The sequence below is a fragment of the Stenotrophomonas sp. AS012628 genome (assembly GCF_010608305.1).
In the GTDB taxonomy this organism is placed as follows: Bacteria; Pseudomonadota; Gammaproteobacteria; order Xanthomonadales; family Xanthomonadaceae; genus Stenotrophomonas; species Stenotrophomonas geniculata.
The window spans coordinates 267,111-310,073 of the sequence record NZ_VMBJ01000001.1 but is presented as its reverse complement, the minus strand read 5'-3'; the positions used below and the strand labels follow the sequence as shown (position 1 = coordinate 310,073).

Here is a 42,963-nt window from a genome sequence, read left to right as displayed (position 1 = left end):
ACCCTCCCCACCCTCCAGGTCCAGGCCTCCCAGCCCTCGCGCATCGACACCCGGGTCACTGTCGACAACCCACAGGCGCAGAACCGCACCCTCGGCGGGCTGCTCGAACACGTCTCCGGCGTGCAGAGCAGCGCCTTCGGGCCAAACGCGGGCGCTCCGGTCATCCGCAGCCTCAGCGGCAACCGCGTGCAGATCCTGCAGGACGGCCAGTCCATCCTCGGCATGAACGCGATCAGCGGCGACATCAACATTCCGTTCGATCCGCTGTTCGTACGCAGTGTGACCGTCAACAAGTCCTCCGACACCGTGCGCTACGGCGGCAATGCGATCGGAGGCAGCGTGGAGATCGATCCGGGCCTGATCTCGCGCAGCATGGAAGACAAGGACCAGTCGATGGAACTGGTCCTGCGCAAGGGCTTCAATGCCGCCGACGCGCAGGGCTTCCGCATGAACTTCAACAACCAGCGGAACCTCTCGACCAACCTGCAGGTCTCTCGCCAGCGCATCTCGCACTACGACATCCCCGGCAACAGCAAGGCCAGTGTCTGCAACACCCGACTGTTTCCGCCGACCGGCGGCGTCAACTCGGCGCTGGCCGACAGCTGCCAGAAGGAGGCGCGCGTCCAGCAGATCTACAACAAGGCCTCGCAACCTTACATCGACCAGTTCATGACCGAGAACCCGGACTGGGCCGATGGTGATTTCTCGTTCTACACCAACAACCCGACTTCGGTCTGGCAGCGCCGTACCTATATCAATCCGGTCAATCCGGCCTATGTCGCCGGCACGCCGTCATACGTACAGAAGCAGATCAACAATGATGTGACGCCCGATTACCATCACCGGTTGGGCAACAGTTACGCGCGCAATTCGCAGGTGGCGTTCGGGTCGACCCTGTTCTTCGACCGTGGTTACGTGGGTGTCAGCATCGATGCCAAGGACAGCGAATACGGCGTGCCCGGGTTCTCGATGCAGAACCTGTCGTTCGGTTCCAACTACGCCAACGCATTGCCGGTGGGCGTGGTGATCAAGCAGGAACGCTACGCACTGGAAGCCCTGTTACGCGACCCGCTGCCGTGGTTCGAGCGCGCCGAACTGCGTGTCTCCAAGCTGGACAACGCCTCCGGCGAACGGCTGGGTGCTTCCAAGGCCAACGACTACGATTTCGAGAGCACCCAGGCCGAACTGCTGCTGAGCCATCAGCGTGTCGGTCCGCTCAGCGGCCTGCTCGGTTACAGCCACCAGTCGCGCGATGTCACCGGCAGCGGCTCGCTGCGCTACCTGCCTGACGTCGACACCCGCAGCAACGCGGTGTTCCTGAAGGAGACGCTGGACTTCGGCTGGGCCAGTTTCGACGCTGGCGTGCGCCACGAGCGCATTGACCATGACCTGCAACCAAGCCGCTTCAAGACCGCGCGCAATGCCGCCAACACGAAACTGCAGGATCGTTCCTACCGGCTCAACAGCTACGGCCTGGGTTCGTACGTCGAGCTCGGTCCGTTGTTCGCCGCCAAGGTGCGCTACTCGTCCTCGCAGCGCGCACCGGAGATCAATGAGTTGTATGCGAGCAACGCGCACTACTCGGTGATGACCCAGGAAGAAGGCAACCAGAACCTCGAGCCAGAGCGCGCGAAAAACCTGGAGCTGACCGGCCTGTTCCATATCGGAGGGTTCGAACTGTCGGCCACCGCGTATCGGATGAAGTACGAGAACTATCTGTACCTGGGTTACTCGGGCGTGCAGACCGCCAACCGCCTGCCGCTGAAATACTGGAAGCAGACCGACACCACGGTGAAGGGCTTCGAGATCGACGCATCGCAGGCCCTGGACCTTGGCCGCTATGGCACGTTGAACATCTCCGCCTTCGCCGACCTGGTGAAGAACAAGGCCGATCACCCCGATTCGCTGCGTGCCCACAACGACGGCGAGTACCTGCCGAACATGCCGACCAACCGCTACGGCGCCAATCTGCAGTGGCAACGCGAGGGTTGGAAGGCGCAGCTGTCCAGCACCTACTACGACACGCAGAAGTACCTCGGCCGCAACGTCAGCGAGGAAGTGCCACTGGATGCCTTCAACCTGGTCGACCTGCAGGTCAGCCGTGAGCTGCCGGTACGCAACAGCTACATCGCCGGCATGGAGGTGTTCGTCAACGGCAGCAATCTGCTCAATGAAGAAGCACGCCCGCACAACTCGCCGTTGAAGTACATCGCGCCGTTGCCGGGGCGTGGTTTCCAGGTGGGGGTGACGGTGAGGCTCTGACGGTCAACCGATGGCGCCGCCCGCGGTTCGATGAACTGCGGGCTCGGCGTAGTGGCGGCAACGTTGCGCTTCAAACCCGGTCTGATCCACCATCAGCAGAAAATGGAGATGGGAATGAACTGGATGCGCCCCCTGTCACTTGGCCTGTTGCTGTGCCTGTCATCCGGCGCCAACGCGGCCTCCGCCATCGTCTACGACGACGATGGCCGCTACGGCTACGCCATGAACCACAGCACGCTGTCGGCTGCGATGCAGCGCGCACTGCAGCACTGCGCCGTTCGGTCCCGCAACTGTGCGCAGACTGCCACGACCACCGCGGTGGGATATTCGGCGATCGCTACCGGCACCGTCGCCATGGGCTTTGCACTTGGGGAAAAGACGGCGGACGCCGCACAACGCAAAGCGGAAAGAATGTGCAGGCAACGTGCCAATGACTGCACACTGGCAATTCTCTGGCGCGAAACGCCAAGCGGCATTGCGCCGCCCGCTCATCCGGGTCATGCGGTGCCGGAGCCCAGGCTCTATTCCTCGCCCGAAGTCGGGCAGGACGCGGCTGGCACCACCCACTAGGCCTGCACAACGCCGGTGCGGCGCAGCCGTGTATTACCGCGTTGAACAAAGAAAAACGCCTGCAGATCGAGGATCTGCAGGCGCTTCTTTGTATCTGGCGGAGTGAGAGGGATTCGAACCCTCGATAGAGCTTTTGACCCTATACTCCCTTAGCAGGGGAGCCCCTTCGGCCACTCGGGCATCACTCCGGGGTTTTCTCCGCGTCTGGTGCGTTGCACCTCAGCGGGGCGTGAATCATAACGTTAATCGAGTGCGAAGGTAAAGCGTTATTCGGCAGAATTTTCGCTACCGGTGCCACCGGCTTCATCACCACGCTGGATGCGCTGATAGATCTCTTCGCGATGCACAGCGACGTCCTTCGGCGCGGTGATGCCGATACGCACCTGGTTACCCTTGACGCCAAGCACGGTGACGCTCACCGAGTCACCGATCATCAGGGTTTCGCCGACGCGGCGAGTCAGGATCAACATTTTTGTAAGTCTCCATGGAACCGTGTGGAAGGGTATCCCCCACCGGCTTGACGCTCCGTCAAGAAGCGCTACCACGACAAAGGGAAAAGATTCGCAATGGTACCGTCAGCCGTCCCGCTCCTACAAGGAGGGGGACGGCCAGGTTCATCACAGGCGGGGGCTGACCCATTCGACGACTGCAGCCAGCGCAGTGGCAAGGGCGGGCCCGTCCTCGCCACCACCCTGGGCGAGGTCCGGGCGTCCGCCGCCCTTGCCCCCGATCTGACTGGCGATATGGGACAACAGTTCCCCGGCCTTGACCTTGCCCATTGCACTGCCGTTCACACCCGCAACCAGGGCAGCCTTGCCGTCCTGGGCACCGGCCAGCACGATCACCGCATCGCCCAGCTGCTGCTTCAGGCGGTCCATGGCGTCACGCAGGGCCTTGGCATCGAAGCCCTCCAGGCGGGCAGCCAGCACCTTCACGCCGGCAACCTCGACAGCCTGGCCGGACAGGTCGGCCGTGGCACCGGCGGCGACCTTGGCCTTCACGGCCTCCAGCTCGCGCTCCAGCAGCTTCTGGCGCTGGCCAAGGGCACGGATCTTCTCGACCACGTCGGCAGCGCTGCCACCGAGCAGGTCGGCCGCCTCGGCCAGGCGGGCCTCTTCGGCGTCCACGTAGTCCAGGGCGCCCTGGCCGGTGACCGCTTCGATACGGCGCACGCCAGCCGAGACACCGCCCTCGGAGGTGATCTTGAACAGGCCGATGTCGCCGGTGCGGTTGACGTGGGTACCGCCGCACAGCTCGGTGGAGTAGTCACCCATCTTCAGCACGCGCACGTGCTCACCGTACTTTTCGCCGAACAGGGCCATGGCGCCGAAGTCCAGCGCTTCCTGCATGCCCATGTTGTGCACTTCGGCAGCGTTGTTCGCGCGCACCTGCTGGTTGACCTTGCGCTCGATCACAGCCAGCTCTTCCGCGCTGATCGGCTGGAAGTGCGAGAAGTCGAAACGCAGGCGGTCCGGAGCGACCAGCGAGCCCTTCTGCTGCACGTGGGTGCCCAGCACTTCGCGCAGGGCGGCATGCAGCAGATGGGTGGCCGAGTGGTTGAGGATGGTGGCGCCGCGGCGCTCGCCATCGACCTGGCCGGACAGCACGTCGCCGACCTTCAGGCCGCCGTCGGACAGGGTGCCGACGTGGCCATGGAACTGGCCGGCGAACTTCTGGGTATCGTCCACCGCCAGGCGCACTCCGTTGCCGGTCAGCACGCCGGTGTCGCCGACCTGGCCACCGGATTCGGCGTAGAACGGGGTCTGGTCGGTGATCACGATGACTGCGTCACCGGCATCGGCCGACTGCACCGGACGACCGTCCTTCAGCACGGCCAGCACGGTCAGGCCGTCGGCCTGCAGGCGGTCGTAGCCGAGGAACCGGGTCGGGCTCAGGGTCGCCACCAGCTCGGCCGGCAGGGTCACGCCGCCACCGAACTTGCCGGCCGCACGTGCGGTTTCGCGCTGCTGTTCCATCGCAGCATCGAAGCCGGCGATGTCGACGGTCAGGTCGCGCTCGCGGGCGATGTCCTGGGTCAGGTCGAGCGGGAAGCCATAGGTGTCGTACAGGCGGAAGGCGTCAACGCCCGGGATCACGCCATTGCTGGCCTTGCCCGCGACGTCTTCGAAGATCTTCATGCCGGCGTCGAGGGTTTCAGCGAAACGCTCCTCCTCGGCCTGCAACGCACGGGTGACGGTATCCACCGCTGCCGGCAGTTCCGGATAGGCCTCGCCCATCTGCTCGACCAGGGTCGGCACCAGCTTGCTGAAGAACGGCTGGCGCACACCCAGCATCCAGCCATGGCGCAGGGCGCGGCGGATGATACGGCGCAGCACATAGCCACGGCCTTCGTTGGAAGGCAGCACGCCATCGACGATCAGGAACGAACAGGCACGGATGTGATCGGCGATCACACGCAGCGACTTGTTTTCCAGGTCGGCGGTGCCGGTCAGCTCGGAGGCCTTACGGATCAGGGCCTGGAACAGGTCGATCTCGTAATTGGTGTGCACGTGCTGCAGGATCGCCGCCAGGCGCTCCAGGCCCATGCCGGTATCCACGCACGGCGCCGGCAGCGGCACCAGGGTACCGTCGGGCTGGCGGTCGAACTGCATGAACACCAGGTTCCAGATCTCGATGAAGCGGTCACCGTCTTCATCCGGAGAACCCGGGGGGCCACCGGCGATATGGTCGCCGTGGTCGTAGAAGATCTCGGTGCACGGGCCACAGGGGCCGGTGTCAGCCATCTGCCAGAAGTTGTCCGAAGCGAACGGCGCGCCCTTGTTGTCACCGATGCGCACGATGCGCGCTTCCGGAATGCCGACCATGTCGCGCCACAGTTCGTAGGCTTCGTCATCGGTCTGGTAGACGGTAACCAGCAGGCGCTCGGCCGGCAGCTTCCAGACCTGGGTCAGCAGTTCCCAGGCCCAGGCGATCGCGTCCTTCTTGAAGTAGTCGCCGAAGGACCAGTTACCCAGCATTTCGAAGAAGGTGTGGTGGCGTGCGGTGTAGCCGACCTGGTCGAGGTCGTTGTGCTTGCCGCCGGCGCGCAGGCAGCGCTGGACGTCGGCCGCGCGCACATAGCTGCGCTTCTCCGCACCAAGGAACACGTCCTTGAACTGCACCATGCCGGAGTTGGTGAACAGCAGGGTCGGATCATTGCCCGGCACCAGCGGCGCCGACGGCACGATGGTGTGGCCTTTGCCCTTGAAGAATTCAAGGAAGTCGCTGCGGATCTGGGAAGTCGTGAATTTGGCGGATGCGTTCATTGGGGGGCTGGCAGTCTGCGGGCCGGCGGGCCCGGACCACCGGCCGCATTGGCCAGGGTCGCGAGGGACCGCCGAAAACCTAAAGGGTATCAGGCCCGGCGCCGCCAGTCTCAGTCATCCGGGTCGTAGCGGGTCGCGCGGCGGATGCTGTCGCCGTCGAAGCCGCGTCGGGCCAGCAGATCGGCGGCCTTGCGCCGCTGCGTCAGGTCCTGCGGGCCGGCCTCGCCAAAGCGTCGGCGGACCAGGTCACGGGCGTTTTCCTGCCAGTCGCCTTCGTAGCTGTCCATCGCCGCGGCAATCGCGGCACTATCCAGGCCGTGGGTCCCCAGCTCGGCGCGGACATGGATCGGCCCATAGCCGGTGTTGGCACGCATCCGCACCAGATTCTCGGCAAAACGGGTGTCGTCCTGCCAGCCGGCCTCGGTGAGCTTGGCGACAGCCGCCTGCGCCGCATCGTCTTCGATGCCGCGTGCGGTCAGCTTGCGGGTGAGTTCCTTGCGCGAGTGCTCGCGGCGTACCAGCAGGCCCAGCGCCCGTTGCACGGGGGTCTGCTCACGCGGCCGGCGTTTGCGACCGTTGGGAATGTCGTCGGCGTCGGACATGCGTACTCCAAGGGTGGCGCCATCCGTGGCGCCCAGCCCCTCCCTGGGCGATTCGAACCTGCGGGACAGGGCGACGTCACTGACGGCGCCGCCCTGCCCCACAGCAAGCTTTACTCGTCGTCGCCTTCGTCGTCGCCTTCCTCACGGCTGGCTTCGGTCGGCTGGAACTTCTCGCGCAGCTCGGCTTCGAGCTTCGCAGCAACTGTCGGGTTGTCGCGCAGGTAACCGCGGGCGTTGTCCTTGCCTTGGCCGATGCGTTCTTCGCCGTAGCTGTACCAGGCACCGGCCTTCTCGACCAGCTTGGCATCCACACCCATGTCGATCAGCTCGCCCTCGCGGCTGATGCCCTCGCCGTACAGGATCTCGGTGATGACCTGCTTGAACGGAGGCGCCAGCTTGTTCTTGACGACCTTGATCTTGGTCTGGTTGCCGATGATCTCGTCACCCTTCTTGATCGCGCCGATACGGCGGATGTCCAGGCGCACCGAGGCATAGAACTTCAGCGCGTTGCCGCCGGTGGTGGTTTCCGGGCTCTGGCCCGGCATCATCACACCGATCTTCATGCGCAGCTGGTTGATGAAGACCACCAGGGTGTTGGAGCGCTTGATGTTGCCGGTCAGCTTGCGCAGCGCCTGGCTCATCAGGCGGGCCTGCAGGCCCGGCAGCTGATCGCCCATCTCGCCTTCGATTTCGGCCTTCGGGGTCAGTGCGGCGACCGAGTCGATCACCAGGATATCGACCGAACCCGAGCGGACCAGCATGTCGGCGATTTCCAGCGCCTGCTCACCGGTATCCGGCTGCGACAGCAGCAGGTCGTCCACGTTCACGCCCAGCTTGGCGGCGTAGATCGGGTCCAGCGCGTGCTCGGCGTCGATGAAGGCCGCGGTGCCGCCCATCTTCTGGCATTCGGCGATGGCCTGCAGGGTCAGCGTGGTCTTGCCCGAGGATTCCGGCCCGTAGATCTCGACGACACGGCCCTTCGGCAGACCGCCGATGCCCAGTGCGATGTCGAGCATCAGCGAACCGGTCGGGATGGCTTCGACGGGCTCGACCACGCGGTCGCCCATGCGCATCACCGAGCCCTTGCCGAACTGCTTTTCGATCTGGCCCAGAGCTGCAGCGAGGGCGCGCTTCTTGTTCTCGTCCATCGGTTGGGTCCTTGCAGAGGTCGTGTCGTTGGAGGTGCTGTCTTTGGGGGTCTTCTTTGCCATGGGCTCACTTTAAGTCGGACGTATCGCACAGGCTGAGATTCTGCCCGGCGCTCTGAAAAGAATTATCGGACATCCGTACCAACCTCAGTGGAACCAGAGAATCGCCACAAAAGACCGCGGGGTAATGCGCTATGGAACGGGTCAACGGTTGGGTCGCAACAGGCCGCAATAGAGGCCTTCGATCGAGAAGTCCTGGTCCGGTTGCACCTCGATCGGCTTGTAGTCGGGGTTGCGCGGCAGCAGGCGGATACGATCCTTGGCGATCTTCAGCAGCTTGACGGTGATCTCGTCATCGATGCGGGCCACCACGATCTGCCCGGAATGGGCGTCGCGGGTGCGGTGCACGCCGATCAGGTCACCGTCGAAGATGCCCTCGTCGATCATCGAATCGCCCTGCACCTTCAGCAGGTAGTCCGGCGCCGGCGAGAAGAACACCCGGTCCAGCACCACGAAATCGTCCGAGCCGATATCGGCGCCGATCGGCAGGCCCGCCGCAACCCGGCCGAGCACCGGCAGGCGCAGCACGCTGTCGGGCAGGCCTGGCTCGGCCAGCTTCTCGACCGGCGGCGCCTGCACCAGCCGGATGCCGCGGGCCTGGCCGGGGATGCGACGGATCGCACCGGCCTGCTCCAGGGCCTCCAGGTGGTACTGGGCCGCGCGCACGCCCTTGAAGCCGAACGCACGTGCGATTTCAGTCTGCGACGGCGGTGCGCCTTCGCTCTCGATACGCTCGGCGATCAACTGCAGGATCGCCTGCTGGGTGTCGGTCAGGTCCATGATTAGTAGTATTACTACTAACTCACAGGACTGCAAGTGCCGGAGACGACACGGCGACATCTGTAGTACCGAGCCGTGCTCGGCAATGTGGCGAATGGCCGGGCTGACCTGGGCGAGAGCAGCCGAGCATGGCTCGGCTCTACAGGAATCGCTGCGGCAAGCACACTAGTTGTGCTTGCCGCTTCTCCAGATCGAGAACAGGATCCACACACCGCAGAAGCCGGCGCCGATGAAGCCGCAGACCCCCAGCGCCAGCAGCCAGCGGCTGGAGACGCCGCCGACGCTGTGCATCACGATCGACGAGCCGATGATCAGCGCAGCAGTGACGATGCCCATCACCAGCCGGTTCGCCGCACGGTTCACCTGCTCGCCGAAGCCCTGCAGCGCGCTGGTTTCCACCTTCAGCTGCAGCCGCCCACGGCGCGCCGCCTGCACCAGCTTGCGCAGGTCGCGGGGCAGCTCACCGGCGAAGTCGACCAGGCCCAGCAGGCTGCGCCGGCCGCGCTTGAGCAGCGCCCTGGGCGCATAGCGCTGCAGCACCACGCGCTCCAGGAACGGGCGCGCGGCGCTGGCCATGTCGAAATCGGGGTCCAGCTGGCGGCCCATGCCTTCCAGAGTCAGGAAGGCCTTGATCATCAGTGCCAGATCGGCCGGCAGGGTCAGGCTGTAGCTGCGCAGCAGCTGGGTGATGTCGCCCAGCATCAGGCCGATGCGCAGATCCTTCAGCGGCACACCACGGTACTGATCGACGAACTGGCTGATGTCGTGCTGCAGCCGGTTCTCGTCAACCTCGACACCGCCGGCCCAGTCCAGCAGCACGTCAGCCACGCCCTGCGGATCCTGCTCGACCAGCCCGTGCAGCAGCTGCGCAACCTGGAAACGCCGTACTTCCGACAAGGCGCCGACCATGCCGAAATCGATCACGCCGATGCGGCCGTCACGCAGGTAGATGATGTTGCCGGGGTGCGGGTCGGCGTGGAAGCTGCCGTCCTCCAGCACCATCTTCAACACGATGTCGGCGCCACGCCGTGCCAGCTCGCGGCGGTCCAGCCCGGCCGCATCGACACCGGCCAGGTCTCGGCCGGGAATGCCGTCAACGAAATCCTGCACGTTCAGGCTCTCGCAGGTCCACTGCCAGTGCACGCGGGGAATCAGGATGTCATCACGACCATTGAAGTTGCGCGCGATGCGCTCGGCATTGCGGCATTCGGCGGCGAAATCCAGCTCGCGGCGCAGCGACACGGTGAACTGCTGCACGACTTCGGCCGGGCGGTAACGACGCAGATCCGGCAGTCGGGCCTCGACGATCTCGGCCAGGCGGGCCAGCAGCCGCAGGTCGGCCTCGACCACATCGCGGATGCCGGGGCGCCGCACCTTCAGCACCACCTCGCGACCGTCATGCAGGCGCGCACGATGGGCCTGCGCCAGCGAGGCGGCCGCCATCGGGGTTTCGTCGAGGAACGCGAACACGTCCTGCGGAGACGCACCAAGATCGGCTTCGAGCTGCTCGCGGATGTCCGCATACGGCAGCGCAGGTACCGCGTTCTGCAGTTCGGACAGCTCGGCGATCCATTCCGGTGGCAGCAGGTCGACGCGCGTCGCCAGCACCTGGCCGAGCTTGACGAAGGTCGGGCCGAGATCCTGCATCGCGCTGCGCACGCGCACCGGTGCGGTCATCCGCAGCAGCTCCTGGCGGTCCTCGTTCCAGTGCAGCAGGCGCCCTGCCCGCTCCAGCGTGGTGGCCAGGCCGATGCGCCGCACCACGTCGCCGAAGCCATAGCGGATCAGGACAACGGCGATTTCCTGCAGTCGGCCCAGGTCACGGACCGTGCCCAGCGTTTCCCACATCATGCGTGCTCCGGACGATTACCGGAGCAGCATGTCACAGCTGGGCGTCGATACCGCGCAATGCCGCCGCCACGGTTTGCCGGCGGATGGCTTCGCGGTCGCCATCGAACTGGAACAGCTCGGCGCGGGCGTAGCCGCCACGGCGCTTCCAGCCGATCCAGACACTGCCCACCGGCTTGTCCGGGCTGCCGCCGCCGGGGCCGGCGATACCGGTCACCGCCACCGCGATGCCGGCACCAGAATTGACCAGCGCGCCGGAGACCATTTCCAGCACGGTTTCGCGGCTGACCGCACCGAACTGCTCCAGGGTCTGCGCACGTACGCCCAGCAGGCGCTGCTTGGCCTCGTAGCTGTAGACCACCATGCCGCAGTCGAAGAACGCCGAGGAACCGGCGATGTCGGTCATGCACTTGGCGATCCAGCCACCACTGCAGCTTTCAGCGGTCACCAGCTGCAGCGAGGCCTGCTGCAGGCGCTGCCCGAGCGCGGCGGACTGGGCGTTGAGTTCAGCGTCGGTGGGGATGGACATCGGCATGACGGTGGGATGAAGAGCCTGCACGTTGTACCGCAGATGACAGGCTGATGTCGCGCGCCGCCGCGATAGCAGTCGCCGAGCATGGCCCGGCGCTGCCTCACCACTCCGGCAGCTTCTCCGGCAGCAGCGCCCGGATCGGTGCGCCGTCGGCACTGGCGGCCAGCTTTTCGGCTTCGGCGATCGGCAGGTCGACCTGCAGCAGCCAGCCTTCCTCGTCGGCCTGCTCACTGCGGATCACTTCCAGCTGGTGCAGGCGCGCGCGCAGGCGGCCCGCATCCGGCGGCAGGCGCAGTTCGCCGGTGACGTGCTGCAGTCCCAGGCGCTTGCCCAGCACCGCCTGCAGCAGGTCCAGGCCCTGCCCGTCACGCGCGGAAATCCACACCCGCTCGCGGCGCGACTCGTCCGGGATACCGTCCTGGCCGTCGTGACGGACGTCGGCGCCTTCAATGCGGTCGATCTTGTTGAACACCAGCAACTGCGGCAGATCACCGGCACCGACTGCGGTCAGTACCTCGTCCACCTGGGCGATGCGCTCCTCGCGGTGCGGATCGGCGGCGTCGACCACGTGCAGCAGGAAATCGGCCTCGCGTGCCTCCGACAGCGTCGAGCGGAAGGCGGCAACCAGGTCATGCGGCAGGTCACGGACGAAACCGACAGTGTCGGCCAGCACCACGTTGCCACCGGGCACCGCGATGCGGCGCACGGTCGGGTCCAGCGTGGCGAACAGCTGGTCGGCGGCATAGGCCTCGGCGCCGGTCATGGCGTTGAACAGGGTCGACTTGCCAGCGTTGGTGTAGCCCACCAGGGCCACGCGCGGCAGCTCGCTGCGCACACGCGCACGGCGCATCTGGGTACGCTGCACCTCGACCTTTTCCAGGCGCTTCTGCAGCTGCTCGACCCGCTTCTGCAGCAGGCGCCGGTCGGTTTCCAACTGGGTTTCACCCGGGCCGCGCAGGCCGATCGAACCGCCGCGCTGGCGCTCCAGGTGGGTCCAGCCGCGCACCAGCCGCGTGGCCAGGTGACGCAGCTGCGCCAGCTCGACCTGCAGCTTGCCCTCGTGGCTGTGCGCACGCTGGGCAAAGATGTCCAGGATCAGGCCGGTACGGTCGATCACCCGGCGCTCCAGGAACCGTTCCAGGTTGCGCTCCTGGCCCGGGCTCAATGCATGGTTGACCAGGATCAGGTCGGCACCGCTGGCATCGGCCGCGGCCTTGATCTCGTCCAGCTTGCCGCTGCCGATCAGGGTCGACGGATTCGGACGGTCCAGGCGCGCGGTGATCGTCGCGGCAATGCTGGCCCCAGCCGAGCGGGCCAGATCACCGAATTCTTCCAGCACATCGTCTTCCAGCCTGCCGAAATGGGGCTGGATCAACAGGGCGTGTTCGCCCTTTTTCGAGCGGTCAAACATTCACCGCTCCGGTATTACTCGTCTGCTTCATCACCTGCCTGACCACCTTCACCCGACTGCACGTAACCACCGCCCGGACCGACCTTCACGTTGCGTGCCGGAACGACCGTGGAAATGGCGTGCTTGTAGACCATCTGACTGACCGTGTTGCGCAGCAGGACCACGAACTGGTCGAACGACTCGATTGTGCCCTGCAGCTTGATGCCGTTGACCAGGTACACCGAAACCGGCACGCGTTCGCGCCGCAGTGCGTTCAAGAAAGGATCCTGCAGCGATTGCCCCTTGGACATTGCACACTCCTGATTATTGTTCTTATTGGGTTGCCGACGGTTGCCACGGCCCCCGAGCCGCCCGCCGACCGATGATGTTACACGGCTGGCGGGGGTTCAGCGTGCGACGAAGGTCGACACCGCGCCGGCCAGGCGCTCCCTGTCCATATGGGGGTCGAACCAGCGCGCATCAAGCTCGCCACGCAGCCAGGTCAGCTGGCGCTTGGCCAGCTGGCGGGTGGCGAAGATCGCCTTGTCACGGAAACGGGCGGCATCGCCCTCGCCGTCGAGGTATTCCCAGGCTTGGCGGTAGCCGACCGCACGCACCGCCGGCAGGTCCAGCGGCGCCGTCACGGCGGCCATTTCCGGCATTGCACGCAGTGCCCGCACCTCGTCCAGAAAGCCCTGCGCCAGCATGGCGTCGAAGCGGGCCTCGATGCGCTGGTGCAGGACGGCGCGGTCACGCGGGGCCAGGATCAGTTTGAGGGTGCGTACCGGCAACGGCGCCACGCCCGGCCGACGCTGCCATTCGGTGATGGGGGTACCGGTCAGGCGGTAGACTTCCAGCGCCCGCTGGATGCGTTGCGGGTCGGTGGCATGGATGCGCGCGGCCGCTGCCGGATCGACCTCGGCCAGCTCCGCATGCAGTGCCGCCCAACCACGCTCGGCCGCCTCGGCGCTGAGCGCCTCGCGCATTACCGGGTCAGCCTCCGGCATCGGCGACAGGCCCTGCAGCAGGGCCCGGAAGTACAGCCCCGTACCACCTGCCAGGATCGGCGTTTTGCCACGCGCCACGATGTCGGCCACGACCCGGCTGGCATCGGCCGCGAACTCGGCCGCCGAATAGGTCTGCCACGGATCGCGCAGGTCCAGCAGATGATGCGGCGCCTGCGCACGCTCGGCGGCGTCGGGCTTGGCCGAACCAATATCCAGATACCGGTAGACCAGCGCCGAATCGACGCTGACGATCTCGCCGTCCAGTTGCCGCGCCAGGGCGATCGCCGTGGCGGTCTTGCCACTGGCAGTCGGCCCCATCACGGCGATCGCCAGCGGCCGCCGGTCGATGCCCATCAGTCTTCGTCCGGCCAGCGGATCGACGGCGTGGCATCGGCACGCGGCGTCGGCACGGCGTCGACGGCCTGCCAGATCTTCAGCGCATCAACGGTGGCCGCCACGTCATGCACGCGCACGATGCGCGCACCGCGCTGCACCGCGATCAGATGTGCGGCCACCGACGCCGCGACCCGCTCGGATGGCGTGTCGCGGCCGGTCAGTTCGCCCAGGCTGCGTTTGCGCGACAGGCCAGCCAACATCGGCACGCCCAGTTCCAGGAAGCGTTCCGAGCGCGCCAGCAGGGTCATGTTGTGGGCGGTGCTCTTGCCGAAGCCGAAACCGAGGTCGATCAGCAGGTTCTTCTTCGCGATACCTGCCATCTCGGCGGCGAACAGGCGCTGCACCAGGAAACCGTGCACCTCGGCGACCACGTCGCTGTAGTGTGGATCTGCCTGCATGTGGCCCGGTTCGCCCTGCATGTGCATCAGCACCACCGGCACGCCGGTTTCAGCGGCGGCGTCCAGCGCCCCGTCCTGACGCAGGCCGAAGATGTCGTTGATCATGCCGGCGCCAGCGGCCACCGCCGCGCGCATCACCTCCGGCTTGAAGGTGTCGATGCTGATCGGCACCTGGGTGCGGGCGGCCAGCTGCTCGATCACCGGAATCACCCGGCGCAGCTCATCCTCGATCGACACCGGCGCAGCGCCCGGGCGGGTCGATTCGCCGCCGATGTCGAGCAGGTCGGCGCCCTCCTCGACCAGCTTCAGACCGTGGGCGACGGCCGCCTCGGTGGTGTCGTGCGCGCCGCCATCGGAGAACGAGTCCGGGGTGACGTTGACGATGCCCATGACCTGGGCACGGTCGAGGCGCAGGATGCGGCCGGCGCAGTCGAGCTGGGGCGAGGTATCGAACATGGGCAATCCTGCTGGGACAACGAAAGGTAGTTTAGTTCGGCAGGGCGGCGCCCTGCACCCGCAGAGGCCAGAGCGACAGCAACAGCCGGAGCAACAGCGGGTTCACTGAAGAATGGCGGGGTGGGTCCGGTTGCGGGGGCCGCTGCAAGTACGTCCATGTAAGCTCGGTCGCCGCATCCATGCGGCTCACGCCCCCTCAACCGGACCCACCCCGCCTTCGACAGATTTCCGCGATCTGTTGGAACGACTATTGGGGTCAGATCCGTTTTCCTCCGGAAAACGGATCTGACCCCATATTGATTTCGACATCTGACAGAGATTCATCCATGCATGACGTGGATCTACGTGTCGACCAAGGTCGACACCTACCAACAGCTCCCGGAATCTGTCAGAGGTGGGGCGGTGTCGGAGTGCGGGGTGTCAGCCGCATGGATGCGGCTGCCAAGCCTCCATGGACGGATTTACGGCGTCCCCGCACTCCGACACCGCCCCGCCAAACCACGGAATGCACGCTGTTGCTGTTGCTGTTGCTGTTGCTGTTGCTTTGGCTCGTAGCAGGTGCAGGGCGCAGCCCTGCCGATACCCCTCAACGGCGGCGGCGCTTGCGATCCACGTACAGGGTCCTGGCGATGCTCAGCACGATGCCAACGGCGATACCCACCACGCAGCCCAGCAGCAGATTGTCGGCCCCCAGGCCCACACCCACGCCGACCACGGTGGCGATGACCATTTCGGCGGTGTGGGAAATCGGTTCGGGCTTCGGGGCGGACATGCGGGCTCCAGCGTCAGATCGGTTCTTCAGGATGGGCCGATGGCCCATAAACAACGAAGCCGGGTTACCCCGGCCTCGTCTGGTGTCACGTGCAGCGGGCCGTCAGTGCGATTCGGCCGGGCCTGCGATCGGCGGCAGCGGGCGGGCGTCGCCGCCCTTGTCGTTGCCACCATCCTTGTTCGACTTGCTCCAGCCGGCCGGCGGCGGCGGATCGCGGCCTTCCATGATGGCGTCGATCTGCGGCGCGTCGATCGTCTCGTACTGCAGCAGCAGCTGGGACATCGCGTGCAACTTGTCCAGGTTGGCCGTCATCAGCTCGGTGGTGCGCGCGTAGGCTTCGTCGAGGATGTTGCGCACTTCCTCGTCGATGCGGCGCGCGGTGTCGTTGGACACGCTCTTGTGCTGGGTGACCGAGCGCCCCAGGAACACCTCGTCATCTTCTTCGCCATAGGCGATCGGGCCGAGCTGGTCGGACAGGCCCCACTTGGTGACCATGTTGCGGGCCATCTTGGTGGCGCGTTCGATGTCGTTGGAAGCGCCCGTGGTGACCTTGTCGGCACCGAAGATCAGCTCCTCCGCCACACGACCACCGTACAGCGAGCACAGCTGCGACTTGATCGCCACGCGATTCATCGAGTACTTGTCGCCTTCCGGCAGGTACATGGTCACACCCAGCGCACGGCCGCGCGGAATGATGGTGACCTTGTAGACCGGGTCGTGCTCGGGCACCAGGCGGCCGACGATGGCGTGACCGGCCTCGTGGTAGGCGGTGAGCGTCTTCTCTTCTTCGCTCATGGCCATCGAGCGGCGCTCGGCACCCATCAGGATCTTGTCGCGGGCACGGTCGAAGTGGTCCATGCGGACTTCCTTCTCGTTGCCACGCGCAGCGAACAGGGCGGCCTCGTTGCAGAGGTTGGCCAGGTCGGCGCCGGAGAAGCCCGGGGTACCGCGCGCGATCACCATTGGCTCGACATCGTCGGCCAGGGGCAGCTTGCGCATGTGGACCTTCAGGATGTGCTCGCGGCCCTTCACGTCCGGCAGGCCGACCACGACCTGGCGGTCGAAACGGCCCGGGCGCAGCAGCGCCGGGTCCAGCACGTCCGGACGGTTGGTCGCGGCGATCACGATCACGCCTTCGCCGCCTTCAAACCCGTCCATCTCGACCAGCAGCTGGTTCAGGGTCTGCTCGCGCTCGTCGTGACCGCCGCCCAGGCCGGCGCCACGGTGGCGACCGACGGCGTCGATTTCGTCGATGAAGATGATGCACGGCGCGTGCTTCTTGGCCTGCTCGAACATGTCGCGCACGCGGCTGGCGCCGACGCCGACGAACATTTCAACGAAGTCCGAACCGGAGATCGAGAAGAACGGCACCTTGGCTTCGCCGGCGATGGCCTTGGCCAGCAGCGTCTTGCCGGTACCCGGCGGGCCCACCATCAGCACGCCGCGCGGAATCTTGCCGCCCAGCTTGGTGAACTTGGACGGGTCACGCAGGAAGTCGACCAGTTCACCCACTTCTTCCTTGGCCTCGTCGCAGCCGGCGACGTCGGCGAAGGTGACCTTGATCTGGTCTTCGCCCTGCAACTTGGCGCGCGACTTGCCAAAGGACATCGCGCCCTTGGCACCGCCGCCCCCGCCCTGCATCTGGCGCATGATGAACAACCAGAAGCCGATGATCAGGATGACCGGCAGGAAATTCATCAGGATCGCGCCGAGGGAAATGCCGCTGGACGGCTCCTCCTGCACGATCTCCACGTTCTTGGTGCGCAGCACGTTGATCAGGTCACGATCGAACGGCGCGGTGATGGTGGACGACTGCCCACCGCGGGTGGTGTAGGTCAGCTGGCTGGTGCCGCCGCGCATGTCGCCGCCGAAGGCGACCTTCTGCACGTTGCCGCTGTCCACCTGGTCCAGGAACTGCGAATACGACGCGCCCTGCGCCCCGGCCCCGGAGGACTTGGGCGAGAAGCTCTGGAAGACCACCATCAGCACGACGGCGACGACCACCCATAGCAGGAGGTTCTTGGTCAAGTCGTTCATCCTCATTGGCTCCGGTGTTCCTCTCAGTGCTGGCGTTGCGTTGGGGTCGAACTTGCGTACGTTGCGAGCTTACTTCATGTGGGCGCGTTTTCCCTGACCCAAGGCATACACCTCGGGAGAGCGCTTGCGCGAGGCTTCCGGCTTGCGGATGGAGACTTTGTCGTACCGGCGGCGCATGTCGCGCACGTAGTCGTCAAAGCCCTCGCCCTGGAACAGCTTGATCAGGAATGCCCCACCGGTTTTCAGGTGGTTGTCGGCAAAATCCAGGGCCAGCTCCGCCAGGTGCATCATCCGCGGCTGGTCGACCGCGCCCACACCACTCTTATTGGGGGCCATGTCCGACAGCACAAGGTCTACCGGCTGATCCCCGAGCATGGCTTCAAACTGCGATAGAACGGCTTCTTCCCTGAAGTCACCATGAAGGAACTCGACGCCGGCCAGCGGCGGCATGTCCAGGATGTCCAGGGCCAGCACGCGGCCGGTGTCGCCGATCTGTCTCCGAACCTGCTGAGACCAGCCGCCCGGGGCCGCGCCGAGGTCGACCACCACCATGTGCGGCTTCAGCAACCGGTCACGTTCCAGCAGCTCTTCGAGCTTGTAGGCGGCGCGCGAACGCATGCCTTCGGCCTGGGCCTTCTTCACGAAGGGGTCGGAGAAGTGTTCCTTGAGCCAGCGCTGGCTGCTTTTGCTGCGGGTAGCCATTGAAAATAGGGGCTGATGGGGTCCTCATGATACCCTGATCGCCCCATTCAACCGTGTTTTCCTGCATGTCCATCGCCCTGACCGCTTCCCAGACCCGTTTCCTGCGCGGCCAAGCCCACGACCTGAAGGCCCTGCTGCAGACCGGCGGCAAGGGTGTGACCCCGGCCTTCATCGCTGAGCTGAACGAAGTGCTGGAGCGCCACGAGCTGGTCAAGGTGAAGGTCGCTGCCGAAGACCGCGACGCCCGTGACGTGATGATCGGCGAGATCGTCGAAGCCACCGAAAGCGCGCTGGTGCAGCGCATCGGCCACGTCGCCGTGCTGTACCGCCCGAGCAAGGAACAGCGACAGATCGTGCTGCCGCGCGGCTGATCGCCCTACTGCCATGCAGCTGAACCACGAACCGCCGGATTACGCCTACAGCCTGCGCGCCGCCGATGGCCGCTCGGCCCGGGTCAACGAGCTGGTGCTGGGCAGCAGCTTCTTCCTGACCCCGGACCAGCTGGTCGAGCGCTGGCCGGCGAAGCAGGCCACCGAACTGCAGCTGGCCGACCTGGAGCCCATCCTGGCGCTGAACCCGGCGCTGATCGTGCTCGGCACCGGTGACCGCCAGGTGTTCCCGCCGGCGGTGGTGATGGCTGCCTGCCTGTCACGCGGCATCGGCCTGGAAGTGATGAACAATCCGGCCGCCGCGCGCACCTTCAACATCCTGGCCGGCGAAGGCCGCAAGGTCGCCGCCGCCTTCATTCTCGAAGGCTGACGTGGCGTCGCCGGGCATGGCCCGGCAGTGCCCTGGATCACACCTACTCTGTAGCGCCCGAGCCCATGCTCGGGCGGCGCCGCGGCGCGGCGCGGAAAGCCGCCGGGCGTGGCCCGGCGCTACCCGATCACACGGTGATCAGCGTGCCGGCAGATACTGCTGCGGGTCGACCGGCTTGCCGTTGTAACGAATCTCGAAGTGGACCATGTCGCGGTTCGCACCGGTACGGCCCATCTCGGCGATCTGCTCGCCGGCCTTCACGCTCTGCCCTTCATTCACCAGGCGCTTGCGGTTGTGGCCATAGGCCGACAGCCACTGGTCGCTGTGCTTGATGATGATCAGCTCGCCGTAGCCGACCAGGCCGGCACCGGAATACACCACCACGCCATTGGCGGTGGCCTTGACCGCCTGGCCGCTGGTGCCGGCGATGTCCACGCCCTGCTTGGTCGCATCACCGGCCACGTAGCGGCCGACGATCGCGCCATCGGCTGGCCAGCGCCAGGCGATGTTGCTCTTGACCGGCCCGACCGGCGTTGGGGCCGGCGCGGTGCTGCCGCCACTGCTGCCAGCCGAACGCGGCGGGGTGACCACCGTGGTCGGCGCACGGCCGCTGGTGGCCCCCTGCGGATACAGGCGGATCACCTGGCCGGGGTAGATGGTCGACGGGTTGTCCAGACGATTCCAGGCAATCAGGTCGGCCGGGGTGATGTCATGGATGCGGGCCAGCGCATAGATGGTATCGCCCTTGCGCACCACCACGGTCTGCCCGGGCTTGGGCACCGAGGTCTTCGGCGTGGTCACGCCACCAGTGCTGCCGCCGCCCGGGCGGACCACGGTGGCGGTGCCGCAGGCGGCCAGGGTGGAAACCAGCAACGCCAGCGCGCCGATGCGCACTCCCTTGCTCAGACGATCAGGACTCATGCGAACTTCGACCTCCATACAAGCCAGGCGATCAGCACCACCACCAACGCGGTGGCGATCCAGCCCAGCGGTTCAATCCAGCGACGCAGTGCCGCTTCGGCACGCGCACCACCGATACGGATGACCGCAGCCAGCACGAACACGCGCTTGCCGCGACCGATCAGCATGCTCAGCAGGTACTGCGGCATCGGTACGCCGACGATACCCGATGCCCACGTGAAGACCTTCATCGGGATGGGCATGAATCCGCCCAGCACCAGGAAGGTGAACACCGCCCAGGGCGACTCGGCCATCTTCGCCTGCACGGTGATGATGCCCTGCTCGATCGCCGGCAGCATGCCCAGCGCTTCGAACAGCGGCTTGATCGCCTCGAAGGCGTAATGACCCAGTGCATATCCAACCAGCGCGCCGACCATCGAGCCGGCCAGGCTGAGGGTGGCGAACCACCAGCCGCGCTTGGGCTGGGCCACGCACATCGGCGCCAGCATCACCTCCGGCATCACCGGGAAGATGATCGCCTCGAAGAAGCTCAACACCGTCAGGTAGGTCGGCGCGCGTTCGTGCGCCGCCCACTTCATCGCCCGCTCGTACAGCGGCCCGAAAATCTTCATGCAACCCTGCTCCGTGGATTAGTCGAGCATGCCAGACAGCAGCGGCACGAACGTGACCGGCGCCAGCACGTGTTGTTCGATGCTGCCGTCGGCCTTGCGGTCGAGCTGTACCAGCGACTGCGCCCCTGGGCCACCGACCGGCGCCACCAGGCGGCCGCCCTCGGCCAGCTGCTCGATCAGGGCGTCGACCAGTGCCGGCGCCGCCGCAGTGACCACGATGGCGTCGAACGGACCGTGCTCGGCCCAACCGACGCGGCCGTCGTCATGCTTGGTGCGGATGTTCATGCCCAGCGCACGGAAGCGCTTGCGGGCCTGGCGCAGCAGATCGCCGATGCGCTCCACGGTGTAGACCTCCAGGCCCAGCGCACCGAGGATGGCGGCCTGGTAACCGGAACCGGTGCCGACTTCCAGCACCCGCTTCGGCGCGACCTGGAGCACCGCCTCGGTCATCCGCGCGACCACCCAGGGTTGCGAGATGGTCTGGCCGTGGCCGATCGGCAGCGCGGTGTCTTCATACGCGCGCGAGGCCAGTGCCTCGTCGATGAACAGATGGCGCGGCACCACCCGGATCGCGTTCAAGGTCGGCTCGTCGACGATCCCGGCTTCGCGAAGGCGGTCGACCAGGCGGTCACGCACGCGCTGCGAGGTCATGCCGATACCGACGGCTTCCGGTTGCAGGCGCAGGCGTGGGCTCATGCCGGCTGGTCCAGCGCCGCACTGAGGCCGCCAACCCAGCTGGCCACCTTCTCCAGTGCCTGGTAGCGGGTCAGGTCGACCTGGATCGGGGTGATGGAGATGTGGCCGGTGCGCACCGCATGGAAGTCGGTGCCGGGACCGGAGTCCTGCTCACGACCAGCCGGGCCGATCCAGTACACCTCGTTGCCGCGCGGGTCCTTCTGCGCGATGCAGCCTTCTGCACGATGGCGGTTGCCGAGGCGGGTGACCTCGAAGCCCTTGACCTCGCTCCACGGCAGATCCGGCACGTTGACGTTGAGGATGGTGTCAGCCGGCAACGGATCGGCCTTGAGCCGGGCGACGATCTCCACCGCGGCGCGCGCAGCAGTCTCGAAGTGCTTCGGATCGTGGTTGCGGGTGACCAGCGAGACCGCCACCGCCGGCAGGCCGAGGAAGCGGCCTTCCATCGCCGCCGAGACGGTGCCGGAATAGATCACGTCATCGCCGAGGTTGGCGGCGTTGTTGATGCCGGACACGACAATGTCGGGTTCGAACTCGAGCAGCCCGGTCAGCGCAAGGTGCACGCAGTCGGTCGGGGTGCCGGCCACCGAGACGGTGTAATGGTCGATGCGCTTGAGGCGGATCGGCAGGTCCAGGGTCAGCGAATTGCTGGCGCCGGAGCGATCGCGGTCGGGTGCCACCACCGTGACTTCGTGTCCGGCCTCGCGCAGCACCGAAGCAAGCATCCGGATGCCTGCGGCGTCGACGCCATCGTCGTTACTGACCAGGATTCGCATCTTCGATTTAACCGCTTGATTTTCCAAGAATTCGATTCCATCACCGTGCAGTGTGGGCGGGACCGTCGTACTCCCCTGCGGAAGCCGTCGACCCTGCAAGGGCATCGTCTATTGTGCCGCATGCGAGCCGCTGGTCCTACCCTGCCGGCGGTCACGGCCGACATCGAACCGTCATAGGCAGACCTGCGCCGGCGGTTTACCCTGTGCGCATGTCGCACCCTGAAGATGAAGATCCGGCCGCATTGTTCCGTGCAGCCATCGGCGAAGTGACGCCGCTGCGCAAGGATGCCGAGCCGGCACCGGCTGCGCCCCGGCCGAAGCCGCGCGCGCGCATGGCCGAACGTGACGAGGCCGAAGCCGCCGGCGAGTTCGCCCGGCTGCTGCGCGACAGCACGCCGCTGGAAGCCGGCGACGTGGCCAGCTATCGCCGCGACAACCTGCCACCACGCCTGTTCCAGCGCCTCAAGCGTGGCCAGTACTCGGTACAGGACGAACTGGACCTGCACGGCGCCACCGCCGCGCAGGCGGAGACGCTGCTGCGCCAGTTCCTGCTGGAGGCGCATGCACACGAGTATGGCTGCGTGCGCATCATCCACGGCAAGGGCCTGCAGTCCGATGGCGGTGCGCCGGTGCTGAAGAACCTGGTTGATCGCCTGCTGCGGCTGCGCAACGACGTGCTGGCCTTCCATTCGGCGCCGACCGGGCAAGGCGGCACCGGCGCGGTACTGGTGCTGCTGGCACGGCGGTGAGGTAACGCATCCACGCATGGCGTGGATCTACTGTGGTGAGCGGAGGAAAGTAGATCCACGCCATGCGTGGATGCTCTTCGCCTCCGTCCCCTTTTTCTGTCAGGCCTGCGAGGCGTCTTCGACCGGGCCGAGCTCGTGCAGCACGGCGGTGGCGTAGCAGCCCGGCGGCAGCGCGAACGACAACTCCAGCACGTCATCGGCCAGCCATTGGTGCTGCAGCAGCGCCGGGCGCAGGCGCAGCGCGCGGCGCTCCTGCTTCAGGCGCGCGTCTTCCAGGCCGGCCCGCAGTGCCTTCGACTCTTCGTCGTCCAGCGCGGCCAGCTCCAGCTCGCGTGCCGCATCGGTGCTGCGCAGCTCGCCTTCGCCCCACAGCGGCGCGCTGGGATGGATGTCGAAACGCGCCAGGCGCTCGGCCAGCACGTCGGTGTACGGCTCGGGTCCGAACACGCTGCGGCTGCCATCGAGCATCCACACTTCGCCCTCCAGCGGCTGATCCCAGTTGCCCTGCTCCACGCGCGCGGCCAGCACGCGGTTGAACAGCGCCGAACGCGCGGCTGACAGCAGCAGCGAACGCTGATCCTTGCGCATGCGGCGGCCACCGAACATCGCCAGTGCCGCCGGTACGTTGCCGCCGTCGCGGCCAAAGCGCTGCTCGCCGAACCAGTTCGGCAGGCCGCGCTCGGCAACCTGCTGCAGGCGTTCGCTGATCGCTGCGGCATCGCCCTGCACTTCACGCAACACCAGCTTGAAACGGTTGCCGGCCAGTGCGCCACGCTGCAGCTTGCGGTTATGCCAAGTCGCTTCAAGCACTTCGATCTCATCACTGGCCAACTCGGCCAGGTCCGGCGCAATGCGCTTGGGCAGGTGCACGCTGAAACGCTGGGTGGTGACCGCGTGACGATCCTTCATGCCGGCGTAGCTGACCGCCATTTCCGGCAGGCCGGCCCACTTGGCCAGCACCTTGGCCACATGCACGGTGTTGGCGCCGCGCTTGCGGATGTGCAGCAGCAGGTGCTCACCTTCGCCGGTGGCCTCGAAGGCCGGCAGTTCGTCCACCTGGAAATCGTCCGGCGTGGTGCGGATGCGCGCCGTGAGCAATGGCGCACCGAATGCAAGCGGCAGGGGAATCATGCGGCCACCAGCAGCACCACGGCCTGCGCGGCGATGCCTTCACCACGGCCGGTGAAGCCCAGCTTTTCCGAGGTGGTGGCCTTGACGCTGACCGCATCCAGCGGCAACTGCAGCAGCTCGCCGATGCGCTCACGCATGGCCAGCGCATGCGGGCCAACCTTGGGCCGCTCGCAGATCACGGTGATGTCGGTGTTGCCGACACGCCAGCCACGCTCACGCAGCAGGCTGTCGCAATGGCGCACGAAATCACTGCTGTCGGCGCCCTTCCAGCGGCTGTCGCTTGGCGGGAAATGCTGGCCGATGTCACCCAGCGCCAGTGCGCCCAGCATCGCGTCGCACAGAGCGTGCAGGATCACGTCGCCGTCGCTGTGTGCGAGCACGCCGCAGCTGTGCGGTACGTTCACGCCGCCGAGCATGATGTGATCGCCTTCACCGAAGGCATGGACGTCATAGCCCTGGCCGATGCGGACGGGCGGGAAAGGTGCGGTGCTCATGGATGCAACCCTTGCAGCAGGGCCGCGCGGGCAATCAGCTGGCGCGGCGGGAAAGTACGAATTCGAACCGGTCCAGATCGGCCGGGGTGGTGACCTTGAAGTTGTCCTCGCTGCCTTCCACCAGCAGCGGGCGCTGGCCCTGGCGCTCCATGGCCATGGCCTCGTCGGTGACTTCAACACCGGCGGCGGCAGCTTCGGACAGCGCGCGGCTGAGCTGATGGCGACGGAACAGCTGCGGGGTCAGTGCGCGCCACAGGCGCTCGCGCGGCTCGGTGCCGTCGATGCCACCGTCGTCACCCGCACGCTTGAGGGTGTCGCGCACCGGGGCGGCCAGGATCGCGCCAACCGGGTCGGCACGGCCGACTTCAAGCAGGCGGCCGAGATCGGCCAGGGACAGGTTCGGTCGGGCTGCGTCATGCACCAGCACGAACTCATCGGCGCGCACCGACTCCGGCAGCGCCTGCAACCCGGCCAGCACCGAGGCTGCACGGGTCGCCCCCCCGACACAGGTCAGCACCGGCTTGCCCGCCCACTCGTTCCAGCCCGGCCAGTCGGCGTCGTCCTGGCCGATCACCACCATCGCACCGGCCACAGCCGGGTGCGCCAGCAGGGCGTCCAGGGTATGGGCGAGTAGGATCTGTCCACCTGCCTGCAGGTACTGCTTGGGCAACGGCGCGCCGAAGCGGGTGCCACGGCCAGCAGCCGGAACCACGACCCAGATCGCCGCACTCACGGCACGTCCGCCGGGTGCTCGCCGACCTGCGCGCTGACGCTCGCCGCAGGCTGCGCCGGATGCACCGGCGCATCCTCGACCACGCGGTAGAACTTTTCCCCAGGCTTGATCATGCCCAGCTCGCTTCGCGCGCGTTCCTCGATGGCGGACTGGCCTTCCTTGAGGTCCTTCACTTCGGCAGCCAGCGCATCATTGCGCTGCTGCAGGCCCTCATTGTCCCGCTCCTGGTTGGCGACCTGGGCTTCGAGCATCATCACTTCACCCGAATTGCCCGGACCGAACCAGAAGCGGTACTGCAGCCAGCCCAGCAGCAGGGCCAGCACCAGCAACATCCAGCGCCAGTCGCGCATCGGCTCAGCGCTTCAGCGAAACGAACGCGTCACGACCGGCGTAACGCGCGCCGGCGCCGAGGGCTTCCTCGATGCGCAGCAGCTGGTTGTACTTGGCCACGCGATCGCTGCGGCACAGCGAGCCGGTCTTGATCTGGGTGGCGGTGGTGGCCACGGCGATGTCGGCGATGGTGGTGTCTTCGGTTTCGCCCGAACGGTGCGAGACCACGGCGGCATAGCCGGCGCGATCGGCCATGGCGATCGCTTCCAGGGTTTCGCTCAGGGTACCGATCTGGTTGACCTTGATCAGGATCGCGTTGGCGGTGCCCGAGTCGATGCCTTCCTGGAAGATCTTCGGGTTGGTCACGAACAGGTCGTCGCCGACCAGCTGCACCTTCTTGCCGATGCGGTCGGTCAGCAGCTTCCAGCCGGCCCAGTCGTTCTCGGCCAGGCCATCTTCAATGGTGATGATCGGGTACTGCGCGGCCCAGTCGGCGAGGAAGTCGACGAACTGCTCGGAGGTCAGGCGCTTGTTCTCGCCGACCAGGTTGTACTTGCCGTTCTCGAAGAATTCGCTGGAGGCCACGTCCAGGCCCAGCAGCACGTCTTCACCGGCGGTGTAGCCGGCTTTGCCGATTGCTTCGAGGATGGTGTCCAGCGCTTCGACGTTGCTGCGGAAGTCCGGCGCGAAGCCGCCTTCGTCGCCGACCGCCGTGCTCAGGCCGTGGCCCTTCAGCACCGACTTCAGCGAATGGAAGATTTCGGTACCGGCGCGCAGCGCTTCGGAGAACGAGGTGAAGCCGACCGGCAGCACCATGAACTCCTGGAAGTCGACGTTGTTGTCGGCATGCGCGCCGCCGTTGATGATGTTCATCATCGGCACCGGCAGCGACGGGGTCACGCCGGTCTTGGCGGCCAGGTACTGCCACAGCGCCTGCTTGCTCGATGCGGCAGCGGCGTGCGCGGCCGCCATCGAAACACCCAGCAGTGCGTTGGCGCCGAGGCGGCCCTTGTTCTCGGTGCCGTCGAGGTCGATCAGGCGACGGTCGAGGCCGGCCTGGTCGGTGGCCTCGACGCCCTTCAGCGCGGCGGCAATCGTGGTGTTGACGTTGTCGACGGCCTTGCGCACGCCCTTGCCCAGGTAACGGGTCTTGTCGCCGTCACGCAGCTCGACCGCTTCCTTGGTGCCGGTCGAGGCGCCGGAGGGAACCGCGGCACGACCGAACGAACCGTCCTCCAGGATGACTTCGGCTTCCAGCGTGGGGTTGCCACGACTGTCGAGGATTTCACGGGCGTGGATGCTGCGGATCGTACTCATGGTCGGACCGGTTACCTGTCTGGAGAGGGGCGACAAAACGAATGCCGCGTGATTATCCCCGGCTGCCCGCCACTTGCCAAATGGAATGGGCGGCTTCAGCCCCAGCTGGACCCGATCACGATCAGCACCAGCGACACCAACATCACCAGCAACGCACCAGCAATCGCCGCCAGGATGGGGCCACGCCGCCGTCGCCAGGCCAGCACCATCGCCACCGGGCTGCCCAGGAAGGACAGCACCATCGTGACCAGCGCGCCCAGCAACCACCACTGCGTGGCCTGCACGCCGCTGTTCCCGTCCCCCGGCGGCCGGAAACTGGCGGTGAAGGCCAGCACGCCCACCACCAGCGCGATCCAGGTCAACACGGACAGCCCCAGGGCGATCAGGCCCCAAGGCCAGCCGCGCGCCGATGTGGTCGTATTCATCAAAGCACTCCGTAGAACAGGGCGCCCAGCCACAGCGAGAGCAGGATGATCGCCAGGCCAGCGGCCACCTTGCCGCGATTCAGGCGCCAGGCCAGCACGGCGGCAGCGACGCATCCCACGGCGCCGAGCAGCTCCGCCACCAGCAGCGCGATGAAGTACGCGCGCAGATTGAGCGCGCTGCCGCCATCACCCGGTGGCCGCACGGACGCTGCGCCGATCAGCACCAGCCCGAACATGCCCACGGTGAACAGCACGGCCAGGCCCAGTGCAATCAGGCCCCACGGCCACTGCTTCCAGTGCCGGCGGCGGCGCTGGTTTTCCAGCGCCAGCCACGGGTCACGACTCACGCGAAGCGCGAGAAGCCGTGCTTCTTGGTCACCGCATCGAGCTCCATCAGGGTCTCGAGCAGCGCTTCCATCTGGTCCAGCGGCCATGCATTGGGGCCATCGGACAGCGCCTTGGACGGGTCCGGATGGGTCTCGGCGAACAGGCCGGAGATGCCCACCGCCACGGCAGCACGGGCCAGCACCGGCACGTGCTCGCGCTGGCCACCGGAACTGGTGCCCTGCCCGCCCGGCAGCTGCACCGAATGGGTGGCGTCGAACACCACTGGGCAACCGGTCTCGCGCATCACCGCGAGCGAACGCATGTCGCTGACCAGGTTGTTGTAGCCGAAGCTGGCACCGCGCTCGCAGACCATGATCTGCTCGTTGCCGGTGGCCTTGGCCTTCTCCACGACAGGCTTCATGTCCCACGGCGCCAGGAACTGGCCCTTCTTGATGTTGACCGGCTTGCCGGCCGAGCACACCTTGCGGATGAAGTCGGTCTGGCGGACCAGGAACGCCGGGGTCTGCAGCACGTCCACCACCGAGGCCACTTCATCCATCGGGGTGTATTCGTGGACGTCGGTCAGCACCGGCACGCCGATCTGCTTCTTCACTTCGGCCAGGACCTTCAGGCCTTCTTCCATGCCCGGGCCGCGGAAGGCGGTGCCCGAGGTGCGATTGGCCTTGTCGAAGCTGGACTTGAAGATGAAGTTGACGCCGAGCTTGTCGGTGATCTCCTTCAGCTTGCCGGCGGTATCAAGCTGCAGCTGCATCGACTCGATTACGCAGGGGCCGGCGATCAGGAACAGGGGCTGGTCCAGCCCGACCTCGAATCCACACAGTTTCATGGCGTTTCCTTGTTGTCCGCAGCACCGGACGGGCCGGTGCGCTGGGGGTTGAAGCATGCAGGATGGGGGCCGAAGCCCCCATTCACAAGTCAGGCGCGCGCTTCGGAAAGCAGCTTGCCGCCGGCCTTGCGCTCGCGCGCGGCACGGATGAAACCGATGAACAGCGGGTGGCCGTCACGCGGCGTGGACAGGAATTCCGGGTGCGCCTGGCAGGCCAGGAACCACGGGTGCGCATCGCGCGGCAGTTCGACCACTTCCACCAGGGTGTCGTCCATCGACTTGCCGGCGATCACCAGGCCAGCGTCTTCCAGCTGGGTGCGGTAACGGTTGTTGAACTCGTAGCGGTGGCGATGACGCTCGGCGACCACGTCCTTGCCGTACAGCTCGCGGGCCAGCGTGCCCGGCTTCAGGCGCTGCTCCTGCAGGCCCAGGCGCATGGTGCCACCCAGGTCGCTCTTGTCGTCACGCTTCTCGACATCGCCGGTGGCGGTACGCCATTCGGTGATCAGGCCGATCACCGGGTTCGGCGACTGGCGGTCGTTCTCGGTGCTGTTGGCGCCTTCCAGGCCCACCACGTTGCGCGCGTAGTCGACAACGGCCGCCTGCATGCCGTAGCAGATACCGAAGTACGGCACCTGCTGCTCGCGGGCGAACTTCGAGGTCAGCACCTTGCCTTCGAAACCACGGTCACCGAAGCCACCCGGCACCAGGATGCCGTCAACATCGGCCAGTGCGGCCATGTCGGTGCCTTCCAGGTCCTGTGCTTCCAGCCACTTCAGGTTGACCTTGGTGCGCTGGCGCAGGCCGCCATGCTTGAGTGCTTCACCGACCGACTTGTAGGCGTCCTGATGGTCCACGTACTTGCCGACTACGGCGATGGTCACTTCGTCCAACGGGTGCAGGGTGGCGTCGACCGCGTCTTCCCACATCGACAGATCGACCGGACCGGCCTTGTCGGCCAGCTTCAGCTGGTTGACCACGATTTCGTCCAGGCCCTGCGCGTGCAGGCCCGACGGAATGCGGTACAGCACGTCCACGTCCGGCACGCTGATCACCGCGCGCTCGGAAACGTTGGTGAACTGGGCGATCTTGCGGCGCTCCGAATCCGGCACCGCCTGCTCGGAGCGGCACAGCAGCACGTCCGGCTGGATGCCGATCGAGCGCAGTTCCTTCACCGAGTGCTGGGTCGGCTTGGTCTTCAGCTCACCGGCGGCGCCGATGTACGGCACCAGGGTGAGGTGCATGAACAGCGCCTTCTCCGGGCCACGCTCGGTGCGCACCTGGCGGATCGCCTCCAGGAACGGAAGCGACTCGATGTCGCCGACGGTACCGCCGATCTCGACCAGCGCCACGTCGTAGCCTTCGGTGGCTTCGTCGATGCAACGGCGGATTTCATCGGTGATGTGCGGAATGACCTGCACGGTCGCGCCCAGGTAGTCGCCGCGGCGCTCCTTGCGGATCACGTTCTCGTAGATGCGGCCGGTGGTGACCGAGTTCTTGCGGCTCAGGCGCGTGCGCACGAAGCGCTCGTAGTGGCCCAGGTCGAGGTCGGTCTCGGCGCCGTCGTCGGTGACATAGACCTCACCGTGCTGGAACGGGCTCATGGTGCCCGGGTCGACGTTGATGTACGGGTCGAGCTTCATCATCGTGACCTTCAGGCCACGGGCTTCAAGAATGGCGGCCAGTGACGCAGCGGCAATGCCTTTGCCGAGCGAGGACACCACGCCGCCGGTTACGAAAATCAAGGGAGTCATGGCTGCAAGCATCCTGTCTGGAAATGGAAAACGGCAGCACCACGCGCGCCCGGAGGGCAGGCATGGTGCTCAGAGGGGGTTTTCCGGTTCGCTGGGACAGCGAGGGAGGTGCGGATCCGTGCGGCGGCAGGCGCCGGACCGGGACCACCGTGCGAGGTCGGGGCGGCCGTGCCGGTCAAATCGACCGTCACCTGCGACCCGCCATGCTGGAAGCCACGCTTGGCCGCTCCAGCCCATTCGCAAAGGGTGGACACGCACTTACTCCCGGAAAGCCATAGTTTACAGATTGATGGCCGCCAACCCAAGAGGCAGATGGCACGCCACTAAAAAGAAACGCCCCGCAATGCGGGGCGTTCCGGAGCGCAGCCCTTGTCGCAAGGGCGCCTGGCAGGTTGCGGGATCAGCGCTTCTTGCGCGCTTCCTCTTCCTCTTCCTGCTGCGGGGCCGGCTGGCCCTGCGCCTTCATTTCGGCATTGGCCTGGGCGCGGCGCTTGGCCTTGGCATCGGCTTCGGCCTGTGCCTTGTCGGCCTGGTCACCCTGCTGCGGGGCCGGCTGGCCGGCGTTCTGCGCCACCACCAGCGGCACTGCAACGGCGGCAGCGGCCAGGATCGCAATGGTCAGCAACTTCTTCATGAGGTCCTCCTCGCGGTATGGCTTGGATGTTTCGACCCAACGGGGGGTCGCCGGCGTTCAGATTCCAGCGGCTGCCATTTTACCCCCTCTGCGTCGCCGAGACTGAACCGCAGGCGTGCAAAATCCCGTGCCAGACCCCACACTTGCCCGTCGCTCCAAGCTTTCGAAGACAGATGAACGCCCGTTATAACGCCGCCGATATTGAAGTCCTGTCCGGCCTTGACCCGGTCAAGCGCCGTCCCGGCATGTATACCGACACCGCGCGCCCGAACCACCTGGCGCAGGAAGTGATCGACAACTCGGTGGACGAGGCCCTCGCCGGCCACGCCCGCTCGATCGAGATCACCCTATACAAGGACGGCAGCGTGGAGGTCAGCGATGACGGCCGCGGCATGCCGGTGGACATCCATCCGGAAGAGAAGATCCCGGGCGTCGAGCTGATCCTCACCCGCCTGCACGCCGGCGGCAAGTTCAGCAACAACAACTACACTTTCTCCGGCGGCCTGCACGGCGTCGGCGTCAGCGTGGTCAACGCGCTGTCGACCCTGGTGGAAGTGCACATCAAGCGCGAAGGTGCCGAACACCGCATCACCTTCCGCAACGGCGACCGTGCCACCCCGCTGGAAGTGGTCGGCAGCGTCGGCAAGAAGAACACCGGTACCCGCGTGCGCTTCTGGCCCGACCCGAAGTACTTCGACACGCCCAAGTTCGCGGTGCGCGCGCTCAAGCACCTGCTGCGCGCCAAGGCCGTGCTGTGCCCGGGCCTGACCGTGAAGCTGACCGACGAAGCCACCGGTGAAGTCGATACCTGGTACTACGAAGACGGCCTGCGCGATTACCTGAAGCTGGAACTGGGCGATCGCGAGATGCTGCCGGCCGAGCTGTTCGTCGGCAACCTGAAGAAGGACACCGAAATTGTTGACTGGGCCGTGGCCTGGCTGCCGGAAGGCGAGCTGGTGCAGGAAAGCTACGTCAACCTGATTCCCACTGCCCAGCACGGCACCCACGTCAACGGCCTGCGTACCGGCCTGACCGAGGCGCTGCGCGAGTTCTGCGACTTCCGCAACCTGCTGCCGCGTGGCGTCAAGCTGGCCCCGGAAGACGTGTGGGACCGCGTGTCGTTCGTGCTGTCGCTGAAGATGACCGACCCGCAGTTCAGCGGCCAGACCAAGGAACGCCTGTCCTCGCGCCAGGCTGCTGGCTTCATCGAAGGCGCCGCCCACGATGCCTTCAGCCTGCTGCTGAACCAGAACGTGGAACTGGGCGAGAAGATCGCCCAGATCGCCATCGAACGCGCCAGTGCGCGCCTGAAGACCGAAAAGCTGGTCGTCCGCAAGAAGGTCACCCAGGGCCCGGCCCTGCCCGGCAAACTGGCCGACTGCATCAGCCAGGACCTGTCGCGCACCGAGCTGTTCCTGGTGGAGGGTGACTCGGCAGGCGGCAGCGCCAAGCAGGCTCGCGACAAGGACTTCCAGGCGATCCTGCCGCTGCGCGGCAAGATCCTCAATACCTGGGAAGTATCCTCCAACAGCGTGCTGGCGTCGGAGGAAGTGCACAACCTGGCCGTGGCCATCGGCTGCGACCCGGGCAAGGACGACATTGCCGGCCTGCGCTATGGCAAGGTCATCATCCTGGCCGACGCGGACTCGGACGGCCTGCACATCGCTACCCTGCTCACCGCACTGTTCCTCAAGCACTTCCCGGCGCTGGTCGATGCCGGCCACGTGTTCGTGGCCATGCCGCCGCTGTTCCGCATCGACGTGGGCAAGCAGGTGTTCTACGCCCTGGACGAGGAAGAAAAGCGCTCGATGCTGGACAAGATCGAACGCGAGAAGATCAAGGGTGCGATCAACGTCACCCGCTTCAAGGGCCTCGGCGAGATGAATCCGCCACAGCTGCGCGAGTCGACCATCCACCCCGACACCCGCCGCCTGGTGCAGTTGACCGTGGACGATCGCGAGCAGACGAGCTCGCTGATGGACATGCTGCTGGCCAAGAAGCGTGCGTCCGACCGCAAGGGCTGGCTGGAGTCGAAGGGCGACCTGGCTTCGCTGGAAGTCTGACTCCCGCAGCCCTCCTGTAGAGCCGAGCCCACGCTCGGCTGCATTCCGCGCCGTGCCGGGCAGCCGAGCATCGGCTCGGCTCTACAGAGATCCCGCCCCCATCGGCAAACCCGGCGGCGCCATAATGCGCGTCCATCCGCGTGGATCATCGTATTGGCCAGCCACTCGCTGCTGTTCCCGGGCCTGCCGCTGCACAGCGCGCGCCTGGTCCTGAGCCCGATCCGCCGCGACGATGCGGCCGCCCTGTTCGCGATCCAGTCCGATCCGGACGTGATGCGGTTCTGGAACCACCCGGCGTGGACACGACCGGCCGAGGCGCGTGCGCAGATCGACGATGACCTGGCCGCACAGGCCACCGGCACCCAGCTCAAGCTGGCCGTGCGCGAAACGCTGGACGGACCGTTGCTGGGCATCTGCGTGGTGTTCGCCCTGGACCGCGATGCCGCACGTGCCGAGATCGGCTACCTGCTGGCCCCCGACAGGCAGGGCCAGGGCTACATGCACGAAGCGCTGCAGCACCTGCTGGACTACCTGTTCCAGACCCTGCACCTGCATCGCGTGGAAGCCGAAGTCGACCCGCGCAACCGGCCCTCGGCACACGTGCTTGAACGGTTGGGCTTTCACCTGGAGGGCGTGCTGCGGCAGCGTTGGCGCATCCAGGGCGAACTGTCCGATTCGGCGGTATACGGCCTGCTGGCCGACGACGACGTGCGCACTCCCCTGCCCGCTTGACCCAATCTGGCCAGTGGTGGCCTCGACGCGCGGGCATGCCTTTGGACACATACGGCATGCCCGCCACCGGCCTAGCATCGGAACCCCCTTCCGCTGCCAATCCGGTGCCATGAAGTCCCTGCTGCATACTGCCGCGCTCTGCGTCGGCCTGCTCATCGCCCCTGCCAGCGTGCTGGCCGCGCCTGACGCCGAGGCCAAGCCCGATCCGAAAGACGACAAGACCGAAGCACCTGCGCTGCCCGCCGATGCGTCGGCCCGCCAGAGCATGCGCCTGGCCGGCCGCACCCTGGACTACACCGCCACCGTCGGCACCCTGCCGGTGCGTGATGCGAAAGGCAAGGTGATCGCCGATGTGGTGTTCACCGCCTATACGATGCCGGGCAAGGACCGGCCGGTGACCTTCGCGCTCAACGGCGGCCCGGGGGCATCGTCGGTCTACCTCAACATGGGCGCGATCGGACCCAAGGTGGTGACCTTCGGCTCCGAGGGTGACAGCGCCTCGGCACCCGCCACGCTGCACGACAACCCCGGCACCTGGCTGGACTTCACCGACCTGGTGTTCATCGATCCGGTCGGCACCGGCTTCAGCCGCGCGCGCATCGGCGATGACGAAGCGAAGAAGCAGCTGTACAACCCCAGCGCTGACATCGAGTACCTGTCGCGCTCGATCTACGACTGGCTGCTGCGCAACCAGCGCATGGGCGCACGCAAGTACCTGACCGGCGAGAGCTACGGTGGCTACCGTGGCCCCCGCATCACCCACTTCCTGCAGACCCGGCTGGGCGTGGCGATGAACGGCCTGGTGCTGGTCTCGCCCTACCTGAGCCCGACCCTGGAAGACAACGCCGATGTCTCGCCGATGGCATGGATGCAGACACTGCCGTCGATCGCCGCCGCGCACCTGGAGCGCCAGGGCAAGCTGACCGATGCAGCGATGCGTGACGTGGTGGAGTACACCCGTGGCGACTACGCCACCGCGCTGATGAAGGGCCGCAGCGACCCGCAGGCGACCGAGGCGATGCTGCGCCGGGTAACCGAGCTGACCGGGCTGGACCCGCAGTTCGTGCGCCGCGCCGGTGGCCGCCTGGAGACGCAGGCCTATCTGCGTGAGGTGTTCCGCGACAAGGGCACGCTGGGCAGCCGCTACGACTCGAACGTGACCGCGTTCGATCCGTTCCCGAATGATCCGGAGCAGCGCGCCAATGATCCGTTGCTGGACAGCATCATTGCGCCGACCACCACGGCGATGGTCGACTTCGTGACGCGCGTGGTCGGCTGGAAGGTGGATGCGCGCTACCAGGCGCTGAATTACGACGTGAACCGGCTGTGGGACCGCAACGGCGAGCTGCGCCAGGGCGCGGTGACCCAGCTGCGCCAGGCGGTGGCGATCGATCCGCATCTGCAGGTGCTGATCGTGCATGGCTGGAACGACCTGTCGTGCCCGTTCATGGGGTCGATCCTGACGGTGGACCAGATGCCGGCGATGGGCAGCAACCCAGACCGGGTGCAGGTGCGTAGTTATCCGGGTGGGCACATGTTCTACAGCCGGGCCGACAGCCAGGCGGCGTTCCGCAAGGATGTGCAGGCGTTGTTCCAGCGTAATTGAGGGGTTCGGCCGGGCCTGCGGCCCGGCACCCGCCGAATCAACGGCAACGGCAAAAGCGGGCTTTCCGTGGTTGGGCGGGGTGGGGCCGGTTGCGGGGGACGCCGTAAACCCGTCCTTGGGGGCTTGGCCGCGGCATCCATGCCGCGGACACCCCCGCAACCGGACCCACCCCGCCTCCGACAGTTGGCCGCTGCTGTTGGTAGGTGCCGACCGTTGGTCGGCATGCTGCTCCTGGTGGGTGTCGACCTTGGTCGACACGCTTGATCCACGGCATGGATAGATAGATGGCGCGATTCTGGGCCGTGACGCGCCATTTAACCGGCGTCGGTTTTCTGGCCTACGGCTGCGGTGTCCAGCGGCCGGCGTTCCGGCGCTGTAGATGCGCAGGGCTCCGACCCCGGGTTCTGGAAACACGAACGCCCGGGCAAGCCCAGGCGTTCGTGCCCCCTTCATGCTGGTAGCGCGCTTCAGCCGGCCAGTTCGGCCTGCTCGCGTTCGATACCGTACTTGCGCAGCTTTTCCACCAGGGTGGTGCGGCGCAGGCCGAGCAGCTGGGCGGCGTGGGCGACCACGCCCTGGGTGCGTTCCAGTGCTTCGTTGATCAGGCCCAGTTCGATGTTGGCCATGTGGTTGCGCAGGTCCATGCCTTCGTCGGGCAGGGCGGCCGGTGCCGCCGGGCGATTGACGGCGATGCCGTGCTCCAGCGCCGGCTGGTTGCCGCTGCCGGGGGTGTGGAACGAGAAGCTGCGCAGGTCCAGGCGTTCTTCGTTGGCAACCGTAGCTGCCGGTGCCGGTGCAGCCACCGCTGCCAGTGCGGCATCGCCACGGTAGCGGGCCGGCAGGTCCTGCACGCGTACTGAACCGCCCGGATGCAGCACCGCCAGGCGCTCGACCAGGTTGGTCAGCTCGCGCACGTTGCCCGGCCATTCGTAGCTGGACAGCGCCTGCAGCGCTTCGGGAGTGAAGCGCACTTCGCCACGGCCGGTGCGGGCCAGCTGCGCGGCGATGGTTTCCACCAGCGCCGGCAGGTCCTCACGGCGCTCGCGCAACGCGGGCACTTCGATCGGGAACACGTTGAGGCGGTAGAACAGATCCTCGCGGAACTTGCCCTCGGCGATGCGCGTTTCCAGATCGCGGTGGGTCGCGGCCACGACGCGCACGTTGCAGCGGATGGTCTGGTTGCCGCCGACGCGCTCGAAGCTGCGTTCCTGCAGCACGCGCAGCAGCTTTACCTGCATCGGCAGGCTCATGTCGCCGATTTCGTCGAGCAGCAGGGTGCCGCCCTCGGCCATTTCGAAACGCCCCTTGCGGGCGGTCAGTGCGCCGGTGAACGCACCCTTTTCGTGGCCGAACAGTTCGCTTTCCAGCAGGTCCGGCGGAATGGCGCCGCAGTTGATCGCCACGAATGGGCCATCACGGCGCGGCGAGCGCTGGTGGATCGCACGCGACACGACTTCCTTGCCGGTACCGGATTCGCCCAGCACCAGTACGGTGGTATCGAACGCGGCGACCTGCTCGATCATGGTGCGCAACGCAGTCACCGCCGGGCCGTTGCCGGTCGGGCCTTGCTCCTGCGCGGCGCCGGCCTGGTGCTCGGCGTCCAGGCGCTTGAGGCTGGCGCGGCGCAGCAGGGCTTCCATCTGCGCATGGCGCAGCGGCGTTTCCAGCGGCCAGATGTTGGCTTCGTGCAGGCCGTGCTGGCGGGCAAACGTTACCCCGTCACCATCGGCCAGCAGCACCGGCGGCGGCAGGCTGCTGCCACCCAGCCAGTTGTAGAGTGCGGTGCTGGCGGCGTTGTCGTCCAGGCTGCCGACGATCACCGCCATCCAATCGTTCTGGCGCTGGCGACTCAGGTCGAAGTCGGCCGCGTCGGACACCCAGCGCGGGTTGAAGTCCATGAATTCCAGCAGGGCAACGGTGCGCTCTGCGCGCACGGCGTCGTTGTCCAGCACCAGGATGCGCGATTCGCTCACGATCGATCCTCCCTGAGGCCTTCCAGGATCGGCATGACTTCCTGGATGTAGGACAGCTTGCTGACGAAATTGTCGGCGCCGGCGCGCAGCGCGTGCTCGCGGTGCTCGGCGTCGTCGAAGTGGCTGGCGATCACGATGTACGGTGCATCGTCCTGCGACTTGATCAGGCGGGTGGCCTGCAGGCCACCCATCTCCGGCATGGCCAGATCCATCAATACGACCTGCGGGCGTAGCGTTTCCGAACGCTCGATCGCTTCCAGGCCATTGCCGGCGCTGCCGACGATCTGCAGCCAGTCGATCTTGCGGAAATGGCGCATCGCCGCATTGATGAAGCCCTCGTGGTCATCGACCAACAGGACCGTGAGCTTGTTCATGTCCAACATCCTTTTCAGCCCACCCGGGCCAGCTGCGGTTGCCTGGCGCCAAGCCGGCGCCGTTCGCGGGCCGGGGCGATGTCCAGTTGTTCTCGGTATTTTGCGACGGTTCGGCGGGCAATGTTCACCCCCTGGCGCGACAGCAGGCCGGCGATGGCCTCGTCGGCCAGCGGGCGGCCGGCCGGTTCGGCGTCGATCAGGCGGCGGACCATGGCCTTCACGGCCTGGCCGGAAACGCTGGCGCCTTCCAAGCGCACGGCGAAGAAGTGCTTCAGTTCGAAGGTGCCGCGCGGGGTCTGCAGGAACTTGCCGGTGGTGATGCGCGAGACGGTGGACTCGTGCATGCCGATTTCCTCGGCCACTTCCTTCAGGGTCAGCGGCGCCATGGCCTCTTCACCACGCACCAGGAACGCGGCCTGGCGCTCGACGATCACCCGCGCGGTGCGCAGCAGGGTGTCGTAGCGCATCGACAGGCCGCGGCTGAACCAGCGCGCTTCCTGCAGCATTTCGCGCAGTGCCGGTGCGGCCTCGCTGGTCTCGGCCAAGGCCTGTTCGTACTGGCTGTTGATCGAGACCCGGCGGCTGGTGGCCGGGTTGAGGGCGACTTTCCACTGGCCGTCGGCGTGCCAGGCGACCACGTCCGGTACCACCACGGCATTGCGTTCGGGCAGCAGGCTGTCACCCGGGCGCGGCTGCAGCGACAGGATCAGGCGCACGGCTTCGCGCACGTCGTCGATCTCGGCGTCGTGCAGGCGGGCGAGGGCGGGGTAGTCGTGTGCGGCCAGTGCTTCGAGTGCGCCGTGGAGAATGCGGGTGGCCAGATGGCGGGCGGGAACCGCGCCATGCAGGCTGCGCAGCTGCGCCTGCAGGCCTTCGCGCAGGTCCTGCGCAGCCATGCCGGCGGGCTCACCGTGCAGCAGCTGCTGGCGGATGGCTTCGACGCCGTCGGCGGCGATATCGAACTGGGCGCTGGCCAGCAACTGCAGCTGGTCCAGCGGTGCCTGCAGGTAGCCGGCCTCGTCGCAGTGATCGAGCCAGAACGCGGCCACCGCCAGTTCGCGGTCGTCCATGTCCAGCGACAGGCGCTGCAGCACACGCAGCTGTGGGTCGGTCGATTCGCCGGCAGCGATGCGCGCCATGCGGTCGTCGTCGCCGTCCTGCCAGCTGGCGCCGGCCACGTCCCACATCGAAGACTCCGGCAGCTCGTCGAAGGCGGCGGTGTCCATCGTCGTGGCGCTGGCCTCGGTGTCATCGGCTGAGGGCGCTTCGGCCTCTTCGATCTCCAGCAGCGGATTGGAGTCCAGCAGGCGCTGGATTTCCTGTTCCAGGTGCAGGCCATCGAGCTGCAGCAGCCGGATCGACTGCAGCAACTGCGGGGTAAGGTGAAGTTGTTGGCCCAGCTGGGTCGAGAGTGCAGCCTTCATCGTGGTTCCCCGGCACCGCTCCCCGGCGCCTTGTGGAACGCATCTTGCTTTTGATCCGGCGGGGGCGGAATCAGGGGGTTCCTGAGGGGCTTCGTGAATGTCCTGACAGGGTGTAGGGGTATTCCCTACATTGGCGCGGAATGTTGACGATGATCGCCGCTAAGTGGCTGATTTCCGGTGTGGGTGCCGGGTTGATCGCGCTGCGCCGTGTACGGATTCCTGTCGGGGCGTGTCAGGGTGACGGGAATTCGTCGTCAGTGCGGGCCTGGCACGGGTCAGATCCTTTTCCCGTGGAAAGCTATCCGTCCCCCTTCTCAGGGGATCACTCCAGCTCGTGCTGGTGGCGCGCGGCCAGCAGCAGCAGATCGTTGGCGCGGCGGCAGCCGAGCGATTCCATCATGCGTGCGCGGTGGGTCTCCACCGTCTTGACGCTGATGCCGAGGTCGGCGGCGATCTCCTTGTTGCTCTCACCTTTGCCGATGCGGCGCAGGATCTCGCGCTGGCGTGGCGACAGCGCGGCGATGCCGGTGGGTTTCTCGCGGCCGAGCATCGGTGCCAGCATCTTGGCGGAGATCTGCGGGCTCAGGAACACCTGTCCGGCGTGCGCGGCACGCAGCGCCAGTTCCAGCTCCTGGGGCGCCGCATCCTTGACCAGGAACCCGACCGCGCCGCGATCGAGTGCATCGCGCACGTGCGCGGCGTCGTCGTGCATGGTCATCATCACCACCCGCGTGCCGGGAGCGCGCAGGCGGATGTCACTGAGGGCTTCCAGGCCGGTGCGGCCGGGGAGTGACAGGTCCATCAGGACCACGTCCGGGGCGTGCTGCAGGGCCAGCTGCAGTGCCTGCTCGGCATTGCTGGCCTCGGCGACGAGCTGCACGTCGGCAAACCCCTGCAGCAGCCGCGCCAAGCCGGCGCGGACCAGGGTGTGATCGTCGACGATGAGAACTCGCACAGGCACGTTGGAGGTCCGTGAGGGGAGTCCACCTTAACTTAGCTGAACGGGCGCGCCAAGGCTTGCCCATCCGCCGCCATGGTGGCAGGTTTCAACGGGCGCGGCGTGCTTCGGCCACCTGGCGGCGATGCAGGCGGAACAGATGCCGCTCCATCGCCATCTCCAGGCCATCGCCAAGACGCTGGAAACGCAGCCACAGGTAGTGACCACCGCCACCGTCCGCCGCTTCGGCGATCACTTCCACCGGCAGGTCGATATGGTCGGGCAGCCAGTCGCTGGGCTGCAGGCGCACCAGGCCAGCCTGTCCGGGGCTGGCGCCGCTGCGCGGGCCCAGCTGCAGGCGGATGCCGCGGCGTGACCAGCGCACGGGGCGCAGGGTCAGTTCCTGGCCCTGCTGGCGTACCAGACGGCCGAGCAGCACCATGGCCAGATCCAGCTTGGCTTCCAGCCGCTGCAGCTGCAGGCTGGACTCATTGCGGTCGTCGTGCTCGTCGACGCGGCTGTCCTCGACCAGGGCCAGGCTGCGCAGCAGGCCTTCGGCACTGCTGGTACGGCCAGCGGCGCTGCCTGCCTGGAACTCGGCCGGCAGGGCCAGCTCGCAGCTGAGCGTTTCGTCGAACAGCTCGCTTTCGGCCGGATGATGCAGCGACGTGGTCGGCAATTGGGTCATGCCAGCGATTCTGCCTGCAGGTAGGCATGTGCCGCGCGAAGGGAGCGCTGGCCGTCGTTCATCAGCGCGGCGACGGCATCACGGCGCTGGCGCAGCAGGCCGAGCAGGTTCTGCTGGCGTTCGAACAGCGCGGTCAGCGGCGCGTGGTCGGCGGCGGTCAGCGGCTGGCTGAGCAGCGCATGCAGCGTGCTGTCGTGGCCGTCGAGCAGGCTGTCGGCCTGGTCAAGGGATTCTTCGCCCAGGGCCTTCTCGAAGGCGTCCAGCTGGGCGTGCAGTTCGTGCAGGCTCATGGCGCCACCGCGGCCGGGCGGCGCTGTTCCTGCGGGATCGCATTCCAGGCGCTGTCGATCTCGCCCAGCAGCTGCAGCGACTCGTCCAGCGCGGCGCGGTCGTTGTGCAGATTGGCCTCGGTCAGGCGCTGCAGCACATAGTCATACAATGCCGACAGATTTCCGGCGATCTCGCCGCCGGCTTCATGATCCAGCGAGCCGTTGAGGTGGCCGACGATCGCGCAGACCTCGCCGATCGCCTTGCCCTTGCCGGCCTGGTCGCCACGCTCGAGGCTGGCCAGGGCACGCCGCACGCGCTCCAGCGCGCCGGCCAGCAGCATCGCCACCAGCTTGTGCGGATCGGCGTCGGCGACCGCACTGGTCACTCCCACCTGGCGGTACTGCTCGGCATATTGACGGCTGGAACCGTACATTCGTGATTCTCCTTGCGCGGGGTGCCGCCGGGCGATCGTGGGGACCGCTGCCGACGGCGCGGCGATGATTGCTGTTGCGTCCGTTATCGGTGCGTTACACGTCAAACTTGAGCGTCGCACGCAGTCCTTTAGCGGTTCAGCTGTGCCAGCTGTTGCTGCAATGCGGTGTTGCTCTGCTGCAGTTTGCCCATCAGGCTGTCCAATGCCAGGAACTGCTTCTTGTAGCGTTCCTCGACGTTCTTCATGCGGACATCCAGGTCCTTGCGTCGCTTGTCGATGTTGTCCAGCGTGGTGTTCAGGCCCTTGGTACGGGCGACGAAGGCGCCCTCCTTGCCCGTGGTCGTACTGACGTAACCGTCGACCATCGTGTAGAGCTTGCCGGCGCCGCCGGTATCACCGGTGATCGCCGAGCGGATCTTCTCCGGCTGGCTGGCAAGCGCCGCTGCGAACTTGGTTGCGTCCAGCACCAGGCTACCGTCGGCATTGGGATAGCCACGGGTCTGCAGGCCGAGCTTCTTCGGATCCAATCCATCCGCGGACAGGTCCTTCAGTACAGCGCCCATCATCGAACGCAGCTGACTGGATGCGCCGCGCATCTGCGCATCGCCGGTCAGCGTCGCCGCTTCCTTGGTCTTGGCGTCGTACTTGGTCTCGGTATTGATGGCGGCGATCGCATCGTTGTAGGCCTTGACGAAGTCCTGCATCACCTTGGTGGCTGCAGTGGTGTCGGTACTGATCACGACCGTGCTCTTGCCCTTGACCTTTAGGTTCAGGGTCAGGCCTGGTACGGCATCGGTCACGGTGTTGCTGTCGCTGATTACCGTGACGCCATCAATGGTCAGCTCGGCATCCGCTGCCGCGGTGTTCTCCTGAAGGCTGCCAACCAGTGCGCTCAACTTCGGGTCGCTGCCGCCGTATTCGAGTTTGATCGCATTGGCGGCGCCGGTCTTCTCCTGGGCGATCGACAGGTACTGGTTGTCGCCCGAAGCGATCAGGGTCGCCTGCACGCCTTCCTTGCGGCCTGCGGCGTCGATCTTGTTGCGCACGGTGGTGAGCGTGTCGCCGGCCTCCACCTCGACCTTCATCGTCTTTGCTTTGTCGCCCACACCAACGGTCAGCGTCAAGGTTCCGGCGCCGAAGGTGTCGGTCTTGGGCACCGAGGCGTTGGCAATCAGCTTGTGTGCTGTGGCGAGGGATTTCACCTCCACCTGGTGCGTGCCGTTGGCGGCTGCCGCCTTGGTCAAACCCTGGTCGTACAGTGCCACCGATGCCGACAGCACGTCGTCGGCATTGTTAGGTCCGGCCTTGCCGGTGGCGGCTACTGTGCGGGTGTCGAAGGCTGTCGTGGCCTTCAGTGCGGTCAATGCGGTCTTCAGCTTGTCAAAGGCCGAGGTGACGGTGCCGATTGACGACAGCTGCATCTTGGCCTTGGACTGCTGCAGGTTCAGCGCGTTGTCGGCGGGCTTGCGGTCGGCCGCCACCAGCTGGCTGACGATGTCTGAAATGTTCAGGCCCGAGCCGATGCCACCGTATCCAAAGCTTGCCATGTGATTCTCCTGGTATCGGGCCTGGCCGCTAGGCGCTGGCCCGTCGTCAACGAAAATAGCGGCCTGCGCCGCTGGGTCTTGAGGACTTCGTTGATGCATGCGCCGTGCCAATGCTCTGGCGCAGGTTCTGGCACGCAGGTTGCAGGAGGGTTGGGGCAGAGTGCGGGAGGAATCACCGCGGGCTGC

Annotated in this window: 44 protein-coding genes and 1 tRNA gene; 8 read left to right on the top strand and 37 right to left on the bottom strand. The window is 66.4% G+C overall.

The window, feature by feature from the left end:
* On the top strand, positions 1-2,262 hold a 2,262-nt coding region (locus G5A07_RS01470), incomplete at its 5' end, for a TonB-dependent receptor (RefSeq protein ID WP_126559393.1).
* 114 nt (positions 2,263-2,376) lie between these two features.
* Entirely contained in the window at positions 2,377-2,832 is a 456-nt protein-coding gene (locus G5A07_RS01465) for a DUF4189 domain-containing protein (protein WP_032953406.1), read from the top strand.
* A gap of 95 nt (positions 2,833-2,927) precedes the next feature.
* Here G5A07_RS01465 and G5A07_RS01460 read toward each other — a convergent pair.
* The 15 genes from G5A07_RS01460 to rlmE all read right to left on the bottom strand — a co-directional run bounded on the left by G5A07_RS01460 (position 2,928) and on the right by rlmE (position 18,226).
* Positions 2,928-3,020 (bottom strand) — tRNA-Ser (locus G5A07_RS01460).
* Positions 3,021-3,098: 78 nt separating this feature from the next.
* Entirely contained in the window at positions 3,099-3,302 is a 204-nt protein-coding gene (gene csrA, locus G5A07_RS01455) for a carbon storage regulator CsrA (RefSeq protein ID WP_004152909.1), read from the bottom strand.
* Between the two features lie 147 nt (positions 3,303-3,449).
* Entirely contained in the window at positions 3,450-6,098 is a 2,649-nt protein-coding gene (gene alaS, locus G5A07_RS01450; RefSeq protein WP_010484254.1) for an alanine--tRNA ligase, read from the bottom strand.
* A gap of 110 nt (positions 6,099-6,208) precedes the next feature.
* On the bottom strand, positions 6,209-6,700 hold the full coding sequence (gene recX / locus G5A07_RS01445; RefSeq protein ID WP_049412637.1) for a recombination regulator RecX: 492 nt from the start codon (positions 6,698-6,700) through the stop codon (positions 6,209-6,211).
* A 110-nt stretch (positions 6,701-6,810) separates the two neighbouring features.
* Complete coding sequence (gene recA, locus G5A07_RS01440) at positions 6,811-7,848, bottom strand: recombinase RecA (protein ID WP_010484252.1); 1,038 nt, start codon at positions 7,846-7,848, stop codon at positions 6,811-6,813.
* Positions 7,849-8,052: 204 nt separating this feature from the next.
* Positions 8,053-8,688, bottom strand: coding sequence for a transcriptional repressor LexA (gene lexA, locus G5A07_RS01435; RefSeq protein WP_010484251.1), 636 nt, complete (start codon positions 8,686-8,688; stop codon positions 8,053-8,055).
* 165 nt (positions 8,689-8,853) lie between these two features.
* Positions 8,854-10,536, bottom strand: coding sequence for a 2-polyprenylphenol 6-hydroxylase (gene ubiB, locus G5A07_RS01430; protein WP_191862441.1), 1,683 nt, complete (start codon positions 10,534-10,536; stop codon positions 8,854-8,856).
* A gap of 34 nt (positions 10,537-10,570) precedes the next feature.
* Positions 10,571-11,065 carry a nicotinamide-nucleotide amidohydrolase family protein gene (locus tag G5A07_RS01425; protein WP_010484249.1) on the bottom strand — a complete coding sequence of 165 codons (495 nt, stop codon included), beginning with the start codon at positions 11,063-11,065 and terminating at the stop codon, positions 10,571-10,573.
* A gap of 103 nt (positions 11,066-11,168) precedes the next feature.
* Positions 11,169-12,479, bottom strand: coding sequence for a ribosome rescue GTPase HflX (gene hflX, locus G5A07_RS01420; protein ID WP_191862415.1), 1,311 nt, complete (start codon positions 12,477-12,479; stop codon positions 11,169-11,171).
* A gap of 14 nt (positions 12,480-12,493) precedes the next feature.
* Positions 12,494-12,769 (bottom strand): RNA chaperone Hfq, encoded by a 276-nt coding sequence (gene hfq / locus G5A07_RS01415; protein WP_004152891.1) that lies wholly within the window; start codon positions 12,767-12,769, stop codon positions 12,494-12,496.
* Positions 12,770-12,865: 96 nt separating this feature from the next.
* Positions 12,866-13,819, bottom strand: coding sequence for a tRNA (adenosine(37)-N6)-dimethylallyltransferase MiaA (gene miaA, locus G5A07_RS01410; protein ID WP_049412635.1), 954 nt, complete (start codon positions 13,817-13,819; stop codon positions 12,866-12,868).
* Entirely contained in the window at positions 13,819-14,715 is an 897-nt protein-coding gene (gene folP / locus G5A07_RS01405; RefSeq protein WP_191862413.1) for a dihydropteroate synthase, read from the bottom strand. Before folP ends, miaA begins: the two co-directional genes overlap by 1 nt.
* A gap of 586 nt (positions 14,716-15,301) precedes the next feature.
* Positions 15,302-15,487, bottom strand: a complete 186-nt coding sequence (locus tag G5A07_RS01400) for a hypothetical protein (protein WP_005416039.1) — start codon at positions 15,485-15,487, stop codon at positions 15,302-15,304.
* 102 nt (positions 15,488-15,589) lie between these two features.
* Positions 15,590-17,524, bottom strand: a complete 1,935-nt coding sequence (gene ftsH, locus G5A07_RS01395) for an ATP-dependent zinc metalloprotease FtsH (protein ID WP_043402105.1) — start codon at positions 17,522-17,524, stop codon at positions 15,590-15,592.
* Positions 17,525-17,593: 69 nt separating this feature from the next.
* Positions 17,594-18,226: a 23S rRNA (uridine(2552)-2'-O)-methyltransferase RlmE gene (rlmE, locus tag G5A07_RS01390; RefSeq protein WP_005409014.1), complete on the bottom strand. Its 633-nt coding sequence runs from the start codon at positions 18,224-18,226 to the stop codon at positions 17,594-17,596.
* A 65-nt stretch (positions 18,227-18,291) separates the two neighbouring features.
* Here rlmE and yhbY point away from each other — a divergent pair, with 65 nt between their 5' ends.
* Positions 18,292-18,597: a ribosome assembly RNA-binding protein YhbY gene (yhbY, locus tag G5A07_RS01385; RefSeq protein WP_004152868.1), complete on the top strand. Its 306-nt coding sequence runs from the start codon at positions 18,292-18,294 to the stop codon at positions 18,595-18,597.
* 13 nt (positions 18,598-18,610) lie between these two features.
* Positions 18,611-18,985 (top strand): Mth938-like domain-containing protein, encoded by a 375-nt coding sequence (locus G5A07_RS01380; protein ID WP_191862411.1) that lies wholly within the window; start codon positions 18,611-18,613, stop codon positions 18,983-18,985.
* Between the two features lie 138 nt (positions 18,986-19,123).
* On the opposite strand, the gene G5A07_RS01375 is transcribed toward G5A07_RS01380, so the two are convergent.
* The 4 genes from G5A07_RS01375 to surE are packed head-to-tail and all read right to left on the bottom strand — an operon-like array spanning position 19,124 to position 21,989.
* Complete coding sequence (locus G5A07_RS01375) at positions 19,124-19,906, bottom strand: peptidoglycan DD-metalloendopeptidase family protein (RefSeq protein ID WP_109813840.1); 783 nt, start codon at positions 19,904-19,906, stop codon at positions 19,124-19,126.
* Positions 19,903-20,517 (bottom strand): YqaA family protein, encoded by a 615-nt coding sequence (locus G5A07_RS01370; RefSeq protein ID WP_043402113.1) that lies wholly within the window; start codon positions 20,515-20,517, stop codon positions 19,903-19,905. The genes G5A07_RS01375 and G5A07_RS01370 overlap by 4 nt, the downstream gene beginning before the upstream one ends.
* A gap of 18 nt (positions 20,518-20,535) precedes the next feature.
* Positions 20,536-21,213 (bottom strand): protein-L-isoaspartate(D-aspartate) O-methyltransferase, encoded by a 678-nt coding sequence (locus G5A07_RS01365; RefSeq protein ID WP_010485977.1) that lies wholly within the window; start codon positions 21,211-21,213, stop codon positions 20,536-20,538.
* Entirely contained in the window at positions 21,210-21,989 is a 780-nt protein-coding gene (surE, locus tag G5A07_RS01360) for a 5'/3'-nucleotidase SurE (protein WP_010485979.1), read from the bottom strand. The genes G5A07_RS01365 and surE overlap by 4 nt, the downstream gene beginning before the upstream one ends.
* Positions 21,990-22,198: 209 nt before the next feature.
* Here surE and G5A07_RS01355 point away from each other — a divergent pair, with 209 nt between their 5' ends.
* Positions 22,199-22,738 (top strand): Smr/MutS family protein, encoded by a 540-nt coding sequence (locus tag G5A07_RS01355; RefSeq protein ID WP_005409007.1) that lies wholly within the window; start codon positions 22,199-22,201, stop codon positions 22,736-22,738.
* A gap of 99 nt (positions 22,739-22,837) precedes the next feature.
* Here G5A07_RS01355 and truD read toward each other — a convergent pair whose 3' ends face one another.
* The 10 genes from truD to G5A07_RS01305 form a co-directional block, all read right to left on the bottom strand.
* Positions 22,838-23,869 carry a tRNA pseudouridine(13) synthase TruD gene (gene truD / locus G5A07_RS01350; protein ID WP_049482993.1) on the bottom strand — a complete coding sequence of 344 codons (1,032 nt, stop codon included), beginning with the start codon at positions 23,867-23,869 and terminating at the stop codon, positions 22,838-22,840.
* On the bottom strand, positions 23,866-24,363 hold the full coding sequence (ispF, locus tag G5A07_RS01345; protein WP_043402123.1) for a 2-C-methyl-D-erythritol 2,4-cyclodiphosphate synthase: 498 nt from the start codon (positions 24,361-24,363) through the stop codon (positions 23,866-23,868). Before ispF ends, truD begins: the two co-directional genes overlap by 4 nt.
* A 34-nt stretch (positions 24,364-24,397) precedes the next feature.
* Complete coding sequence (ispD, locus tag G5A07_RS01340) at positions 24,398-25,096, bottom strand: 2-C-methyl-D-erythritol 4-phosphate cytidylyltransferase (protein ID WP_010485984.1); 699 nt, start codon at positions 25,094-25,096, stop codon at positions 24,398-24,400.
* Positions 25,093-25,446 carry a cell division protein FtsB gene (gene ftsB / locus G5A07_RS01335; protein WP_019338191.1) on the bottom strand — a complete coding sequence of 118 codons (354 nt, stop codon included), beginning with the start codon at positions 25,444-25,446 and terminating at the stop codon, positions 25,093-25,095. Before ftsB ends, ispD begins: the two co-directional genes overlap by 4 nt.
* 4 nt (positions 25,447-25,450) lie before the next feature.
* Positions 25,451-26,743 (bottom strand): phosphopyruvate hydratase, encoded by a 1,293-nt coding sequence (gene eno / locus G5A07_RS01330; RefSeq protein ID WP_049455326.1) that lies wholly within the window; start codon positions 26,741-26,743, stop codon positions 25,451-25,453.
* A 95-nt stretch (positions 26,744-26,838) separates the two neighbouring features.
* Positions 26,839-27,168, bottom strand: coding sequence for a hypothetical protein (locus G5A07_RS01325; protein ID WP_049435948.1), 330 nt, complete (start codon positions 27,166-27,168; stop codon positions 26,839-26,841).
* Positions 27,168-27,515 (bottom strand): hypothetical protein, encoded by a 348-nt coding sequence (locus tag G5A07_RS01320; RefSeq protein ID WP_049482990.1) that lies wholly within the window; start codon positions 27,513-27,515, stop codon positions 27,168-27,170. Before G5A07_RS01320 ends, G5A07_RS01325 begins: the two co-directional genes overlap by 1 nt.
* Positions 27,512-28,342, bottom strand: coding sequence for a 3-deoxy-8-phosphooctulonate synthase (gene kdsA, locus G5A07_RS01315; protein WP_010485995.1), 831 nt, complete (start codon positions 28,340-28,342; stop codon positions 27,512-27,514). Before kdsA ends, G5A07_RS01320 begins: the two co-directional genes overlap by 4 nt.
* Before the next feature lie 89 nt (positions 28,343-28,431).
* A complete protein-coding gene (locus tag G5A07_RS01310) occupies positions 28,432-30,096 on the bottom strand; it encodes a CTP synthase (protein ID WP_005408998.1) in 1,665 nt (554 codons plus the stop codon).
* Between the two features lie 400 nt (positions 30,097-30,496).
* Positions 30,497-30,730, bottom strand: a complete 234-nt coding sequence (locus G5A07_RS01305) for a hypothetical protein (RefSeq protein ID WP_005416022.1) — start codon at positions 30,728-30,730, stop codon at positions 30,497-30,499.
* A gap of 173 nt (positions 30,731-30,903) precedes the next feature.
* Here G5A07_RS01305 and parE point away from each other — a divergent pair, with 173 nt between their 5' ends.
* From parE to G5A07_RS01290, 3 genes are all read left to right on the top strand, one after another.
* Positions 30,904-32,793 (top strand): DNA topoisomerase IV subunit B, encoded by a 1,890-nt coding sequence (gene parE, locus G5A07_RS01300; RefSeq protein ID WP_010486000.1) that lies wholly within the window; start codon positions 30,904-30,906, stop codon positions 32,791-32,793.
* Between the two features lie 153 nt (positions 32,794-32,946).
* Complete coding sequence (locus tag G5A07_RS01295) at positions 32,947-33,525, top strand: GNAT family protein (protein WP_010486002.1); 579 nt, start codon at positions 32,947-32,949, stop codon at positions 33,523-33,525.
* Positions 33,526-33,634: 109 nt separating this feature from the next.
* Positions 33,635-35,131, top strand: a complete 1,497-nt coding sequence (locus tag G5A07_RS01290; protein WP_043402133.1) for a S10 family peptidase — start codon at positions 33,635-33,637, stop codon at positions 35,129-35,131.
* A gap of 467 nt (positions 35,132-35,598) precedes the next feature.
* Here the strand turns inward: G5A07_RS01290 and G5A07_RS01285 are convergent, their stop codons facing one another.
* From G5A07_RS01285 to fliD, 8 genes are all read right to left on the bottom strand, one after another.
* Positions 35,599-37,104, bottom strand: a complete 1,506-nt coding sequence (locus tag G5A07_RS01285; protein ID WP_191862410.1) for a sigma-54 dependent transcriptional regulator — start codon at positions 37,102-37,104, stop codon at positions 35,599-35,601.
* Positions 37,101-37,478: a response regulator transcription factor gene (locus tag G5A07_RS01280; RefSeq protein WP_010485922.1), complete on the bottom strand. Its 378-nt coding sequence runs from the start codon at positions 37,476-37,478 to the stop codon at positions 37,101-37,103. The genes G5A07_RS01285 and G5A07_RS01280 overlap by 4 nt, the downstream gene beginning before the upstream one ends.
* 14 nt (positions 37,479-37,492) lie before the next feature.
* Positions 37,493-38,902 carry an RNA polymerase factor sigma-54 gene (gene rpoN, locus G5A07_RS01275; protein ID WP_191862409.1) on the bottom strand — a complete coding sequence of 470 codons (1,410 nt, stop codon included), beginning with the start codon at positions 38,900-38,902 and terminating at the stop codon, positions 37,493-37,495.
* 322 nt (positions 38,903-39,224) lie between these two features.
* Positions 39,225-39,857, bottom strand: a complete 633-nt coding sequence (locus G5A07_RS01270; protein ID WP_010485918.1) for a response regulator transcription factor — start codon at positions 39,855-39,857, stop codon at positions 39,225-39,227.
* A 91-nt stretch (positions 39,858-39,948) separates the two neighbouring features.
* Entirely contained in the window at positions 39,949-40,527 is a 579-nt protein-coding gene (locus G5A07_RS01265) for a PilZ domain-containing protein (RefSeq protein WP_010485910.1), read from the bottom strand.
* Positions 40,524-40,817: a hypothetical protein gene (locus G5A07_RS01260; RefSeq protein WP_010485909.1), complete on the bottom strand. Its 294-nt coding sequence runs from the start codon at positions 40,815-40,817 to the stop codon at positions 40,524-40,526. The genes G5A07_RS01265 and G5A07_RS01260 overlap by 4 nt, the downstream gene beginning before the upstream one ends.
* Entirely contained in the window at positions 40,814-41,230 is a 417-nt protein-coding gene (fliS, locus tag G5A07_RS01255) for a flagellar export chaperone FliS (RefSeq protein ID WP_005409561.1), read from the bottom strand. Before fliS ends, G5A07_RS01260 begins: the two co-directional genes overlap by 4 nt.
* Before the next feature lie 128 nt (positions 41,231-41,358).
* A complete protein-coding gene (gene fliD, locus G5A07_RS01250; protein ID WP_143994348.1) occupies positions 41,359-42,777 on the bottom strand; it encodes a flagellar filament capping protein FliD in 1,419 nt (472 codons plus the stop codon).
* Positions 42,778-42,963: the final 186 nt, after the last annotated feature.

Excerpts from the sequence above, each read along its gene's own strand:
- rlmE (WP_005409014.1), bottom strand. The coding sequence starts at position 18,226 with ATGGCTACCCGCAGCAAAAGCAGCCAGCGCTGGCTCAAGGAACACTTC.
- recX (WP_049412637.1), bottom strand. The coding sequence starts at position 6,700 with ATGTCCGACGCCGACGACATTCCCAACGGTCGCAAACGCCGGCCGCGT.
- folP (WP_191862413.1), bottom strand. The coding sequence starts at position 14,715 with ATGTTCGATACCTCGCCCCAGCTCGACTGCGCCGGCCGCATCCTGCGC.
- csrA (WP_004152909.1), bottom strand. The coding sequence starts at position 3,302 with ATGTTGATCCTGACTCGCCGCGTCGGCGAAACCCTGATGATCGGTGAC.
- G5A07_RS01305 (WP_005416022.1), bottom strand. The coding sequence starts at position 30,730 with ATGAAGAAGTTGCTGACCATTGCGATCCTGGCCGCTGCCGCCGTTGCA.
- surE (WP_010485979.1), bottom strand. The coding sequence starts at position 21,989 with ATGCGAATCCTGGTCAGTAACGACGATGGCGTCGACGCCGCAGGCATC.
- G5A07_RS01425 (WP_010484249.1), bottom strand. The coding sequence starts at position 11,065 with ATGTCCATCCCCACCGACGCTGAACTCAACGCCCAGTCCGCCGCGCTC.
- G5A07_RS01465 (WP_032953406.1), top strand. The coding sequence starts at position 2,377 with ATGAACTGGATGCGCCCCCTGTCACTTGGCCTGTTGCTGTGCCTGTCA.
- ftsB (WP_019338191.1), bottom strand. The coding sequence starts at position 25,446 with ATGCGCGACTGGCGCTGGATGTTGCTGGTGCTGGCCCTGCTGCTGGGC.
- hfq (WP_004152891.1), bottom strand. The coding sequence starts at position 12,769 with ATGTCCAAGGGGCAATCGCTGCAGGATCCTTTCTTGAACGCACTGCGG.
- G5A07_RS01400 (WP_005416039.1), bottom strand. The coding sequence starts at position 15,487 with ATGTCCGCCCCGAAGCCCGAACCGATTTCCCACACCGCCGAAATGGTC.
- G5A07_RS01290 (WP_043402133.1), top strand. The coding sequence starts at position 33,635 with ATGAAGTCCCTGCTGCATACTGCCGCGCTCTGCGTCGGCCTGCTCATC.
- truD (WP_049482993.1), bottom strand. The coding sequence starts at position 23,869 with ATGATTCCCCTGCCGCTTGCATTCGGTGCGCCATTGCTCACGGCGCGC.
- G5A07_RS01280 (WP_010485922.1), bottom strand. The coding sequence starts at position 37,478 with ATGAACAAGCTCACGGTCCTGTTGGTCGATGACCACGAGGGCTTCATC.
- G5A07_RS01310 (WP_005408998.1), bottom strand. The coding sequence starts at position 30,096 with ATGACTCCCTTGATTTTCGTAACCGGCGGCGTGGTGTCCTCGCTCGGC.
- G5A07_RS01370 (WP_043402113.1), bottom strand. The coding sequence starts at position 20,517 with ATGAAGATTTTCGGGCCGCTGTACGAGCGGGCGATGAAGTGGGCGGCG.
- G5A07_RS01325 (WP_049435948.1), bottom strand. The coding sequence starts at position 27,168 with ATGAATACGACCACATCGGCGCGCGGCTGGCCTTGGGGCCTGATCGCC.
- yhbY (WP_004152868.1), top strand. The coding sequence starts at position 18,292 with ATGTCCATCGCCCTGACCGCTTCCCAGACCCGTTTCCTGCGCGGCCAA.
- alaS (WP_010484254.1), bottom strand. The coding sequence starts at position 6,098 with ATGAACGCATCCGCCAAATTCACGACTTCCCAGATCCGCAGCGACTTC.
- G5A07_RS01355 (WP_005409007.1), top strand. The coding sequence starts at position 22,199 with ATGTCGCACCCTGAAGATGAAGATCCGGCCGCATTGTTCCGTGCAGCC.
- G5A07_RS01365 (WP_010485977.1), bottom strand. The coding sequence starts at position 21,213 with ATGAGCCCACGCCTGCGCCTGCAACCGGAAGCCGTCGGTATCGGCATG.
- G5A07_RS01265 (WP_010485910.1), bottom strand. The coding sequence starts at position 40,527 with ATGACCCAATTGCCGACCACGTCGCTGCATCATCCGGCCGAAAGCGAG.
- parE (WP_010486000.1), top strand. The coding sequence starts at position 30,904 with ATGAACGCCCGTTATAACGCCGCCGATATTGAAGTCCTGTCCGGCCTT.
- eno (WP_049455326.1), bottom strand. The coding sequence starts at position 26,743 with ATGAGTACGATCCGCAGCATCCACGCCCGTGAAATCCTCGACAGTCGT.
- ftsH (WP_043402105.1), bottom strand. The coding sequence starts at position 17,524 with ATGAACGACTTGACCAAGAACCTCCTGCTATGGGTGGTCGTCGCCGTC.
- miaA (WP_049412635.1), bottom strand. The coding sequence starts at position 13,819 with ATGGGCATCGACCGGCGGCCGCTGGCGATCGCCGTGATGGGGCCGACT.
- kdsA (WP_010485995.1), bottom strand. The coding sequence starts at position 28,342 with ATGAAACTGTGTGGATTCGAGGTCGGGCTGGACCAGCCCCTGTTCCTG.
- hflX (WP_191862415.1), bottom strand. The coding sequence starts at position 12,479 with ATGTTTGACCGCTCGAAAAAGGGCGAACACGCCCTGTTGATCCAGCCC.
- G5A07_RS01380 (WP_191862411.1), top strand. The coding sequence starts at position 18,611 with ATGCAGCTGAACCACGAACCGCCGGATTACGCCTACAGCCTGCGCGCC.
- ubiB (WP_191862441.1), bottom strand. The coding sequence starts at position 10,536 with ATGTGGGAAACGCTGGGCACGGTCCGTGACCTGGGCCGACTGCAGGAA.
- lexA (WP_010484251.1), bottom strand. The coding sequence starts at position 8,688 with ATGGACCTGACCGACACCCAGCAGGCGATCCTGCAGTTGATCGCCGAG.
- rpoN (WP_191862409.1), bottom strand. The coding sequence starts at position 38,902 with ATGAAGGCTGCACTCTCGACCCAGCTGGGCCAACAACTTCACCTTACC.
- fliS (WP_005409561.1), bottom strand. The coding sequence starts at position 41,230 with ATGTACGGTTCCAGCCGTCAATATGCCGAGCAGTACCGCCAGGTGGGA.
- recA (WP_010484252.1), bottom strand. The coding sequence starts at position 7,848 with ATGGACGAGAACAAGAAGCGCGCCCTCGCTGCAGCTCTGGGCCAGATC.
- G5A07_RS01375 (WP_109813840.1), bottom strand. The coding sequence starts at position 19,906 with ATGAGTCCTGATCGTCTGAGCAAGGGAGTGCGCATCGGCGCGCTGGCG.
- fliD (WP_143994348.1), bottom strand. The coding sequence starts at position 42,777 with ATGGCAAGCTTTGGATACGGTGGCATCGGCTCGGGCCTGAACATTTCA.
- ispF (WP_043402123.1), bottom strand. The coding sequence starts at position 24,363 with ATGAGCACCGCACCTTTCCCGCCCGTCCGCATCGGCCAGGGCTATGAC.
- G5A07_RS01260 (WP_010485909.1), bottom strand. The coding sequence starts at position 40,817 with ATGAGCCTGCACGAACTGCACGCCCAGCTGGACGCCTTCGAGAAGGCC.